This window comes from Acinetobacter sp. YH12144 (assembly GCF_013418345.1).
In the GTDB taxonomy this organism is placed as follows: domain Bacteria; phylum Pseudomonadota; class Gammaproteobacteria; order Pseudomonadales; family Moraxellaceae; genus Acinetobacter; species Acinetobacter amyesii.
On record NZ_VPCD01000026.1, the window covers coordinates 1 to 43,959 of the forward strand.

At 41.5% G+C, this 43,959-nt stretch carries 33 protein-coding genes and 3 pseudogenes; 17 read left to right on the plus strand and 19 right to left on the minus strand.

The genetic code is table 11. The annotated features are described in order from the left end of the window. Window positions 1-216 precede the first annotated feature (216 nt). Complete coding sequence (gene mtgA / locus FTU79_RS14705; protein ID WP_078193019.1) at window positions 217-894, minus strand: monofunctional biosynthetic peptidoglycan transglycosylase; 678 nt, start codon at window positions 892-894, stop codon at window positions 217-219. A gap of 78 nt (window positions 895-972) precedes the next feature. Here mtgA and FTU79_RS14710 point away from each other — a divergent pair, with 78 nt between their 5' ends. Next, window positions 973-1,797, plus strand: a complete 825-nt coding sequence (locus FTU79_RS14710; protein WP_180051057.1) for a rhomboid family intramembrane serine protease — start codon at window positions 973-975, stop codon at window positions 1,795-1,797. 129 nt (window positions 1,798-1,926) lie between these two features. On the opposite strand, the gene FTU79_RS14715 is transcribed toward FTU79_RS14710, so the two are convergent. Continuing rightward, window positions 1,927-4,428: an ABC transporter permease gene (locus tag FTU79_RS14715; protein WP_180051060.1), complete on the minus strand. Its 2,502-nt coding sequence runs from the start codon at window positions 4,426-4,428 to the stop codon at window positions 1,927-1,929. Continuing rightward, window positions 4,425-5,156: an ABC transporter ATP-binding protein gene (locus FTU79_RS14720; RefSeq protein ID WP_111884437.1), complete on the minus strand. Its 732-nt coding sequence runs from the start codon at window positions 5,154-5,156 to the stop codon at window positions 4,425-4,427. Before FTU79_RS14720 ends, FTU79_RS14715 begins: the two co-directional genes overlap by 4 nt. Before the next feature lie 11 nt (window positions 5,157-5,167). Here FTU79_RS14720 and FTU79_RS14725 point away from each other — a divergent pair, with 11 nt between their 5' ends. Further along, window positions 5,168-5,797 carry an arylesterase gene (locus FTU79_RS14725; RefSeq protein ID WP_078193022.1) on the plus strand — a complete coding sequence of 210 codons (630 nt, stop codon included), beginning with the start codon at window positions 5,168-5,170 and terminating at the stop codon, window positions 5,795-5,797. Window positions 5,798-5,879: 82 nt separating this feature from the next. On the opposite strand, the gene FTU79_RS14730 is transcribed toward FTU79_RS14725, so the two are convergent. Next, window positions 5,880-6,494: a carbonic anhydrase gene (locus tag FTU79_RS14730; protein WP_078189941.1), complete on the minus strand. Its 615-nt coding sequence runs from the start codon at window positions 6,492-6,494 to the stop codon at window positions 5,880-5,882. A gap of 334 nt (window positions 6,495-6,828) precedes the next feature. Between FTU79_RS14730 and FTU79_RS14735 the strand changes: the two genes are divergently transcribed. Both FTU79_RS14735 and FTU79_RS14740 read left to right on the plus strand, forming a co-directional pair. After that, window positions 6,829-7,869 (plus strand): alpha/beta fold hydrolase, encoded by a 1,041-nt coding sequence (locus tag FTU79_RS14735; RefSeq protein ID WP_373685665.1) that lies wholly within the window; start codon window positions 6,829-6,831, stop codon window positions 7,867-7,869. Between the two features lie 46 nt (window positions 7,870-7,915). Beyond that, complete coding sequence (locus FTU79_RS14740; protein WP_180024089.1) at window positions 7,916-8,923, plus strand: hypothetical protein; 1,008 nt, start codon at window positions 7,916-7,918, stop codon at window positions 8,921-8,923. 36 nt (window positions 8,924-8,959) lie between these two features. Here FTU79_RS14740 and FTU79_RS14745 read toward each other — a convergent pair whose 3' ends face one another. After that, complete coding sequence (locus tag FTU79_RS14745) at window positions 8,960-11,152, minus strand: TonB-dependent siderophore receptor (protein WP_180051066.1); 2,193 nt, start codon at window positions 11,150-11,152, stop codon at window positions 8,960-8,962. A 229-nt stretch (window positions 11,153-11,381) separates the two neighbouring features. Then, on the minus strand, window positions 11,382-12,020 hold the full coding sequence (gene nfuA / locus FTU79_RS14750; protein WP_078189947.1) for a Fe-S biogenesis protein NfuA: 639 nt from the start codon (window positions 12,018-12,020) through the stop codon (window positions 11,382-11,384). A gap of 158 nt (window positions 12,021-12,178) precedes the next feature. On the opposite strand from nfuA, the gene FTU79_RS14755 reads away from it, so the two are divergent. From FTU79_RS14755 to FTU79_RS14765, 3 genes are all read left to right on the plus strand, one after another. After that, complete coding sequence (locus FTU79_RS14755) at window positions 12,179-12,796, plus strand: rhomboid family intramembrane serine protease (protein WP_180051069.1); 618 nt, start codon at window positions 12,179-12,181, stop codon at window positions 12,794-12,796. A gap of 244 nt (window positions 12,797-13,040) precedes the next feature. Then, entirely contained in the window at window positions 13,041-13,220 is a 180-nt protein-coding gene (locus FTU79_RS14760; protein WP_180051072.1) for a hypothetical protein, read from the plus strand. Between the two features lie 205 nt (window positions 13,221-13,425). Next, on the plus strand, window positions 13,426-14,976 hold the full coding sequence (locus FTU79_RS14765; protein ID WP_111884443.1) for a hypothetical protein: 1,551 nt from the start codon (window positions 13,426-13,428) through the stop codon (window positions 14,974-14,976). A gap of 163 nt (window positions 14,977-15,139) precedes the next feature. Here the strand turns inward: FTU79_RS14765 and FTU79_RS14770 are convergent, their stop codons facing one another. Further along, complete coding sequence (locus tag FTU79_RS14770) at window positions 15,140-16,759, minus strand: inorganic phosphate transporter (RefSeq protein WP_180051075.1); 1,620 nt, start codon at window positions 16,757-16,759, stop codon at window positions 15,140-15,142. Window positions 16,760-17,237: 478 nt separating this feature from the next. Between FTU79_RS14770 and metH the strand changes: the two genes are divergently transcribed. After that, window positions 17,238-20,927, plus strand: a complete 3,690-nt coding sequence (gene metH / locus FTU79_RS14775; protein WP_180051078.1) for a methionine synthase — start codon at window positions 17,238-17,240, stop codon at window positions 20,925-20,927. 117 nt (window positions 20,928-21,044) lie between these two features. Here the strand turns inward: metH and FTU79_RS14780 are convergent, their stop codons facing one another. The 3 genes and pseudogenes from FTU79_RS14780 to FTU79_RS16755 all read right to left on the minus strand — a co-directional run bounded on the left by FTU79_RS14780 (window position 21,045) and on the right by FTU79_RS16755 (window position 22,873). Then, window positions 21,045-21,671, minus strand: a complete 627-nt coding sequence (locus FTU79_RS14780) for a transglycosylase domain-containing protein (protein WP_180026484.1) — start codon at window positions 21,669-21,671, stop codon at window positions 21,045-21,047. Continuing rightward, window positions 21,668-22,273 carry a hypothetical protein gene (locus tag FTU79_RS14785; protein ID WP_180026485.1) on the minus strand — a complete coding sequence of 202 codons (606 nt, stop codon included), beginning with the start codon at window positions 22,271-22,273 and terminating at the stop codon, window positions 21,668-21,670. The genes FTU79_RS14780 and FTU79_RS14785 overlap by 4 nt, the downstream gene beginning before the upstream one ends. A 232-nt stretch (window positions 22,274-22,505) precedes the next feature. Beyond that, window positions 22,506-22,873: pseudogene (locus tag FTU79_RS16755) on the minus strand (endonuclease domain-containing protein). A gap of 291 nt (window positions 22,874-23,164) precedes the next feature. On the opposite strand from FTU79_RS16755, the gene dhaK reads away from it, so the two are divergent. The 3 genes from dhaK to FTU79_RS14805 all read left to right on the plus strand — a co-directional run bounded on the left by dhaK (window position 23,165) and on the right by FTU79_RS14805 (window position 27,583). After that, window positions 23,165-24,895 (plus strand): dihydroxyacetone kinase subunit DhaK, encoded by a 1,731-nt coding sequence (gene dhaK / locus FTU79_RS14795; RefSeq protein ID WP_180051081.1) that lies wholly within the window; start codon window positions 23,165-23,167, stop codon window positions 24,893-24,895. 222 nt (window positions 24,896-25,117) lie between these two features. After that, window positions 25,118-25,795, plus strand: a complete 678-nt coding sequence (locus tag FTU79_RS14800) for a DUF421 domain-containing protein (RefSeq protein WP_180026487.1) — start codon at window positions 25,118-25,120, stop codon at window positions 25,793-25,795. A gap of 600 nt (window positions 25,796-26,395) precedes the next feature. Next, complete coding sequence (locus FTU79_RS14805; protein WP_180051084.1) at window positions 26,396-27,583, plus strand: ammonium transporter; 1,188 nt, start codon at window positions 26,396-26,398, stop codon at window positions 27,581-27,583. 75 nt (window positions 27,584-27,658) lie between these two features. Here the strand turns inward: FTU79_RS14805 and FTU79_RS14810 are convergent, their stop codons facing one another. Beyond that, window positions 27,659-28,357, minus strand: a complete 699-nt coding sequence (locus FTU79_RS14810) for an HAD family hydrolase (RefSeq protein ID WP_180051087.1) — start codon at window positions 28,355-28,357, stop codon at window positions 27,659-27,661. Window positions 28,358-28,529: 172 nt separating this feature from the next. On the opposite strand from FTU79_RS14810, the gene FTU79_RS14815 reads away from it, so the two are divergent. Next, window positions 28,530-29,237, plus strand: a complete 708-nt coding sequence (locus tag FTU79_RS14815; RefSeq protein ID WP_180051090.1) for a phosphatase PAP2 family protein — start codon at window positions 28,530-28,532, stop codon at window positions 29,235-29,237. 43 nt (window positions 29,238-29,280) lie between these two features. Here the strand turns inward: FTU79_RS14815 and FTU79_RS14820 are convergent, their stop codons facing one another. The 5 genes from FTU79_RS14820 to FTU79_RS14840 all read right to left on the minus strand — a co-directional run bounded on the left by FTU79_RS14820 (window position 29,281) and on the right by FTU79_RS14840 (window position 35,623). Then, entirely contained in the window at window positions 29,281-30,600 is a 1,320-nt protein-coding gene (locus tag FTU79_RS14820) for an ATP-binding protein (protein ID WP_180051093.1), read from the minus strand. 19 nt (window positions 30,601-30,619) lie between these two features. Further along, entirely contained in the window at window positions 30,620-31,288 is a 669-nt protein-coding gene (locus tag FTU79_RS14825; RefSeq protein WP_078189962.1) for a response regulator transcription factor, read from the minus strand. 3 nt (window positions 31,289-31,291) lie between these two features. Then, complete coding sequence (locus tag FTU79_RS14830; protein ID WP_180051096.1) at window positions 31,292-32,962, minus strand: phosphoethanolamine transferase; 1,671 nt, start codon at window positions 32,960-32,962, stop codon at window positions 31,292-31,294. A gap of 140 nt (window positions 32,963-33,102) precedes the next feature. Then, complete coding sequence (locus FTU79_RS14835) at window positions 33,103-34,209, minus strand: porin (RefSeq protein WP_180051099.1); 1,107 nt, start codon at window positions 34,207-34,209, stop codon at window positions 33,103-33,105. Window positions 34,210-34,336: 127 nt separating this feature from the next. Further along, entirely contained in the window at window positions 34,337-35,623 is a 1,287-nt protein-coding gene (locus FTU79_RS14840) for an MFS transporter (RefSeq protein ID WP_180051102.1), read from the minus strand. Window positions 35,624-35,791: 168 nt separating this feature from the next. Between FTU79_RS14840 and FTU79_RS14845 the strand changes: the two are divergent. The 5 genes and pseudogenes from FTU79_RS14845 (at window position 35,792) to putP (ending at window position 40,563) form a co-directional block, all read left to right on the plus strand. Beyond that, window positions 35,792-36,426, plus strand: a pseudogene (locus FTU79_RS14845) (1-acyl-sn-glycerol-3-phosphate acyltransferase). 61 nt (window positions 36,427-36,487) lie between these two features. Next, the gene (locus FTU79_RS14850; RefSeq protein ID WP_180024072.1) at window positions 36,488-37,411 is read left to right on the plus strand and encodes a patatin-like phospholipase family protein; all 924 of its coding nucleotides are present in this window, start codon (window positions 36,488-36,490) and stop codon (window positions 37,409-37,411) included. 99 nt (window positions 37,412-37,510) lie between these two features. Beyond that, window positions 37,511-37,990: an NfeD family protein gene (locus FTU79_RS14855; RefSeq protein ID WP_180022299.1), complete on the plus strand. Its 480-nt coding sequence runs from the start codon at window positions 37,511-37,513 to the stop codon at window positions 37,988-37,990. Between the two features lie 16 nt (window positions 37,991-38,006). After that, window positions 38,007-38,861 carry an SPFH domain-containing protein gene (locus tag FTU79_RS14860; RefSeq protein ID WP_078189969.1) on the plus strand — a complete coding sequence of 285 codons (855 nt, stop codon included), beginning with the start codon at window positions 38,007-38,009 and terminating at the stop codon, window positions 38,859-38,861. Between the two features lie 211 nt (window positions 38,862-39,072). Further along, window positions 39,073-40,563, plus strand: a complete 1,491-nt coding sequence (putP, locus tag FTU79_RS14865; RefSeq protein ID WP_180051105.1) for a sodium/proline symporter PutP — start codon at window positions 39,073-39,075, stop codon at window positions 40,561-40,563. 81 nt (window positions 40,564-40,644) lie between these two features. On the opposite strand, the pseudogene FTU79_RS14870 reads toward putP, so the two are convergent. From FTU79_RS14870 to FTU79_RS14880, 3 genes and pseudogenes are all read right to left on the minus strand, one after another. Then, a pseudogene (locus tag FTU79_RS14870) lies at window positions 40,645-41,608 on the minus strand (IS30 family transposase). Between the two features lie 230 nt (window positions 41,609-41,838). Next, window positions 41,839-42,747: a polyprenyl synthetase family protein gene (locus tag FTU79_RS14875; protein WP_180051108.1), complete on the minus strand. Its 909-nt coding sequence runs from the start codon at window positions 42,745-42,747 to the stop codon at window positions 41,839-41,841. A 130-nt stretch (window positions 42,748-42,877) separates the two neighbouring features. Next, complete coding sequence (locus FTU79_RS14880; protein ID WP_180051111.1) at window positions 42,878-43,840, minus strand: GGDEF domain-containing protein; 963 nt, start codon at window positions 43,838-43,840, stop codon at window positions 42,878-42,880. Between the last annotated feature and the right edge of the window lie 119 nt (window positions 43,841-43,959).

The window sequence follows — 43,959 nt, forward strand, 5'->3', positions numbered from 1 at the left end:
TGTTCAAATGGCGATTCAGCGTTTAATTGGTTTTGGGAAAAAAGAAGAGTTTAAGGAAATTTTGGCAATTTTAAGAAAGCAGAATCCTGATAGGATAAGGGTTCTGTGAAATTTGTCGTGTACAGAGGACAATTTCATAAAAAAAGCCCATTAATATGAGCTTTTTGTTGTAATTCAAATCGCTGCCATGCCATTTGACGAGTGTTTAGATCGTTCTTAATCTGGGATATGGCTATAACGCATATATTTTTGGATCATGCGCTTACGATAATTTAGCTTACGATCTTGTCGATTTTCATCATAATATTTTGGATTGGGTAAAATAGCCGCAATAAATGCCGCTTGCTCTCGGCTCAAACTCCGTGAACTTTTACCAAAATAGTGCTGTGTTGCAGCTTCGACGCCATAGATGTTATCCCCAAACTCAACCGAGTTGAGATATACCTCTAAAATGCGTTGCTTCGTCCACATGCGTTCCATCATCCATGTTGCAACAGCTTCCTGCCCTTTTCGGATAAATGAACGCTTATTATATAAAAATAAGTTTTTTGCCAATTGCTGAGAAATGGTAGATCCACCTGCAACCACTTTGCCTTTATCTTTATTGCGCTCTAAGGCATTTTGCATACCCTCCCAATCAAAACCTTTGTGTTGTAAAAACTTGCCATCTTCCGCGGCAACAACTGCATGTTTGACATAATCACTGATTTGGTCGTAATCACGCCATTCGTGTTTAATCGGTTTGGAGGGCTCAGACCAATAATCTAATCGCATCATCATTGTCGATTCCACAGGATGTGTACGCCACCACACCAGACTACCAAAGATCCAAAGCTGCACCAAAAGCACAAGACTGACAAGAATTAACAATGTACGAACAATAAAGGCTTTCATGTCAGTGTGTTACTCCAGAAATTCTGTTTTTTCATGTTAAGCTTATTTTTAAATATTTTGACACAGTACAAGAATAGCATGTCTGAACTCAGCCCTCCTGCTGTATCAACCCGTAAGCTGCAAATCCAACTGTGGTGGATCACAGCACTCTTAATTACCATCAATGTTGGACTCTTTGGCTGGCAAGTGTTGCATGGAATGAACGTAAGCCAACCCGACACACTGGATGCTTTGCGTTGGGGTGCTGATTATGCACCTTTAACCTTTTTAGAGGAACCCATCCGCTTATTCAGCAGTATGTTTTTTCATTTTGGCCTGATTCACCTGATGTTGAATATGTGGGCTTTGTATATTTTTGGCAGTGTTGCCGAGCAAATGTTAGGTCGTTTCTACTTCCTCGGCCTGTATGTTTTAGCCGGACTGATGGGAAGTTTGTTGAGTGGGTATTTAACCATTCAAGATAGCTATGCATTATTGGCCGAAGGTGCAGCCAATCAGCAGCTTTTCCCGAGTATTGGTGCAGGCGCATCGGGTGCAGTGATGGGACTGGGTGCCGCGTTGACGATTATTTCGCTGCTCCCCATGTTACCTAAACAACAATTTTATCTGGATAAAAAAACTTTATTAATGGTGATGGGAATTAACCTCGCGATGGGCTTTATGATTAGTGGAATTAATAATGCCGCGCATATTGGCGGCATGTTGATGGGTGCTGCATTGGCTTTTATTTGGTATCTAGGACAAAAATTACATCAATCCCTAATCATTCAAATCATCGGTCTAATCGCCGCAGTTGTCGGATGCTATCTGTTTTATCTACATTGCCAACAATTAATCCAACCGATATTACCGCTTTGGGAACACTTTATCCTGCTGATGAAGCAATCTCTCGCAGCACGTTAAACAGTGGAATGAACCCTGTGGCTATCAACACAGACATGTTGAAAACACGTCAAATCATGTCTAAACCTGAACTGCGCACTGGGTTCCTGCTCCACTCTTAACTTGCTCGGCTGTTAACCATCTCCCCCCTTAACTATTCAGTTCACGCAAACTTTCTAAGGGTGGGATGTCGCAAAGATAACTTAAGCGATAACGTCCGATCAATGTACAGACTAAGGTCATGACCAGTGGGAGGATCAACCAAATTTCTGCATGTAGCTGGATGACCAATTCCATTTTATAACTGACAATCGCACTGATTACTTCGGCAAAAATACACGCCACGACACCTGAAATTAGCCCCATCAAACCGACTTCCAAACTGAGCATCGACTTTAACTTTTGCTTGGAACTGCCGAAGGAACGCAGTAATGCCACTTCTTTTTTACGTTCATCCATAAATAAATTCAAACATGCAACCAAGACCAAAATGCCTGAAATACTGACCAACAGCGCCAAGATGGTAATAATCTGAACCAATACGCTGACGATGCGTTTGATCTCATCCAAAATCAGACTGACATCAATAAACACGGTATTCGAAAACTGCTGAATTAGATCAATTAACTGATTTTTATCTTGTGGTGGAACATAGAAACTCCCCAAGTAACTGCCAGCATTTTCATCCATGGTTTGGGGAGAAAAAATAAAGAAGAAGTTTGGACTAAAGCTTTCCCACTCCACACTGCGAAGGTTGATCACCTTGGCTTGTAAAATCCCTTCAGGAAGGCTAAAACTCAGTCGATCTCCAATTTGAATACCCAGTTCTTGTGCGGTTTTCACCTCTACCGATACTTCGTTAACCTGTTGAAATTGCTGACTGCCCGCGATGATTTGATTATCTTTCGGAAAAGTTGCAGCCTGCGTAAGATTTAATTCACGGCGTAATGAATTATTGCTTTTAATTAAGGCATCCGAAAAAGGGAGATCATTTTTGGCAACTAAACGCCCACGAATATTCGGGTACATCGGCGTCCCTTGCCAACCATGCAGCTTGAGTTGTTGATTAAAATCCTGTAACTCAAATGGCGGTAATCCATAGACAAATTGGTTAGGTGTTCCTTGTGGCAATTGTTGTTGCCAACGTTCCAGCAAATCTGTACGTAATACCGCTAGAACCGTGATCAGACTTAGCCCCAATGCTAATGCGGTAATTTGAAATGCCGTTTGATACGGTGTGCGTATATACGCTGAGATTTTCGTCCCCCAACTTTTCAAGGCCTTTAAACTGAGCCAGACCATCATATATAGGCCGATACATAGGAAGATGATGGCGCAAATCAGCCACAGGGTGAGTTGTAAATTTTCAGTTAATACCACACAAAACACCACCAAACTGAGTGTGCCGAAACTGAGCATCCAAAGCATGGAACGTACAGAACGCTCTTGTTGTCGTATCACCCGTGCTGGCGGCGTCCCTAATAATTGCCAAAGACTTGGAAGAACAAATCCTAATAACACAATCGCACTGGTGAATATTGCAATTGGAAGCGGACCAAGTAGCATAGACAGGGCTGAAAACTCTAATTGTAAATTAGGAATCAGCTGTAGCATGAGTTGCAATAAGCCATAGCCCAATCCCAGACCAATCATACTTCCAAACAGGATTGAAAGCCCGAGTACAACCAACAGTAAAGCCAGATAAGCACTTAATATTTGCTGTTTGGTCGATCCAATACAGCGCATCAGTGCAATGGCATCCTGATTTTGTTGGACATAGCGCTGACTGGTTAATGCGATGGCGATGCCACAAAGTAGGATGGTTAAAATATTGGCCAGTTGTAAAAACGTTTCTAGGTTGGCAATCGGCTTCATCAAGCGAGTATTGCCTTCACTGGCATTTCTCAATTTCAAACTGCTTTGAGCCGCATCCTGAACCTGCGCTTGATCTGAATTGGCAGCACCACTTTCTGTTTGATCGCCAAATTTCTGCTTATACAGTTTTTCAAAGCGCTGGGTATTTTGTGCATCTCCTGCCATTAACAGGCGATATTCAATCCGACTCCCGACTTGGATAGCATTGGTTCTCGCCACCTCAGATTGCGCAATCATAACCGTCGGTGAAAAACCACTGAAGCCAAGCTCTTGATTGGTATCATGAATGATTTTGGCACTGACTTGAAAAGCAGCATCGGCAATATTAATCTGATCTCCAACCTTTACACCCAATAAATCCATGGCACGAGGACTTAACCAGACCTCACCTGCTTGTATGGACCGGTTTAGTTTCGGTTCTGTTTCAAGTTCACCTCGTAATGGAAATGCAGCATCAACGGCTTTGACATTGACCATGACAAATTGCTGATCAGTGTGCGCCATGCTGCTAAATAGCGTGACATTCGATTGTTTTAATTGCTGTGCTTTGGCTTGTTGTCGCCACTCTTGTGGAATTGGTTCATTGGCTGTCAGCACCAAATCTGCTGCCAACATTTCAGCAGCTTGTAGCGCTACAGCATTTTGAATTTGTACATTACTAAACTTTAAAGCCGTGGTGGCACTGATCGCCAAGGTTAGTGCGATCAATAATAAATACACACCCGTGGTTTTAAAACTCAGCTGTAAGAGTGGTCGAAACAGTGCCAAAAGATTCATGCAGCATCTCCTGTTCGATGCTCAATCAATTGTCCATTGACCAATTCAAAATGGCGCTGACATTGACGGGCCAAATCGGCATCATGCGTCACCAATACCAAAGTGGTTCCCATTTCACGATTTAACTGAAATAACAGTTGTTCAATTTCCTGTGCCGTTGCACTGTCTAAATTACCTGTTGGTTCATCTGCAAAGATCAGATCGGGTTCACTCACCAAAGCACGGGCAATCGCAACCCGTTGCTGCTCACCACCGGATAAAACTTTGGGAGCTTGATGCGCTTGTCGTTCTAGTCCGACCTTTGCTAACAGTTTTAATGCTTTTTCTTCTGCGGCTTTGACCTGAAAATTTGCTTGTAGCCGTAGCGGCAGCATGACATTTTCCAGAGCCGTTAAATGTGGCAACAACTGGAAAGACTGAAAGACAAATCCAATATGAGCCAAACGGACTTGAGCACGCTGTTCTTCATTTAATAAATGAATATCTTGACCACAGACCCGTAATTGTCCCGAACTGGCCTGATCTAGTGTTGCCAAAATACCCAACAAGGTGGATTTACCTGAACCAGAACGACCAGTAATCGCAACTTGTTCCCCTGCAAAGATTTCAAGATCGAGTTGTTCAAAGATCGATAACTGTTTTTGTGGAAGTTGTATCTTTTGTGTCAATTGCTGTGCAGAAATAATCGCCTGTGGCATGATGTCAACATCTGTCGTGAGTTGGGTCATATCTTCCCTATATGCAAAATCGCATTCAAAATAATCGTCTATTGAGTTACTTGCTGGCTATTGCACTGATGTTCTGCCCGATGCTGCTCTCTGCCAAAACCATCATGATTTTGGGCGATAGCTTAAGTGCAGGTTATGGTGTTTCAGTGCAGCAAGGTTGGGTCCACTTATTACAAAAACGTCTAGACCAACAGTATCCGAAACAACATAAAGTGGTCAATGCAAGTGTCAGCGGTGAAACCACCAGTGGTGCTTTGGCACGACTGCCTAAACTGTTGCAAACTCATCGTCCAGACCTTGTGGTGATTGAGTTAGGTGGTAATGATGGTTTACGCGGACAGCCCCCTGCACAAATTCAAAAAAATTTAGCGCAGCTGATTCAAAAAAGCCAACAGGCCAAATCGAAAGTCATTTTATTTGGAATGAAAATTCCACCGAATTATGGCAAGGCATATAGCCAAGCTTTTGAAAATAACTATCAAGTGTTGAGCCAACAGTACAAAGTCAAATTATTGCCTTTCTTTATGCAAGGGGTTGCGGGACATAAAAACTTAATGCAACAAGATCAGATCCACCCGAATGCCAAAGCGCAAACAATTTTGCTGAACAATGCTTATCCATTGATCAAAGCAAGTTTATAAATTTAGTTGGTGAAAATCGGTTCATAAAAAAGGCGCTTCATTTGAGCGCCTTTTTTAATATCTTGTCTTTACTGTAATTTGCTTAGAAATCGTAGAAGCTTACTTCACCCGTTTCGAGTGAATACTCAGCGCCCACCACTTTTAATTTGCCTTGCGCAATTAAGTTTTCGAGGACTGCTGAACCATGACGAAGTTGATTCACTGATGCAAAAACGTTTGAACGTACTGCATGCATTGAAAGTTTTTCAAGGTCATCTTTCAATTCAGTTTGCATGAGTATTTCTACAGATGGACGAACGCGGTTCACAATCGACATCAAGTTTGCTGATGGTGGTGTCGCAGGATTAGTTAAAGCTTCAATCGTAGAATGAATCGCGCCACAGTGTGTATGACCCAATACAATGACCACAGGACAACCGAAGCTTTCTGCTGCAAATTCCACGCTACCGACTTGAGACGGTGCCACAATATTACCTGCAACACGAATCACGAATAAATCGCCTAAGCCTTGGTCAAATACCATTTCAGCAGGAACACGTGAGTCTGAACACCCTAAAATAATCGCAAAAGGTTCTTGGCTTTCGGCCATTTCAGCACGTTGTTGATGCGTCAAAAGCTTCGGGTGATTCGTTTCACCGTTTACAAAACGTTGATTCCCTTTCTTTAAACGATCTAAAGCTTCTGCTGCTGCTAGCATGTTCTAATTACCCTTATCCGAAGTTGCAATATTTTAATCCCAGTCGAATCGATTGTCACTTGCAAAAACAATTGCTATGAATTTTTTATAAGACGATGCTACTTGATAGAAAATGCTAGTCTACATTCATCAAAAAAAAATATTTTTTCTGTAATGGTTCACATTATTAAAACGCAAGTTTAACCACGTCAAAAAAGCAATGGATGACAAAGGTCATTTTTAATTTACAATATATTTCATAAATATACGCTTTTGCTATTTCAGCCTATTCTGATAATAGTCATATAAATGATCTAAAAAATATATCGATTCGATTTAACTGGGGTAAACGTCAATGAAAGGACATCATTCACGCGTTTTTGGCTTTTTCAAGCTAGCAACAATTTGCTGTATGACGTTTACTGCCAACCACACTTTGGCTGCAAATCCGTCTCCCATCAGCAAAAACTTTGCCGTACCCTCTATCGTGCAAAATTATTTGAGCCAAGAACGTAAAGCGGCTGGTTTAGTCACACACAGTGTTCAAGTCGGGAATGTGAATTGGAGTTATAGCGAAGGCGGTCAACGCTCTAAACCTACCATCTTGCTGATTCATGGTTTAGGCGGCACACGTGATAATTGGAATCGTGTTGCGCATTATTTAACACCGAACTATCACGTGATCATCCCTGACCTTCCGGCCAATGGCGATACACATGTGCCGGTCGATTTTGATGTCTCAGTGCCGAATGTCACGGAACAACTACGCCAGTTTGTCCTTAAAATAGATATTGAAGATAAACTGAATGTTGCAGGTCACTCATTGGGTGGTTCCATTGCCACGGTATATGCCTCTCAATATCCTTTTGATACCCAAAGTTTATTTTTACTCAACAGCGCGGGCATTTATAAACAGGCCAATACCAGTTACACCCGCGACCCGTATAAACTTAAAAATTTAATCGTTTCAAAACCGGGGGATTTAGATGATGTCATGCATAAACTCATGCAAAATCCGCCCAATGTTCCGACACAGCTTAAAGAAGCGCAGGAGAATATCTTAATTGCGCGTGCGCCCTTCACCAGTAAAATGATCGATCAAGTCGTCACGCTCAATCGAATCTACACCCCTGAAACTTTTGCTCGTTTAACACGAACAGTAGAAGCCCCAACCCTGATCCTTTGGGGCAAACAAGATAAAATCTTTAATGTGGAAGTGGCTGGCGAACTCAAGTCTTTACTGAAACGTGCAGAAACCCCAGTGATTTTAAATAACGTCGGTCATATGCCAATCTTAGAAGCTGAACAACAAGTTGCAGAGCATTACTTGCCTTTCCTTGCGAAAAGTCAAAAGTTTAAAAACCCTTTGGTAGATAAACTGATTCAGTTAAACTGAGCATTCGCCATTTTTAGATACCCATGACTGGGACTTCAGGGAAAGTATGCAGAAAAATCCGATGATTGAGCAGTTGATTGACGCTCAACTGAACTTTTTAGATCAGAGCTTTTCACACAATGATACCGTAGCCACTGAATTCACCCACTTTTATCAATGGTTTCGTAAACAATCTTTGCAGCAGATTTGGAGTTTTGATCAAATCAATGCTTTGTTGCAAAAACAAATTTTAAATACCCCTGCAAGTCAATTTCTGATTGAGCAAATTGCTGAACATATCAAATTTGCACTGATTCATCCTGCAAATGACAGCACCACGATTGCCGAAATCATTCCTGTGTTGACCATCGATAAAATTGCACAGTATGTGGCCAGTAAACAAGGACATCGTCAGCGTTTAATTCATACCATGGTCAACAATCCTGCATTTTCAGCCATGATCAGTCAATTGATTCAACATGCGATACAAGATTATTTAGATAATTCGGTGATTGCAAAATCGGTACCCGGTGTTTCACGATTTATGAAAATGGGGAAATCGGTACTGGAAAATGTCACAGATACCAATTTAGATAATGCGGTCAGCAAATACTTGCAAAAGAATATTTTAAAACTCAGTCAAATGAGTGAAACCGTGTTAAATCAGCACTTTGATGATCATAAGCTGTACCATTTTCAAGCCAATTTGTGGCATAAAATTAAAGCGCTGCCAGTTTCGGTATTAAAGAACTATGTTGAAGTTCAGGACTTGCCGCAAACGGTTGCCATGGGTCATGAAATTTGGGACTTTATGCGACAGTCCGAGTATATGAAACAGCAAGTGCATGATGGCGTATACGCTTGGTACGTGCGTAATGCAGAACGCCCTTTTGATTTATTGCTACGTGATTTAAATATTGATGAAGCGTTAATTCAGCATGAACTTCAAAACTTACTCAATCCAATCGTTCAACAAATGATTGAGTCGGGTTATTTGCGTGAGCGTTCACGTCTCTATTTAGAACAATTCTACTACTCAAGTGAAGCACTGAAAATTTTAAATATCCCAACATAAAAAAAGCCGCGTTAAGCGGCTTTTTTTTGGACATACTTAGAACTGGTATTTCAAACTTTCATAATAAGCTCGACCCGGCTCGTTATATGTTTGGTTGACCGTTTTATCACGCAGTTTTTGCTCATCAAATAGGTTATTCACACCGATACGAGCACTTAAAGCCGCATTAAATTTATAACCAAAGTTAATGCCTGCAATGCCATAACTTTTCACGCTATCCATCGCCAAGCCATCTTTGCTTTCAAGACTGGTTTCTGCATATTGACGTGGTTTTTGACGTCCATATTGGGTATAGACAAAGTTACTGTCTAATCGATCCGTGATGTTGTAGTTCAAAATAGAGTTTAGTGTGTAATTCGGAATCACTGAAAGCGGGTTGCCTGTACGTTTATCTTCAGAGTTGATCATATAGGTGACGTTATTGGTCCACGTGATATCACCCCAATCCAAAGAAATACTTCCTTCAACACCTTCTACCAAGGCTTCAGGCGTATTCATCCAACGCAGTACATTATATGTTGTTCCATTTACTTCTAGTTCTTCTAGACGTGTATCCCCTGCAACGATCTTATTTTTATAATCATTACGGAACCATGCAAAGCTTGCATTTACGATGTCTTTTTCAAACTGTACACCTAATTCTTTATTCACTGAAGTTTCAGGTTTGAGATCGCCATTACCTTGTAATAGACATTGGCTCAGCCCAATCGGACAGCCATTACCGCGAGTGCTTAACAGATAACCTTCCGCATTTTGGTACATATTAGGTGCTTTATACGCCTTAGCTACACCACCTTTTAGTGTCCAATAGTCACCAAGTTTTTGCGTAATATTGAGACTTGGACTCCAGCTATCTCCCGATTTACTATGATTATCATAACGCAGTGCCAAAACAACATCGGTGCTTTCGCCCAAATTCATATTATTTTCAATATAGGCCGACGCAATCCGTGAATCCATTTGTGAACGGTCACCTGAAGTCAGCGCATCACCAAAACCGCCTGCGCCAGCTTGTGTATTAACCGTATCGGTAAAGTCATCTTCGACCCACTCAGCGCCTAAAGTTAATACTTGTGGGACATACCATTGGAACGGCAGATTGGCTTCTGCATTAAAGCGAATGGTTTCTAGATGTGACGTTTGTTTATTCTCGAGATTATTAATCTGACCCTCTGTACTACCGCCTGTACCTTCAGGTAAGCGCTTATTTTTGGTTTTGTCATATTGCGCTATGAGTTTACTGTCACCCCAACCCCAAGTACCTTCATGAGTTAATGCAAAACTATCACGATAAATGGTATTGGTTTCTTCACCGATTAAAGCCGATAAAATTGGTGCTTTGTTTGGATCGGCTGGATCAAATACACTGTTTTGACTGTCGCCTGCAAAACGGTTGCCTTGGCGGCCAACACTTGCATCAAACATCAAGACTTGTTGATCATTCAACTGCCAAGCCAAGCGCCCAGCAATATCTTTATTCTCTACGCCTTCTCGACCCGCCATACGCGCGCCATTGTCCATTAAGGCATTAATATCCGCAGCATCTGAATCGGTTTTGTTATAACTACCGTAGAAACGATATGAAAGGACATCTTTGAGAATTGGGCCGCTTAAGTTAAAGCTTTCACGGTGACTTGCGCCCTCTTTAGCATCTTCAGGCTGATTGGTAAAAACCTCCACAGAGCCATGCACGTCGTTGGTCACTTTCTTGGTTTTAATATTGACCACACCACCCATCGCACCTGAACCATAACGCGCTGCAGCTGGACCACGCAGCACTTCAATTGATTCAATAGCATCTGCAGGTACCCAGTTCGAATCACCACGTGTATCACGCTCACCGCGCCAGCCATAACGTACTGAGTTTCTCGAATTTACTGGCTTGCCATCAATTAAGATCAACGTGTTTTCAGGCCCCATACCACGGATATCAATCTGACGGTTATTACCACGTTGGCCTGTGGCACTGTTACCAGTCAAATTCACACCCGGCATACGGCGCACATACTCTGAAATATCATTCACAACCGGCATTTTTTCTAAATCTTCTGCCGTAATTTTTGAAGCACCTAATGATTGTTTAACTTGTTCTGCTGCAGTAACAACAATAGTTTCCATTTTAACTGCAGATTCATCGACTGCTTCTGCTGCTTCATTCGCATGGCTGAGGCTTACCATTGCGCTAAGAACTGAAAGTGTAAGCGTTGATTTTAATAGTTGTTTGGTCATTGAGTGCTTCCAAATAAACGTATTTATGGAGAAATCTAGAATAATGTGTTGCACATTGTAACCACCACAAACAATATTGCAATTAATTTTAATAATCATTCTCATTTATATTTGTGATATCGCTTATCATTTTGATGTAAAAACCCTAGAAATATCTAAAAATCTTCGTTTTTTTGATTTAGACAATAAAAAAGCCGCAAGGTTGCGGCTTTTTATAAAAATACTGAACTTATTTGAAATAAGCACCTTCAGTATTACTGTGATCCGTTTGGTCAACAACACGCATTAACTCAGGTACATGCTGCTTCAATGTTGTTTCAACACCTTGTTTCAAGGTTAAATCGATTGAAGAACAACCTTGACAACCACCACCGAATTTAAGCACTGCAGTTAAACCATGTTCTGCATCTTCAACCACTTCTACCAGTGCACAGTTACCACCATGACCTGCAAGGCCAGGGTTAATTTCTGACTGTAGAACATAAGTGATACGCTCTTCTACAGAGGCATCTGGACCCACACGTGGCACTTTTGAGTTTGGTGCACGGAATGTTAACTGACCACCAAAACGGTCTTTGTTATAGTCAATCACCGCATCCAAAAGATATGGAATAGACGGTGTGTCAATAAATGCAGGGAAATCTGGATAGTCTTGTTTATAGTCTGTAGGCACAACTTCTTCTGGTGCACTGTAAGCCATACAACATTCAGCACGTGGCGTACCCGGATTTTCCACAAAAACACGTACACCAATGCCCGGTGTATTTTGTTTATCCAAAAGATCTTTCAAATACTCTTGGGCATTTGGAGTGATCAATAGGTTTGGAATTTCTTCAGCAACTGCTGTGCTGTTGTTCTCAGTCGACATTACAATATTTCCTCAAGCTGAAGTCGCTATTTTAACTTAAGATGCGGGGCATTAGAAAAAAATCAACTAAAATTGTCGGATTTATTCTGAAAGTTCACGCTTTAGGCAGATTTAATGGCATTATTGAGCATAAATTTTAACAAGTAGAATAGTCATATATGTTGGGTCTACCCTTTAACCACACCGTGACCCTTATCCTGATTACGGTGGTGATTTCACTGATTGCATTTTCAAATCAGAAAGTGATGAATCGATTGTTATTTTGGCCACCGGCCCTCAGTCGTGGCGAGTATGACCGATTTATTAGCCATGGCTTTATTCATGCAGATGGCGCGCACCTATTGTTCAACATGATTACCTTATTTTTCTTTGGTAGCGTGATTGAAAGTTTTTATCGCCAATATTTCTTCGACATGGGCTTTGTATTGTTTTATTTAGGCGGTTTGATCGCTGCGATTATTCCGAGTTATTTAAAACATAAGCATGATACCCATTGGGCAAGTTTAGGGGCTTCTGGGGCAGTATCTGCAGTACTCTTTGCTTATATCTTGTTTGAACCGTGGAAACTGATTTTTGTATTCTTTATTCCTGTTCCTGCGATTATTTTTGCCGTGCTGTATGTGGCTTACAGTATCTGGTCAGGTAAACGTGGCAACAGCAATATTAACCACAGCGCGCACTTATGGGGCGCAGCGTATGGTGTAATCATGACGATTATTCTTGAACCGAAACTCATTCCACATTTCTTAAGTCAGTTATTAAACGTTCCTTTCTAACGTTAAGTCTAAAAAATCAGCTGGATTTAACCTGAAAATGACAGCCTAAACCGTTTCAGTTTAGGCTTTTTATTGTGCTGCGTTAAACCGAAATGTCCTTTAATTTTTTCTTTAGCCAATTTTCCACATCTACAACACCGCACTTTGAATATCGAGCTATACAATTTCACAGCAGATTGAAACGCTATCTATCCTTGCCCTAATTTAAACTGAAATGACACAGAATAAAAAAGGGAAAATTCCAATGAAAATAGTCCTGATGTTCTCAAGTTTGCTGTTGACCTGCGTGTTGAGTGCTTGTGCTGTTCACACCCGTGAAGGCAGTATCGTGGTCAACCCAGATCGTAATCACTATCCTTATAATTATCCAGATCGCCATGGCAACTTTTGCCCGCCCGGACAGGCTAAAAAAGGCCGTTATTGATTTAATGCCCTCTTCTTTTCAGCCTTCAAAACGAATGCTTTTTCAATTCCGGCAATAAAAATTGACGCTGTATATTCTACGAAAGTTCACAAAAGCACATGACAAATCATATAAATCTGGCACTTTATGCCACCCTATTTTTTAATTTGGCATAGATAATGTATACATCTGTATACTAATGACAAAATTAGCTGAGATATTTTGCATGTCGAGTTCAACTGAAGGTCTTCAATTTCCCATTTCGGCTTCAAACCAAAAGCCGAGTACATCTAAAACTGGTCGTGAAATTATCGCGGAAGCCTTAGCTGCAGTTGACCATCACTCTTCTGTACGTGCAAAACAAGAAAAAAACTGGCGTAAAAAATATCCTGAATATTTTAAAGCCTTGGTTGAACAAGGAATTCAATCATCTGAAGCTGCGATCAACATTGCTGAGCAAGGTTTAAATAAAGCGCATCACGTCTTTGAGTTTTATCGTAATCAAGAAAAGTATACGCTCAAAGATGCAGTAGCTTTGACTGCACATCCGCTGCATACCGTGAAATTAAAAGGTGAAAGTGACGCAGCGCCTGAGTGGTATGTGCCCTATCATGGTCAAAAACTTCAAGGTGAGGCTTTACTGGCTCAGATTCAAAAATGGCAAGATGCTGGCATCATTGAAGCCAGTCATGCCGACGCATTACGTGAAGCCATTGCACACCCAGAATGGTTCGATTTGTCAGATCGGACTATGGTGCTTTTTGGTGCTGCCTCCGAAGCTGGCCCTCTGACGTGGTTAGCAAAATGGAAAGCCAATATTGTGGCAATCGACCTGAATAATGAACGTGTTTGGGATCGAATCTTAAGCACGGTTCAGGCCGGTAATGCCACTTTATATGCACCAAGTCTCGACGCTGTGCATGAAGACACACCCATTCAAGAACTAAAACACAAATTGGGCGCCAATTTACTGACACACATTCCTGAAATTGCACAATGGCTTGCACAAAGTGAACATCAACTAGATCTGGCTGCAATTGCCTATTTAGATGGTGAAAAGCATGTTCGTGTTGCAATGGCCATGGACAGCATCATGGCCTATGTCAGCCAGCAAAAAGCCGACACCAGCTTGATGTTTATGTGTACTCCGACCGATGTCTATGCGGTGCCAGAAGAGATTGTTACGGCAGCGCAAGCCAAATTCCAAAACCGTGCTTCTGCACAAAAGCTTTTGACGCAAAGCATTGCCAAAGTCACAGGTCAGCATTTCTTTAAGCAAAATAATGAGCAAACCACCACAGCAGACAATGGAAAATCCTATGGTATCGCTGACTGTTTGGTGGTGGAACAAGGTCCTAACTACGCACTTGCAAAACGTATTCAACAATGGCGCGCAACTGTCGCACGTCAAAATGGTCAGCGGGTTAGTATCAATATTGCGCCATCCACCACGACTCGCTCAGTGACGAAGAATCCATTATTAAAAGCCGCATTTAATGGTGCGAGTTTATTTGATGTTGAATCCTTTCAACCTGAAACCACCAATGCACTCATGGCGGCTTTATGGATTCACGACTTGAGAAACCCTCAATCGGTTGCTAACCCTGAAACAGCGCTAGACCATCCATTAGAACTCATGATGCATGGTGCCAACCATGGTGGCTTGTGGCGTGTGGCTTATTTGGCGCGTACTGCCTTACCTTTTGCAGCGCTGTATGGTTTTGCTGAAGAGAAATTGCCCGTGAAAAAAGTATTGGGACTGTTTAAAAAAGCATAATTGCCATCAGTTTAAATCATTACTGAATTTTTCAAAGCTTCAACTCGCTAGTTTGATTGTTCCAATTCAGCTCAGTCATCACATTCAAATCGGTGATGTCTGAGATAGAGCCATAAAAAAACGCTGCCGAAGCAGCGTTTTTTTATATTGGAATTTGAGTTGCTTAGAAGACTTTCAAGAATAACCAGTACAAGCAGCCTGATAAACAGATCGTTGCAGGTAAAGTGAAGATCCAAGCCGATAGAATGGTTTTCACTGTAGCAAAGTTCAGACCCGATTTATTCGCGACCATGGTACCTGCAACCGCAGAGTTAAGTACGTGTGTAGTCGATACTGGCATACCAAAACCATCCGCAGCAGCAATCGTTGACATAGCAACAAGCTCGGCAGACATACCCTGACCATAAGTCATGTGGTTTTTACCAATACGTTCACCGACAGTCACAACAATACGTTTCCAACCCACCATGGTTCCAAGACCCAGTGCCAATGCAACAGCGACTTTCACCCATGTTGGAATGTACTGTAAGAACGAATCTAAGTGACTACGATATTCTTTCACAGTCTTTTGTTCAGCTTCTGCCATTGCTGGTAGTTGTTCAGCTTTATCTAGACGTTTAAAAGCAGTGGTACTGAGGTACATGTCATTACGAATCGAAGATACTTCTTGTTCAGGAATATCTTTTAAGTCGCCATACTGTGCAACTCGCTCACCTAGATGATCGGTCAAACTTGCCAAAGCTGGCACAACTTCTGGGCTGACTTCTTTGGTTTGAATGTATTTAGTGAGTACATCACGTGCTTGTGCATCAGGAATATCATTATGCTCTGCGTAGATCGCAGTCGCAGTTTGAGCTGATAACTGATGGAAAGATTGAATATGTTGATTATCTAAGTTCTTATTCAATGAATAAGCCAATGGCACACATCCGATCAAGATCAGCATGATCAGACCCATACCTTTTTGACCATCATTTGAACCGTGCGCAAAACTTACACCTGTACAGGTAAAGATCAAAATTGCACGAATCAGTGGTGGTGGTGGCTTGTTGCCTTCTGGTGGTTGAAACAGTTCAAGCTGTTTGCGGAAAATACGCTTCACCAACAAGAAAACAAGAGCCGCAAATGCAAAACCAATCAGTGGCGAGAACAATAACGCCTTACCGACTTTAAGCACCTGCTCCATATCTACACCGCTCGCACCACCGCCTGCATTTAACAGGTAGTTCATGATGCCAACGCCAAGAATAGAACCAATCAAAGTATGCGAACTAGACGCTGGGATGCCTAAGAACCAAGTCCCTAAATTCCACAAAATCGCTGCGATCAACATAGCGAAAACCATGGCAAAACCAGCACCTGAACCGACATTCATAATCAATTCAACAGGTAATAAGGCAATAATGCCGTAAGCGACTGCACCACTGGCAACCATTACACCCAGAAAGTTACAGAAACCTGCCCACATTACCGCAACTGGTGCTGACAAGGCGTTGGTATAAATCACTGTTGCCACTGCGTTTGCAGTGTCATGGAAACCATTTACAAATTCAAAGCCAAGTGCGATGAATAAGGCTGTGCCCAATAAAATCATTGAATAAAGACTTAAAGGCGGAACATGCGCTAAATCGGCAGTCACCTGAAAACCAATATAAATCAACGTTGAAATAATCACCGTTAAAAATACCGGCATAAAGAATTTCGGTGTAGGCACATGAACATTCGTAGACTTTTGAGTAGTCGACGTGTGCGCTGAATCTACGGGAGTTTGTTTAGAATTCATGCAGGCAGGAATAGAGGATTTTAAAATCCCCATATTGTTCAATTTAATTATGACAATTATATGACAAAGCGGTGTCATATAAAGCAATTTTTCATGCTTTATTTGTTTTTTTAAAGTGTTAAAAACCGACTTTTATACTCTACTTTCATAAAGTAAATCAGTTATTTAATCTGCGTATTTAAACTTTATTTTCTTTGAAACCCAATGTTTCAGCTTATATTTCATCTGTCATGTTTTTTGTCATATTGCATAGCCCTGCTGGATGTTTTTTAATCTTGCCTGAGCAATATGACAAATTCATGAAGCTTTCCATACATTTATATGAAATTGGAATATGAAATTATCAAGTTGCAATATTGCTCATTAATTCAACAAGCTAATAATTGCGCGCTGTGAAGATGATTGAATATCAATAAAACTGCAATGAATTCTGTTAATATATTTGCCGATTTTATATTCCATCGGATTGGGGTTATTTATGTCCACGCTTGCCACCCTAAAAGAGCTGCTCGCTCAACGGATTCTGATTATCGACGGTGCAATGGGCACCATGATTCAGCGTCATAAACTCGAAGAAGCTGACTACCGTGGTGAGCGTTTTGCAGATTGGGCATCTGACCTCAAAGGCAATAATGACCTATTGGTGTTGACACAGCCTCAAATTATTCAAGGCATTCATGAAGCCTACCTCGATGCCGGCGCAGACATCATTGAAACCAACAGCTTTAACGGCACAAAAGTTTCAATGTCTGACTACCATATGGAAGATTTGGTATCAGAGATCAACCGTGAAGCAGCGCGTATTGCCAAAGCAGCTTGTGAAAAATACTCAACGCCTGAAAAACCGCGTTTTGTTGCAGGTGTGCTTGGCCCGACTTCACGTACTTGCTCGATCTCGCCAAATGTAAATGACCCAGCATTTCGTAATATTACTTTTGATGAGTTAAAAGAAAACTATATTGAAGCTGCGCATGCCCTGATTGAAGGCGGTGCGGATATTCTACTCATTGAAACTGTATTCGATACCTTAAACTGTAAAGCTGCCATTTTTGCAGTGAAAGAAGTCTTCAACCAAATTGGCTACGAATTGCCATTGATGATTTCAGGCACGATTACCGATGCCTCTGGCCGAACTTTAACTGGCCAAACTGCTGAAGCGTTCTGGAACTCTGTGCGTCATGGTGATTTATTGTCGATTGGCTTTAACTGTGCCCTAGGTGCAGATGCCATGCGTCCGCATGTAAAAACCATTGCTGACGTTGCCGATACTTTTGTTTCGGCGCATCCGAACGCGGGCTTACCAAATGCCTTCGGCGGTTATGATGAAACCCCTGAACAAACCGCTGCCTTTATTAAAGAATTTGCAGAAAGTGGCCTGATTAACATCACGGGCGGTTGCTGCGGTACAACGCCGGATCACATCCGTGCTATTGCCAATGCCGTAAAAGACATTGCGCCGCGCCAAGTGCCAGAAACCAAACCCGCTTGCCGTCTCAGCGGTTTAGAGCCGTTCAACATTACAGAAGATTCGCTGTTTGTAAACGTCGGTGAACGTACCAACGTGACAGGTTCTAAAAAATTCCTACGTTTAATCCGTGAAGAAAACTTTGCCGAAGCTTTAGAAGTTGCACAGCAGCAAGTTGAAGCCGGTGCTCAGATTATCGACATCAACATGGATGAAGGCATGCTGGATTCAGAAGGCGCAATGGTGCACTTCCTGAATCTTGTAGCCTCTGAGCCTGAAATTTCACGTGTGCCTATCATGATTGACTCATCAAAATGGGAAATCATTGAGGCAGGCTTAAAATGTGTACAAGGTAAAGCGGTTGTAAACTCGATCTCCCTCAAAGAAGGCTATGACGAGTTTGTGCATAAAGCGCGTTTGTGCCGTCAGTATGGCGCTGCCGTGATTGTGATGGCCTTTGATGAACAAGGTCAGGCAGATACTGCTGCATGTAAAAAAGAAATCTGTAAACGCTCTTATGATGTATTGGTGAATGAAGTGGGCTTCCCTGCTGAAGACATCATTTTTGACCCGAACGTGTTTGCAGTGGCAACAGGTATCGAAGAACACAACAACTATGCTGTGGACTTTATTGAAGCAACAGGCTGGATCAAGCAAAACTTACCACATGCGATGATTTCAGGCGGTGTGTCTAACGTATCGTTCTCCTTCCGTGGTAATGAACCTGTACGTGAAGCGATTCACTCTGTGTTCTTGTACCATGCCATCAAGCAAGGCATGACCATGGGTATTGTCAACGCTGGTCAAATGGCGATTTATGATGATATTGATGCTGAACTGAAAGCTGCGGTTGAAGATGTGATCTTGAACCAAAACCAAGGTGAAAGCCATCAAGAAGCTACAGAAAAGCTGCTTGAAGTTGCTGAAAAATACCGTGGTCAAGGTGCTGCGCAAAAACAAGTGGAAAACTTGGAATGGCGTGAGCTTCCCGTAGAAAAGCGCCTTGAGCATGCTTTAGTGAAAGGTATCACCACCTTTATTGATGAAGATACTGAAGAAGCACGTCTGAAAGCTAAACGTCCACTCGATGTGATTGAAGGTCCGCTGATGGACGGCATGAATGTGGTAGGTGATTTGTTCGGTTCAGGCAAAATGTTCCTGCCGCAAGTGGTGAAATCTGCACGTGTCATGAAACAGGCTGTAGCTTGGCTGAATCCGTTCATTGAAGCGGAAAAAACAGCTGGCCAATCTAAGGGTAAAGTCCTGATGGCGACTGTTAAGGGCGATGTGCATGACATCGGTAAAAATATCGTAGGTGTGGTGTTAGGCTGTAACGGCTATGACATCATCGACCTTGGCGTGATGGTGCCTTGCGAGAAGATTTTACAAACTGCGATTGATGAGAAAGTCGACATTATTGGTCTATCTGGCCTGATTACGCCGTCACTGGATGAAATGGTTTTTGTTGCGAAAGAAATGCAGCGCAAAGGCTTTAATGTTCCATTGATGATTGGCGGTGCAACCACTTCTAAAGCACATACGGCAGTGAAAATTGATCCGCAATATTCAAATGATGCAGTCATTTATGTTGCCGATGCATCTCGTGCGGTGGGTGTAGCAACAACTTTACTTTCTAAGGAAATGAAGCCAAAGTTTGTAGCAGAAACCCGTGCTGAATATGAAAAAGTCCGTGAGCGTATTGCTAACAAACAGCCGAAAGCAGCGAAACTGACGTATGCTGAATCGGTTGAAAATGGCTTAAAAATTGACTTTGCAGCCAATGCACCTGTGAAGCCAAACTTTATTGGTACGCAAACGCTGACCAATTATCCATTGGAAACATTAGTTGAATACTTTGACTGGACACCGTTCTTCATTTCTTGGAGTTTGGCAGGTAAATTCCCTGCTATCTTAACTGATGAAGTTGTAGGTGAAGCAGCAACTGACTTGTATGAACAAGCACAGACCATGCTAAAAGACATCATCGACAACAAACGTTTTGATGCTCGTGCTGTGTTTGGTATTTACCCTGCAAACCGTTCAGCAGCGGATTCGGTTGAAGTGTATAGCGAAGATGGTCAATCGGTTACGCATACCTTCCATCACATTCGTCAACAGTCTGATAAAGTGACAGGTAAACCAAACTTGTCATTAGCGGACTTTATTGCGCCTAAAGGTGTCGCAGAAGACTACTTGGGCGGTTTCACTGTATCGATCTTTGGTGCAGAAGAAATGGCCAATGAGTACAAAGCTAAAGGCGATGACTACTCTGCAATTCTTGCGCAATCTTTAGGTGACCGTTTTGCGGAAGCGTTTGCGGAGCATTTGCATGAGCGCATTCGTAAAGAGTTCTGGGGCAACCAAGCTTCTGAAACCTTAAGCAATGAAGAATTGATTAAAGAGAAGTATATAGGCATCCGTCCTGCGCCGGGCTACCCTGCTTGCCCTGAGCATTCTGAAAAAGCGCCATTGTTTGATTGGTTAGGTTCTACCGATAAAATTGGTACGCAATTGACTTCTAGCTTTGCAATGTGGCCGCCTTCATCTGTCAGCGGTTTTTACTATGCAAACCCTGAAAGCCAATACTTTAACGTGGGTAAAATCGCAGGCGATCAGCTTGAGGATTATGCAAAGCGTAAAGGCTGGACTTTGGATGAAGCGAAGCGTTGGTTAGCACCGAATTTGGATGATTCGGTTCAATAATTTGCATTAATAAAAGCTCTCACAGTGAGGGCTTTTATTTTTTAATCCCCCTAAATCCCCCTTTTTCAAAGGGGGACTTTCGCGTATCAATTTAATTACGTGACAGCTCCTCCCTTTTTAAAGGGAGGCTGGGAGGGATTTTTTAGCCAATTTACAAGAAATATTAGTAACTCTTATTTTCATTTTAAATAACCATAAACCTTTATGTTTTAATGGTTCGGGATATTTTAGTCTAGCAACTATTTCTATCTTTTCGATAGTGCTCAACTGTGAATATTTTTTATGTTCTCTTCTTAAATATTTATCTATTCCATTCAATCCTGAACCCAAAAATGCAATTTTAAGATAGGCAGTTGCTATGTGTTTATGACTATATTTTCTACAAATTAAAATAGACAATAATTGTTCACGAAATTTTCTAATCCATGTTCGCTCATACCTTTCAGTAATTACTCTGACATATTGTTGAGCCACTGTACTTGCTCCTTGAAATTCATTTTTAAACTTTGTGCAGTAAATAGCACGAAGCATTGCATAATGATCTATTCCAAAATGCATTGAAAATCTATGGTCTTCAGCAAGGAATAAAATATTGAGTGTTTCATCATCTACGAACTGATAAATACTATCTAAATGAACTTCACATTTCTTGAAATCAGAATTTATTTCATCAAAGTTTAGAATTTGAAATAACTTAGCTACAAAATAAAATGGAATGGTTGCTAAGAAATAAAGTGCCCTCATACTTTACCTTTGATTTCAGCAATAGATTGGGGAAATGGTTCTTTAGATAACCAAACTTTTCCTTTTTGATCAGCAACCATTGAATAAAAATCACCTTCAAACTTAGTTGCTTTACGATCACTAAAAAAGATGAAATTTTTCCTTAATTCAAATCTGCAATAAATTGTTGATTGTCTCCGCTCTCCATATTCAGTTGCATGTAAAGTTAATATATCTGGACCAAAAATATTTTTTTGAATTGACCCTTCTATTTGTGCTCTAGCACGATGTTTACCAGTATATTTAAGGACATGTCGGCTATGCGTAAAACGTTTTCCATAAGTAGAATCTTCATAAATTTTTTCAGAGGCTCCTCGAATATTATTCCCCTCTAATCTCAAAAATAAATTATGTTGTAATTCCATATTTTCATAGGGTCTATATGCTGTTTTCTCAGTTTTAGATCTCAAATACCATTTTCCTGAAAAGTCTGGTATTCCTAAAACCCGTTCTCTAACCCAGAAGAAAAGACCAGCAATAATGATTGCTGCAAAAACTGCTTCTAATACATCCCCACATGCAAAATCCTTAATTAATACATCCAAAAGTTCAATTTCACTCATTTTTAAGATTTTTATAAAGAAATTGATTCATTTTATATAAAACATAAAGTCTTTTAAAGGAAAAACTCTATAAAAAACAATCAACTTATCTAGAAAACCATGAGATTAATTACCTTTATATTTCTATTTTTTCTTATAATCCCTCCTAATCTCCCTTTGAAAAAGGGAGGAACTACGCGAATCCACAATGGCAATCAAATTCGTGTGAAGTCCCTCTTTCTTAAAGAGGGATTTAGGGAGATTCTTTCAGACAATACCGATAAATCACTTCCACCACATCATCAATCTGCGCCATTACCTGCCCATTATCAAACCTCAGCACTTTTAGCCCAAGCTGAGCCAAAGCTTCATCTCGAATTCGATCTGCCTCTAATTCTTCAGGCGAAAAGTGCTGACTACCATCGCACTAAAGCCTACATTCAAGCCCTCACCCCAGCCCTCTCCCAAAGGGAGAGGGAGCACCATCTAATTTAATAATCAGGTTAATTCAATAGTGAAAGTTCCCTCTCCTCTCAGGAGAGGGTTAGGGAGAGGTAAATCAGTCATGTTATTGCGTAAATCACGCGAGGCTTGTTTTAAATTTTTATTGTAGGGTTTCATTTTATTCTTCTATTTTAATATTTTTAATCCCTCCTAACCTCCCTTTAAAAAAGGGAGGGACTATCACGTAATTCATTTAATCACATGAAAAAGTCCCCCTTTGTAAAAGGTGAGAAGCGTAGCTTCGCAAGAGAGGGATTCTATCGAAGAATATATACAACTGAGACGTCAATTTTCCACCACACTCATCGATCAACTGCCCTTTTTTACACTTTTATGTCAGACACCACGCCAATTTCCTTATAATAATCACTTTAGATCTCCCCAAATTCATAACCCATTGGTGCATTAATGAAAAAACTCATGAACGGTGCAGAAAACATCGTAATTGAAATGTGCAAAGGCTTTGTTCTTGCCCATCCAGAACTCGCATTTAACGAGTCGCACAAAATCATTACACGCAAAGAAAAGCACAATAACGTGGCACTTATCAGTGGTGGTGGTAGCGGTCACGAACCTGCCCATGCAGGTTTTGTCGGTACAGGCATGTTAGACGCTGCCGTATGTGGGGACGTGTTTGCATCTCCATCGCAAATTCAGGTCTATAAAGCCTTACAACACGTCGCAACCGACAAAGGCGTGTTGATGATCATCAAAAACTATTCTGGCGATATGATGAATTTCCAGAATGGCGCAGCCCTTGCAACTGAAGACGGCATTAAAGTTGACTATGTAAAAGTGGCAGATGACATTGCGGTTAAAGACAGCCTATATACAGTCGGTCGTCGTGGTGTTGCAGGCACAGTATTTGTACATAAGATTGCAGGCGCAGCAGCATCAAAAGGCTTAGAACTTGCAGACGTAAAAGCGATTGCTCAAAAAGCTGCAGACAACGTCATTAGCCTTGGTTTTGCTTATAGCTCATGTACTGTTCCAGCCAAAGGCACGCCAACGTTTACTTTGACTGATGACGAAATGGAATATGGCGTCGGCATTCACGGTGAACCCGGCATCCGTCGTGAAAAAATATTGCCTTCTAAAAAAATGGCACAGCGCATCGTGGATGATTTATTCCTCGACCGTCCAGACATGAAAGAAGTTGCAGTCTTGGTCAATGGCTTTGGTAGCACACCGCTGCAAGAGTTGTATGTCTTTAACCATGATGTATGCGAACACCTTGCACGTAAAGGCATCAAAATTTACCGCACATTTGTCGGCAACTACATGACCAGTATCGACATGAATGGTGCATCTGTGTCCTTGCTTGCTGTCGATGATGAATTGAAAACCTACCTCGATGCAGCAGCCAATACCCCTGCATTTAAAATGGATGGTTCAGCAGCACAGCCTTTAACTTTTGTGTCCAAAGATTCTTCAGCCGAAGCTGTAGTAAACACCCAAGTTGAAACACAGCCTGAACATGCGGTGATTAGCAATGAGCAATTCACCATCGAAAACATGCGCTATGTGGTGGATGTGATGTCTGCCTGTATCATTAGAAATGAAGTGCCATTCTGTGAGCTGGACGCGCATGCTGGTGACGGCGACTTCGGTATGAGCGTGGCGAAAGGCTTTAAGCAATTAAAACGTGAATGGCAAAGTCTGATTCAAGCGCAGCAGATGGATGAATTCATGCTGAACTGCTCAATGATCATTATGGAACATTGTGGTGGCGCGTCTGGCCCAATCTGGGGTTCAGCATTCCGTGCGGCAGCGAAATCAATTCAAGGCAAATCAGTTTTAACTGTCGCTGATTTTGCCGAGATGCTGCAAGCAGCGATCAAAGGCATTCAAACTACAGGTGAGCGTTCATTTGGACGCGGCGCAGTGGTGGGTGATAAAACCCTGATTGATGCACTTGTACCATGCGCAGATTCTTGGTCTGCCCATACCGATAAATCCTTTAAAGAAAACTTTGTACTTGGTGCAAAAGCGGCGGTTCAAGGCGCTGAAAAGACCAAAGAAATCGTAGCGCGTATGGGACGTGCGGGAACTGTAGGCGACCGTAGTCTTGGCTATCCAGATGCTGGCGCACATGGTTTAGGTGTAATCTTTACGGATATTGCAGAACATATTAAATAACTGAGCATCTTTAAAAATTGCCAGACCACATCAAAAGCATCGATTCGTCGGTGCTTTTTTATGACTATTTTAAAGCACTTTTTTTATCAAATATCTCATGCATACAATACCCTTAGCATGAAATCCATTTTCAAATAATGCTTAAAAATTAACACAATTGAGCTGCTTTATCGCCCAGCGCTTTGCTAAGTTAAAACACATAACGATTAAAAAGGATGAGACATGGATATCACTCAAATTTTCATCCATGACACGACATGGAGCTTTGCTGCTGAAGTTATCTTACGCAGCATCATTATGTTCGTTTTAATTATCGTTTTTTTACGCCTTACAGGGAAACGTGGCGTTCGTCAGTTGTCTATTTTTGAGGTCGCGATCTTACTCGCTTTAGGCTCAATTGCTGGCGATCCGATGTTTGATGAGGAACTCCCCATCTTACAAGCTCTCATCGTGATGACGGTGGTGATTGGTTTATACCGCGTAATCACTTGGCTAATGATGAAATACCAACCCTTTGAAGATTTAATTGAAGGCAAAGCCCTCTACATTGTGGAAGATGGTGAATTGGTTTTAGAAAAGATTAAACAAGGTAAAATGTCACATGATGAATTCTTCTCTGAAATGCGTCAGCAAAATGTTGAGCATCTAGGACAAGTTCGAGTTGGTTTATTAGAAAGTGATGGCAAGTTTAGTATTCTGTTTTACCCACCTGAACAAGTGCGTTATGGACTGCCACTATTTCCGAAACCCTATAAAGCGGTTCGAGATATCAAAATGCATCAGCTGTATGCCTGTACGCACTGTGGCAAAACCATGTACATTCACGGTGCTCAGGATACCTGCCCGCGCTGCGGATGTTGTGGCTGGGCTGAAGCGATTAATACACAGCGTTTAGCTTAAGCATTCAAGGCTTAAACTTAAAATTCTGTGCCTCTTCAATTAAACACGTCATCAAATACAGTCAGACCCAACGACCATCACCTCAAACCCACCCTTCAATGTTTTATTCGCCATCTAAAAGTGCAGCAGCAGAGATTTCATGGGTTAATATCTGTGCATCATTTCAATTCAGGCAAGACATCAAGCTTTCATCTTTTAAAGACCCCAAGATGCTCAGACAGACTCCCAAAAATGTATCATTCGTCAATTTTCAGTTTCATTCTCGCGCTAACATCTATCAATCAGATAAAAATACAAAATAATGAATTGCCCTGAATTAACTCAGAAATGGCGCTATTTGTTTTTCATTTTTTAAACAGATTCAAAAAACATAGTTTTTCACTTAATAATCATTCATTTAATTTTCTCATTGCAAAACACTATTGCACCACTTTAGTGCGTTAATATCACACCCATGCAAGTCTTTGCTTTATATCGAGTCTTATGTATTTTTAAGTTTTTTTAATCAAAATTTCCCTAGCGCCAATCTCTTTTCCATTTTTTTTCGCTCGATATACTGAAGTTCTTTTCGTGAACTAGCGCACTAAACTGGAACACCTTATGCAAAATATAGATCTCCTCTTTCTCCTTCTTGGTGCAGTATTGGTTCTTGCCATGCATGCTGGCTTTGCATTTTTAGAATTAGGTACAGTACGACATAAAAATCAGGTCAATGCGCTGAGTAAAATTTTGACTGACTTTTCTATTTCCGCAATTGCATACTTTTTTGTGGGTTATTACATCTCTTATGGTCAGCACTTTTTCCATATTGGGGACACTTTAGCAGCCGATCATGGCTACAACTTAATGCGTTGTTTCTTCCTGCTGACTTTTGCCGCAGCCATTCCAGCGATTATTTCAGGTGGTATTGCTGAACGTGCAAAAATGCGGACTCAAGCGATTGCCACATTATTATTGGTCGCTTTGGTCTATCCATTCTTTGAAGGCATGGCATGGAATGGTAATTTTGGGCTACAAGCATGGTTAGAACGCACATTTGGCGCAGCATTTCATGATTTTGCAGGTTCGGTCGTGGTACATGCGATGGGCGGTTGGATCGCTTTAGCTGCAATACTTTTACTTGGCGCACGTCATGGACGCTATAAAAAAGACGGTCGTATCAGCGCGCACCCGCCTTCAAGTATTCCATTCCTTGCCTTAGGTTCTTGGATTTTAATCGTCGGTTGGTTTGGCTTTAACGTGATGAGTGCACAACGTTTGGATGCCATTTCAGGACTGGTTGCGATTAACTCTCTCATGGCAATGGTGGGTGGCACGCTTGCAGCAAACTTTATGGGTAAAAATGACCCCGGTTTCTTACATAATGGTCCCTTAGCAGGTTTGGTTGCAATCTGTGCAGGCTCAGATGTAGTTCATCCTGTCGGTGCGTTAATTATCGGCGCTATCGCAGGTCTGATCTTTGTCAAACTATTTACATACACTCAAAACAAACTCAAAGTCGATGATGTACTTGGCGTATGGCCACTACACGGTGTCTGTGGTGCTTTCGGTGGTATTGCAGTGGGTGTATTTGGACAAAAATGGTTGGGCGGTTTAGGCGGTATTTCAATGATCTCTCAATGTATCGGCACGCTACTCGCAATCTTGATTGCATTGGCAGGTGGACTCATCGTTTATGGTCTACTCAAAGTCACAATGGGCATTCGCTTAGATCAAGAAGAAGAATTCCGTGGTGCAGACTTAAGTATTCACCGTATTTCGGCAAACTCTGAAGAAAACATGTTCTAAACAGCACAATCTAAAGCGGCATTTATGCCGCTTTTTTTACCCTGAACTTCGCTTAAAGCTTGAGTTTAAATCACCTTATTTTAGAAAATCTAAGACCTGATCCAAATGCTGAATTTTATTGGGAATGCTGTGCTGTTGTTCTGCACTTAAAGCATGAAAGCCTTCAAGCAAAACGGCAGACATCCCTGCTTGGCTCGCACCATAAATATCATTGACAGGATGATCACCAATAAATAAACACTCGGTTTCAGCCACGCCCAATTCACGACAACTATGCTGAAATATTTCAACTTTGGGCTTACTGATCCCGGCACTTTCCGAGCTGATGATCTGATCAAAATACGATGCAAAACCTAGTCCATTTAAAATGTTCAGTCGTGTGGCATGTCCACCATTCGACACCACCGCCAATTTATACTGCTGTTGTTTTAGTTGCTGCAGCAAGCTCAATGCCCCAGGCATCGCCACGGCAAACTGACCGAAGTACTGAAACCAAAATTTTGTGAGCTCATCAAAATCGGGTTGATGTATCCAATTCAGCTCCGTTTGTAGAGCATAAGCGACAGATGCCCCAATACTCGGATGAGTAAGGAGTTCTTTTTTCGGATATCCCACATTATCTATACGGTTAATAATACGTTTAATCTGTACAAGGTCTACCTCCACCAGCGTCGACTGATAAGACTTGGCTAAATACTGCGTATACGCCTGAACGCTGTGATCTCGGTGAGTCAAAGTATTATCTAAATCAAAAAGGACTGCACGTATGCTCATAAATCTTTATTACTGAGTTTTCAAAAACTTTAACACAATGCCCGTTTTGCTTTATGCACCTTCTTCACTATCGATATCGATACAGTTCAAATAGCCGATTAAGTCTGATTTAAGCTTCGTGGTTTCAAATAGCAGCATTCAAACAAAATAATTTCAGCACATCACACGACTTATGCTCTCGAACCGTTCCTTTTTATTACGACAAGCCCTGCTGCTCACGCTCAGTATGATTGGCCTACTTTATTTTTTCCCCGTTGGTGGTTCGCTCGACCAAGCTTTTATTCAGCCTTGGGTCGACCTACATGGTAGTTTTCCTCATCGTAATGATTGGGCACTTGCTGTGCTGAACCATCGCTATATCAAGAATATCGTCATAGGCGTTTATGTTCTCTATATCGCAGCATGGATATGCAGTTTTAAATATCCTCATCTAAAAGCACGCAAGTTTGAATTTGGTTATTTTATCGTAGTGGCTCTACTCAGCACGGCAATCATTGGGTTGCTCAAATCACAATCTGCACATGCCTGCCCTTGGAATATGACAGTCGCTACAGCCCATGGCTTTTCTTGGGATTTTTCAGCACGCCAAGGACACTGTTTTCCCGGTGGTCATGCTGCAACTGGTTTTGCCCTAATCACTGGATATTTTGTTTATCGAATACATCGACCTGCCCGTGCCTACTTCTTTTTATCTGCAGGGCTGATTTTAGGCTTTGCTTTTGGCTGGGCGCAAATGATGCGGGGTGCGCATTTTCTGAGTCATAACCTTTGGACCGTATGGATCATTTGGGCATTTAATTGTGTCATGTATGTGCTGTTTTCTCGCCATTTCACTGCATCGACTACGCAGCAAAACAGCAAACCTTTTACATGGATCTAATTAAGTCCCTGAATTGAGCTTGATCTGAAAATGATTGAGTCACTCATGATTCACTAAATGGGATCTGTAAACTCACTTTCAGACCACCCAATGTTTCACTTTTAGAAAATTTCAAATCCGCACCGATATGTTTTGCGGCTTTATCCACGATCGCTAGCCCTAAACCACTTCCAATTTCTTCATGATTATAAATTCGATAAAAGCGTTTTCGAATTTGCTCATATAAAGCTGGGTCGATGCCAGGCCCACTATCTTCAACCTGTACAACCGCCTGCCCCGCATGTTCAAAGACGGAGACATTAATCATGCCCTGTGCAGGGATATATTTAATGGCATTATCAATCAAATTAAAAATGATTGAATGTACCGTTGGCTCAAGACTATATAAGGCAATGCTTTGTTGTTGCTCCATGCCAAGGTCAATATCTTTTTGCATCGCCAAATGTACCAGTTGCTCCACGCAATTGGTTGCGACTTGCTTAAGATCAAAATGTTGTTTGCGCTCAAGTTCAAAGACCGAGGCATCTTGTTTTGCCAAACTCAATAATTGACTGACCAAATGCTGAATACGAATTAAACCTTTACTCAAATTTTGTAGAGCGTCATCTTGTGGAAATTTTTGTAGCAAAATCTGCATTTGCAAATTCAGTGCGGTAATCGGGGTCCGTAACTCATGCGCTGCGTCAGCAATAAACTGGCGCTGTTCCTGCTGTGACAATGAAATTCGTTCAAACAACTGGTTCATTTCAATAATAGTCGGTGCAATTTCCTCTGGATACGGCATTTGAGAGATTGGAGAAAGTTCAAAGGCATCCCGTTTTGCCAGTTCTTTTTTAAATTTTTCCAGTGGGTTTAAACTGCGTTGAATCAACCATCCCAAAGCGATTAATGCAAAAGGTATAAAAACCAAATAGGGAATAAACATGCTACTGGCCAATTCTGCTGCAAGATGCTGTCGTACCGATTCTTGCTGACTGACCTGAATTTGCCGATCTGCAAGTGGCAAAATATAGGTATGCCACTCATCTTGTTGGGTATTGTGGGTATAAAAACCGGCTTTGGGCTGAGGCGCGACCAATAATTTTAATTGATGGGTTTGATGCGCATTGGACTGATAAGTCCACACATCAACAAATAAATCTTCTTCGTGATAACGCTTATGTTGATCAAATTCGCCGCGAATAGGCTGCGGATCATGCTCTGCAACACGTTCCGCCAAATTTTGCATTTGCGCATCTAAAATTTCATTAATTTCTTCAAGTGCAATTCGATAAGCTGAAAACACCAAAAGACAGCCCAAAAACATACTGAAAACAGACACATAAATAATTAGTCTCTTTTTCAGAGAATAAGGCTGCTGCATGGTTGATAATTCCTTTGCCTTAACCGAGTCGATAACCTAAACCACGAATGGTGCGAATAAAATCTTTGTCTAATTTTGTTCTGAGATGATGCACATACACTTCTATGGTATTACTACTGATATCACTATCAAAATCATAAAGCTTATCTTCTAAATTGGCTTTCGAAAAAATCTTATTCGGATGCGTCACCAGTGGAATCAATATGGCCCATTCACGGTTAGATAAATCAACATATTGCCCCTTATAGCGTGCAAGATGCTGCTCAATATCTAAAATCAATTCACCATGTTTTAAAATTTTCTGTGGTGCTTCGACTGAACTCAGCCCTGTGCGTCGAAGGAGCGCATGAATCCGTGCAAGTAATTCATCAAACTCATAAGGTTTAATCAGATAGTCATCTGCCCCATGGTTTAAACCATCTACACGATTTTGTAATTGATCACGTGCCGAGATGATTAACACTGGCAATTTAGGCTGCATTTGACGAATTTGTTTCAGGACTTGCATACCATCCATCATCGGCAAACCCAGATCTAGTAAGACGATATCAATCCCCCCTTGCATTATGAGCTTTAAGCCATCGATACCATTATTCACCCACTCGACTTCAAACTGTTGATAGTTCAACAAGGTTTTAGTCGATTCGGCAATCATGAAATCATCTTCAATAATAAGTATTTTGTGCATGGCTTAAGTCCTGCGCTGTACTGAAGTACATTGTTGCAACATATTGTTTTTTTCATCAATCACTTGAGTCTGCACATCGAGCAAACTCAATAGCGATGGAAATAGATTATCCTGACTTAATTTTTTGCTTTTTTGTGCCATTAAACAAGTATATTGCGCTGAATTATTTTTTTGCCACGCCGGTGAAAACCACATCAACATCGGTACATGCGTTTGCTGTGACGGTGCAATTGCGTATGGAGAACCATGTAAATATAAGCCATGCTCACCTGTCGACTCACCATGATCGGACAAATACCACAGTCCTGTTTGATAGTGGTCAGTCACTTTTAAAGTGTTAATCAATTTACTCAGTACATGGTCGGTATAGACAATACTGTTGTCATAACTATTTATTAATTCCGTCGAGCTACATCCCTGTATGGCATTGCTATTACAGGTTGGCTTAAATTTTTGAAACGCTGCGGTACTTCGTTTGAAATAAGCAGGGCCATGACTGCCCATTTGGTGTAACACAATTAAACGGGGAGTTGGATCTGCTTTGGGGATCGAAGCCAAATATGCCTTCAAACCATCCACCAAGATTTCATCATGACATTCGCCATCGGCATCACACCACTTTTTCTTCAGCGCTTCAGGAAATTCATATTTTTCAACACGTGTACATGTGCCCTTACAGCCTGAATTATTATCTAGCCACGTCACCTTATAGCCTGCACGCTGTGCAATATCGAGTAAACCTTCGCGATGACTTGCAAGCTGTTCGTCATATTCGGTTCTCGGCATACCCGAGAACATACAAGGAACAGACACAGCGGTTGCCGTGCCACATGAACTGACTTGGCTAAAATTGATAATATTTTGCTGACTGAGTTCAGGATTGGTATTTTTAGCATAGCCATTGAGTGAAAAACTTTCCGCGCGCGCAGTTTCACCAACCACTAAGACCATCAATTTTGGTAAGCTTTTGGCGCTTACGTTTTCAACCATATGTGCATCTTCACCATAGTTCAGCAATGGCAAATTCTGTTTCGGTGCTTTTTTGTGATAATAGGAAAATGTCGAAGCGATACTGTTTTGTGGTGAGAGCATGCCTTTTAAGTCACGATGCTCACGAAAAATCGCAGCATAATCGACAAAATAAACAAACAGCAAAGCACCCAAAAGGATGAGCGATAGCACTATATGTAGACCCTTTTTGGCTACGACCGTGCTTAGGGCTTCTTTATGCAGTGGCAAAAGCCAGATCAATAGCACTGGCAAAATAACCAGTCCAAAGACCCAGATAAAAAATTGTGGCGAGATTAAATCCTGCACTTCCTTTACATCTGTTTGCATCATGTTCTGCACTTGGTCAGATGTAATGGTCACGCCTAAACTATTGACGAAATAAGCACTCAAGCCACCAATGATCAGCAAAACACTCGCCAAAAGTTTTGAATTCCATCGCCATTGCAGGAGTTGCATCAGCACATTATAAAGTGCCACCACCACCAGTACGGTTGCCGCTAAAAATAGTCCGGCCTTCAGCCCCGTATAAGGCGTGAGCTGCTGGATTTGCTGATAAAACGTAAGGTTCAAAACCACCCCAAGCCATAAGGCAAGCACGAGGTTAAATTGACTTAAACTAAGTCTTGGAATTTTTTGCTGTATTTTAGCTATGACCTGAAGCATATTGGCATCAATTATTGATCTTTGATGCCCTAATCTAAAAATTCAAACTTAAAAATCACTTAAAATTGATCAAAACCAAGCAAGAAAAATCAAAAAAGGCGATGTAAAACATCGCCTTTTGAACAACTTAAATCAAGGTCTTAGAATTTAAATTCTAGACCTGTACCCAATACGGGTTGTTCGCTTTCATCTGGACCTTTTTCAAGTGCCAAGTAACCCGCATAGCCATATGCTTTCACTTGTTTGCTAAATGCATAATCCGCACCTGCAATGAATTGCTGAGCTTCGTAATCATCACCCACTTTATAGGTCGTGGTATTTTGACTATATTGTGCTTTTACTGTCCACGCTTTTGCAGAGGGTAAATTGTATTCTGCACCGACTAACCAACCTTGAGCATCATCAATATTTTCTGCTGCAACTTCATTACCTTTAGCAGCCTCAACCTCTGATGTTTGATACAGTGCTTTGAGGGCCAAACCACCTTCAAGATTTACACGACCAATCGCACGAACGGTATTGGCTGCCGCAAATGCTTTTGTACCCGCAACTTCAGGACTTTCAGCATTTAAAATCCCTACACCACCAAAGTTCGATGGAATAGCTTTGTCATACGCTAAACCTGCAACAACAACGGGGCTGTCATAGACAACAGACGCCGACCAAGCATCGCCAAGACCACGACCTGCAGTTTTTACTACACCTTTGTCGCTCTTGATTCCTGAAGATTCACCTGTTGCAAGCAATGCATTAACTTTAATTGCACCTTCAGCAATTTTAAATGCTGGTGATTCATAGACAACAACGTTATCTACACGGTTTTCACCCGTCATGATGCCTGTAACATCAGCACGGTTACCCACGTAGTTGTTGAATGTATCAACCGGACTAGACAATTGTTTTAATGGTGTATCGTGTGCACCGACTTTCAATGTACCAAGTTTCGCATCTTTCAAACCAACGAAGCGGTTACGCTTAGACCAGTCATCGCCTTCGCCGTCTGAGTTAAATGCCCATTCAATTGCATAAACTGCGCTTAAACGGTCAGTCAGTTTTTCATCACCCTTTAAACCCAAGAAAGAACTGTTTGAACTGATTTCAACGACATCTTTATCTGAAACACCCGTTTTATTATCTTCAGGTAAATAATCAACTGACGCATCAATTTCACCGTAGAAGGTTGGTGCTGCAAAGGTTGACCCAGCCAAAAGGCTCAATGCGATAGCCGCTGCTAACTTAGTTTTCATCAAAAATTTTCCTTAAATTATTTTGTAACAGATATTACACACGCGAAACATATTACAAAATTATTAAAATAATATTTGCATTGCTCTTTTAGTGCTTTAGCTGATAAAAAACAACCAAAATCATGATTTAGAAGTGATTTTGGTCATTTTTTGATGCTTTTCCCCAAAATAGAATCGGGACTAAGCTCAATGCAGCCAAACCTGTGATCCAAAATAAATAAGTGCTATAACCCAACTGATCGGCCACTATGCCACTGATGCTATACAGCCCCCCACTCACCGTAGCCATAATGGCAACCTGAAATGTAAAGTCCGTTGCTGCAAATGCTTTACGACTATATTGCATCACCAAAGTCAGCATGATCACGAGCAGCATGGCTGAAATCATGTCTTCGGCAGCATTAATGCCATAGATCAGACATTCATGGACTGGCCGTTTAGCCTCGAACTGCAAAGCCAGCCATGCATAGGCTAATAAGCTGAATATTTTCAATACTGAATAGAAAACCAAGGCTTGCGCCCGAGAAATATACTTCAAGCTAAGACCAGCAAGCCCTGCCCCAATTAAAGCAGCCACTGCACCTAGCATGGTGACATATAGACCGATTTGACTAAAACTCAATCCTAAATCGACCATCAGCGGCTTAAGTAAGGGTCCTGCTAGACCATCTGCAAGCTTAAAACTCAATAAGATCATCAGCCACAGTGTGAGGGTTTTAGTTTGGGTAAAATACTTCAAATACTGGCGAATGGCGTAGAACAAGCCTGAAGTATGCTTATGGTTGTTATCATGCTCTTGAGAGGATTTTATGTTGAGTGGCGGCTTTAAAGGTTCTCGATACATAAAAATAGGAATGGTATTGATGAACACCAATGCCGCTAAAAACAGAAATGTAGCTTGCCAATCCAACCAATCCAAGGCCCAAAGCACAGCACCACCACCGACAATAAAGCCGAGTCTGGAACCAATCACCTGAAAGGTATTGCCCCAGTGCTGTTGGTCAGTTTTTAAAATATTGACAGCCAAGCCATCGGTTGCGACATCTTGAGTCGCACCGACCAAATTCATACTGAGTAAAGCCACAAAAAACAGCAGCAGGTACATCGGTTCATTCAAGCTTTGGATCGGCAAAAAGGACAGAAAGACCAAGACCACCACGGACAACAACTGCATTGGGATAATCCAACTCCGATAGTGCCCTTTGGACCTTGAACCATGTCGATCAATCCACGGAGCCCAAAAAACTTTGATCGACCATGGCAGCATGAGTAATCCAAAGCCACCAATATGTGCCAAAGACACACCTTGCGCTCTTAAAATCACTGGTAAAGCATGCGTCATAAAACCGACAGGTAACCCTTGCGCCCAATATAAGGAAAACAGTAAAAGATAGAGCTGACGAAGCTGGATCATAAGTTCCTTAATATTGAATGCGCTGAAGTTACATTTAGAGTAGTCAAAATACGGCTATTTTGCCAATGATCTAAAAAAATCATCGACCTAAGATAAAGGTCAATACTGATGCCGTATTTTTAAAGTGCATCACGTCGAAAATGGATTTCACTTATATAAGAATATGCAATGAATCAAAAGACTCAATTATTTCCAGTTTTGCCCGATCAAGTTCCATCACGCGGCTCCCCCCTGAGCCGCGCTATTTTTAAAAAACTTTTTTTGGCACAAGGATGGAAATTTGACGGCGAATTTCCCAACCTTGCCAAAGCTGTAGCGATCATTTCTCCGCATACTTCTAATATAGATGCATGGCATGGTTTTCTCGCCTTGCTTGGAATCGGGATAAAATAACCATTTTTGGTAAAAACACCCTTTTTGATACTCCCTTAAAACCACTTTTGGATTGGGTCGGCGTGATCCCTGTGCAACGTGAAAATCCACATGGACTGACGCATGAAATTGCTGAGATTGTCCAAGCGACAGATCAAATTTGGATTGTAATGGCACCTGAGGGAACACGAAAAAAAGCCGATAAAATCCGCAGTGGTTTTTACTATATTGCCTATGAAGCACAGATACCTATTGTGATGTTTAGCTTTGATTATGCAAAGAAAACCATTCATTGCTTGGGTGTTTTTGAACCCAGTGGAGATTTTGAAACTGATCTCGAAAAAATTTTGAAGATTTATGATGGCAAATTTTCCCCGAAAAATCCCGAATGGTTGGCCTTGCCGTTACAAAAGCACTGGAAAAAGCCCTAGTCAAATGGCTATTTTTTTGATGTGATGTGCACTTTGTATATTTAACCATCAGATTTCACCCATGAAACTTTTGCAATACCTGATTCCTAGCCTCTTCGTATTGGCACTCACTGGCTGTGACTCTGCAACTAAAACGCCAGCGACCACGACACCTACACCAGCCAAAGCACGTGAACCGGTGATCGCGATTGCGCTCGGTGGCGGCGGTGCCAAAGGTTTTGCTCATATTGGTGTGCTTAAAGTGCTCGAATCGCACGGTATTAAACCTAAAATTGTGACTGGGACCAGTGCGGGTAGTTTTGTCGGTAGCTTGTACGCCAGCGGTAAAACACCTTATCAAATGCAGCAATTGGCCCTGAACTTTAAAGAGTCCGATATTCGTGACTTAACCTTAAATAGCCAAGGCATTATTCAAGGGCAAAAACTGCAAGACTTTGTTAATAAAAACGTCGGAAATAAATCAATTGAACAATTTCCAAAGCGCTTTGCTGCCGTAGCCACCCGTTTGGATAATGGCAGTAAAACTGAATTTAACCGTGGTAATGCAGGCCAAGCGGTACGTGCATCGTGCAGCATTCCAAATGTATTTGTACCTGCAACCATTGCAGGGGTGAAATATGTCGATGGTGGTTTAGTCAGCCCGATTCCAGTCAAAACGGCACGTGATATGGGTGCAGATATCGTGATTGCGGTTGATATTTCTGCGCGTCCTGACGGTAGCAAAGCCGTAAGCATGTTTGGTTTACTCGATCAAACCATTAACATCATGGGACAACAAAGTATTAATGAAGAACTGAAAAATGCCAATTTCGTGATTCAACCTAAAGTGGGACATATTGGCACACTCGATTTGAAGTCGAGCAATGCGACGATTTTAGAAGGTGAAAAAGCGGCACAGCTTAAAGTGAATAGCATTATTAAGGCGATCGACAACTTTAAACAGTCCCCTGCGGCCTTTAAACCAGCACCAAAAGCGAAAATATAATTCAACGATTCTTTTTATATTCATTGAGTTATACATCTGCTACATTGATATAGATACTGGTTCATCTATATCAATTCACCCTTATATAAGAGTAGATGTATGGAATTTATTTTAGAACCTTGGCACTGGTTTGTATTGGGCGTCGCTTTGATGCTTTTTGAACTGATTTTGCCGTCTTTTGCAGCGCTCTGGTTTGGTGTTTCTGCAATTTTGGTTGGGATCTTATATTGGATCTTTCCATCCATGGACTTTAATGTGCAAATTGTGGTTTGGATTATTTTTGCCGTGCTCTGCACATTTTTGTGGTTCAAATTTATTAAGCCTTTATCCATTGATAAAACCAAAGCAGGTCTGTCCCGTGAAGCGACGATTGGCCAAGTGGGTATGGTGATTCAAACCCAGCTCAATCATGGCAGCGTTAAAGTTCGCTTCCCGATGCCTGTTTTAGGTTCAGACGAATGGCATTGCCGTACCCAAGATGCACTTCAAGTCGGTGATCGCGTTCGCGTGACCGATATTTTAGGCAATGATTTAGTCGTCCAACTGCACAGCAGCAACCACCCCGCTGACAATCCATAAATAAGTGAGAAATGACATGTCTGGTGTTTCTATTGTTTTTTTAGCGCTCTTAGTTTTTGTAGCCGTCACCATTTTTAAAGGTGTTCGTATTGTTCCCCAAGGTTATAAATGGATTGTTCAGCGTTTAGGTAAATACCATACCACGCTCAATCCGGGACTGAACTTTGTGATTCCGTATGTCGATGAAGTGGCTTATAAAGTCACAACCAAAGATATCGTCTTAGATATCCCCTCTCAGGAAGTGATCACACGTGACAACGCGGTACTGCTGATGAATGCTGTGGCTTATATCAATTTAACCACACCTGAAAAAGCAGTTTACGGTATTGAAAACTACACATGGGCGATTCAAAACTTAGTTCAAACCTCTTTACGTTCAATTGTCGGTGAAATGGACCTCGATGATGCACTGTCATCGCGTGATCATATTAAGGCTAAACTTAAAGCCGCAATTTCTGACGATATTTCTGACTGGGGTATTACGCTTAAAACTGTAGAAATTCAAGATATTAAACCTTCTCATACCATGCAAGCTGCGATGGAAGAGCAAGCGGCCGCTGAACGTCAACGTCGTGCGACAGTGACCAAGGCAGACGGGGAAAAACAAGCGGCTATTTTAGAAGCAGATGGTCGTTTAGAAGCCTCTCGTCGTGATGCAGAAGCTCAAGTGGTATTGGCAGAATCGTCACAGCGTGCAATTGAAATGGTGAGTTCAGCCGTCGGCGATAAAGAAATTCCAGTTGCATACTTACTCGGTGAACAATACGTCAAAGCCATGCAAGATATGGCTAAATCTAATAATGCCAAAACTGTGGTATTACCTGCGGATGTACTGAATACGATTCGTGGTGTAATGGGTCGTAATAACTAAATCTCCGTATTAATTAAAATGGGTCGTGACATACGGCCCATTTTTATGCCCAAAACAAAAAAGAAGGCAAAGTTTGTGAATTTATGTTTAAATTTCACGTTATTTTTTTGACGTTTTAGGACTTATCGTTCGATTTCACCTACTTGGCTTAGGCAAATCCCATTGAGTCCCCTAATTAAACGCAATTGTCCAACGCCAAAGCGGATACCGTATGAGCTCCCTGAATCCCACCCTAATTACCTTTCTCTTTTATATTGTCGCCATGGTCGTGATCGGTTTACTTGCATACCGTGCGACCAGTAACTTTTCTGACTACATTTTAGGTGGCCGCCGATTAGGGAGCTTTGTCACTGCCCTTTCTGCAGGTGCATCGGATATGAGTGGTTGGTTGCTCATGGGTCTTCCGGGTGCGATTTACCTTTCAGGTTTATCTGAAATGTGGATTGCAATTGGTCTGATCATCGGTGCTTGGCTCAACTGGCTACTTGTTGCAGGTCGTCTCCGTGTACATACCGAAGTTCAAAATAATGCTTTAACCCTACCTGACTATTTCTCAAATCGTTTTAACGATCAAAAGAAAATCTTACGTATCGTGTCTGCTGTGATTATTTTGATTTTCTTCGCAATTTACTGTGCTTCAGGCATGGTTGCAGGCGCTCGATTATTTGAAAGTATGTTTGGTATGTCGTATAGCACTGCGCTTTGGATCAGTGCCATCGCAACAGTGAGCTATGTGTTTATTGGTGGCTTCCTTGCTGTCAGTTGGACCGATACCATTCAAGCGGGCTTTATGATTTTTGCCTTGCTGCTGACACCTATCGTTGTCATGTTGTCGTTCTCTGATTTAACCCAATTCACTCTGGCACTAGAAGCAGCACGCCCTCAAGCCATGGATGTATTTGCTGACTTAAGTTTTGTCGCAATTATGTCTTTGTTGGCATGGGGCTTAGGCTATTTCGGTCAACCGCATATCTTAGTGCGTTTCATGGCAGCAGATTCGGTTAAATCGATTCCCAATGCACGCCGTATTGGTATGACATGGATGACACTCTGCCTCGGTGGCGCAGTTGCAGCAGGTTTCTTCGGTATTGCTTATTTCCAACAGCATCCCGAACTAGCAGGTATCGTTACAGCTAACCCTGAAACGGTCTTTATGGAATTGACTAAAATTCTATTTAACCCATCGGTTGCAGGTATCGTACTGGCTGCGATTTTAGCTGCCATCATGAGTACCCTCAGCTGTCAGCTTTTAGTCTGTTCAAGTACCTTAACTGAAGACTTTTATAAATCATTCTTACGCAAAAATGCTTCACAAAAAGAATTGGTTTGGGTCGGCCGTATTATGGTGTTAATGATTGCGTTGCTTGCGATCTATATGGCGGGTAATCCTGACTCTAAAGTCCTTGGTCTCGTCGCATATGCATGGGCAGGCTTTGGTGCTGCATTTGGCCCACTGATTATCATGTCATTGTTCTGGAAACGCATGACACTCAATGGTGCTTTAGCCGGTATGGTGGTTGGTGCAGTCATGGTCATTCTATGGAAAAATCTCTGGGGCGATACAGGCGTTTATGAAATTATTCCGGGCTTCATCTGCTCACTCATTGCAATCATCATTGTGAGCTTAATGGGCAAAGCACCATCTGCCGAAGTCACTGAAAAATTTGAAGAAGCAGATCGTATCTATAAAGAAAGTATTTAAGACCAATAGCACTTAAATTTAATTTCTAAGTTTTAATATCTACAAAAAAGGACGCTAGGCGTCCTTTTTTGTTTGGCGGATTCAAGCAGCAAGTGCAACAGTATAAAAACCAGCCATAACTTCACTCGGTGTATACCAACCTAGTTTTTTTCTAGGACGATGGTTGAGTGAAAATTCTATCTGCTCTATTTGTTCGTTTGACACGTCATCAAACGATGATGATTTTGGCAGATATTGACGGATTAAACCATTCGTATTTTCATTTCTAGCTCGCTGAATAGACTTGTAAGGGTCAGCGAAATACGCCTCTATGCCGGCATTAGTAATTCTTTTTGTGTTCGGAAAATTCTTTGCCATTATCAAATGTCACGCTATAAGCATGGCTCATTCGTAAACGATCTAATGCACAACTAATCGTTTGAGGGGATGCTCTCGTTGGCCCTAAATGAACAATATGTACGTACAGGCTCTTTCGATCCACGAGAGTTAATAAAGCACCTTTATGATGTTTACCAATCACCGTGTCACCTTCGAAATCTCCTAAACGTTGTCGTTGATCAATGACATCATCTCGGCAATGAATACTTGTTTTATCAATGATTTGCCCCCTGCGATCCGTGTTTTTGTAACCTCGTTTTCGATATTTCTTCTGATGCCTTAAGTGTAGATGGAGTTTACCACCTTTTGATTTATCTTGATAAATGTACTGGTAAATCCATTCATGTGAAGGTGCATCCAGCCAACTGCGTTGTGTTAAAGCACCTGAAATTTGTTCTGGTGACCAGTCCAAGCCAATCAAATAATCAATATACGCGAAGGCAAATGCTGTCATTGATGATGAAGGACGGTACCGTCTTTGACTTGCAAATTTAGCTGCCTGTTGAGCCCTATATCCACGTTGCCCAGTATTTCTTTTTAATTCACGGTAGATGGTTGATCGTGAACGCCCTAGCTCCCGAGCAAGGGTAGTGATTGAACTTTTACTTTTCAAAGTAGCATAAATTTCGTATCTTTCATCTTGAGAAAGTTGGGTGTATTTCTTCATTGTGTGCTTTCCAATTGCGAGTTGAAAAAGTCTAATGATTCTATGAATACATCTAACTTTTTCAACTAACTACAAATGTGTCGCACTTGGGATTTGAATCTGCGTTTTTTATCATGTCATCCATTTAGCTATTCCGTAGATGGTTTATTGACTTCTGTTCCAAATATACAAAATATAAAAAAGCCCACAATATATTACATGTGTGGGCTGAGGTCTTTTACTGCGTCATATTAACTTTGACGTTTTAATAAAAACTGCGTGATCTTGTGTAATTCTGCCGCATCTTCTGCAAAATAATCCAAAGCTTGAAGCGCTTGAGCATGTAATTCTTCTGCATAAGCTTGCGCTTGCTCGAGACCCATTAACGCAGGATATGTCGATTTATCCACTTGTTGATCTTTACCTGCTGTTTTACCCAATGCTTCAGTGTCAGCAATAATATCTAAAATATCATCTTGCACCTGAAAGGCTAAACCAATCGCTAGACCAAATTCGCGGAGTTTAGGAATAGCTTGGTCTGTACCATTAAATATCGTCACTGCCGCCATCATGATTGCGGCCGAAATTAAAGCACCAGTTTTATTTCGATGAATGTTTTCTAATTCATCCTGACTGACATGCTTGCCTTCTGCTTGTAAGTCTAGGACTTGTCCATTGACCATTTTTGAAGTTGCAGTCGCTAAAATTTGCATTTGCTTCAAGATGATCGGCGCTTCAACGGCTAGGCCTTGATCAAAGAGACGGCTGCCTAAAACCTCAAAAGCCATCGATTGTAAAATATCGCCAGCAAGTAAGGCCGTATCTTCGCCAAAAGCCACATGACAGGTTGGTTGACCGCGACGGAGTAAATCATTGTCCATACATGGCAAATCATCGTGTGCCAATGAATAGCAATGAATAAATTCGATCGCTACCGCAGCACGGCGTACTGCTGCAAAATTGGTATTGGGTTTTAACGCTGCTGTTGCATAACAAAGTGCCGGTCGAACGCGTTTTCCACCCAACATCACAGCATGATACACCGCCCCTTTTAAGGGTTCTGGAATTGAAAATGCATCTAGCGCTGTCAGTAAATCCTGCTGAATACGCTGCTGCGCTTCTGTCAGGGCATGTGTGGAAACGTCTGTTAAAGAAGACACATTCACCTCAAATACTTTAAATATTTAACTGCTTCGTTCATTAGCAAATCGACTGCCAATGTTTTCTGTCAATTTTGACCTGTTGCATCATACTGCTTTCTCAAATCTTTCTCTATGTTACGGCCTAAATCTATGTGTTTTTCCCACAGTCTGATGGTTTTTTAAATGTCGTTTCCTCAAATAGCGCCACATTTTGTCCATCATTAAAACAGGTACAATTTTTCGAGCCTTTCTTGGCTTGATACAAAGCCTGATCGGCACGTGCCAATGTTTCAAAAAATGACTCTGTACCATTCCACAAGGCCACTCCGCATGAGATACTCAGTTGTAAAGCCTTATCCGCATAATTCATCGAAGAAGCATAGATTTGCTCACAACATTGTTGTGCAATCGAACATGCAGTCGATATAGCCGTGCGTGGCAAAATCATTGCAAACTCTTCCCCACCCATGCGATATATTTGTGCATCTGCGAGTTGACTAATTTGCCCCCTTAAAAGCTGCGCACTTTTTCTTAAAACCTCATCGCCAAACGCATGGCCGTAGATATCATTGATTTGCTTAAAATTGTCTAAGTCGAGCATCATCAAACAAATTTCATCTGCTTGTTCGACCGCGAAGCTTTTTTGCCACTGAGAAAGGTCTAAATCAAAACCTCGTCGATTTCTTATCCCTGTCAGATAATCAAAATAAACTTGTTGTTCGAGTTGTTGGTTATGTTTCAACAGCGATAATTCGACTTGCTTTAAATTTGTAATGTCCGCACAGCACAACAGCACATGTTCCAAATCGCCACTTTGTTGAAACTTTGGTTTGAGCGTGAACCAATAATGCCGTTCATTTTCACTATACATAAAGGGTTCAATGCTATCGTTCTCTAAACAGAGTAAATCAAACTCAGAACTTGTGGCTTTGGTTTTTTGCTGCATCACGGACACATGATTCAATACAATCTCTTGTAAGTCTGACTGAAATCGATGTTTAAATATTTGATTGGCGCATATCAGCTCAGCTGTCGCAGAAAATAACGCAGCAGGCATTGGCAACGCTTCTAATACAGCCAATTGTTCAGTAGGTAGATCCGATTTTATCAAATGGAGCGTAAAACTCTGTCCTTCAGGTCAGAGATATAAGCGACACGACATGAAGTGTCGTTTGATTTAACTAAGGACTATTTTCCTTGAGTTTTGATTGTTAATATAAGTACATGAAA

What these genes read in the sequence shown, in the direction of transcription:
- FTU79_RS14825 (WP_078189962.1), bottom strand. Translation starts at nt 31,288, where the DNA reads ATGCACAAAATACTTATTATTGAAGATGATTTCATGATTGCCGAATCG.
- FTU79_RS14835 (WP_180051099.1), bottom strand. Translation starts at nt 34,209, where the DNA reads ATGAAAACTAAGTTAGCAGCGGCTATCGCATTGAGCCTTTTGGCTGGG.
- FTU79_RS14785 (WP_180026485.1), bottom strand. Translation starts at nt 22,273, where the DNA reads ATGAGTGAAATTGAACTTTTGGATGTATTAATTAAGGATTTTGCATGT.
- FTU79_RS14740 (WP_180024089.1), top strand. Translation starts at nt 7,916, where the DNA reads ATGCAGAAAAATCCGATGATTGAGCAGTTGATTGACGCTCAACTGAAC.
- nfuA (WP_078189947.1), bottom strand. Translation starts at nt 12,020, where the DNA reads ATGTCGACTGAGAACAACAGCACAGCAGTTGCTGAAGAAATTCCAAAC.
- FTU79_RS14830 (WP_180051096.1), bottom strand. Translation starts at nt 32,962, where the DNA reads ATGCTTCAGGTCATAGCTAAAATACAGCAAAAAATTCCAAGACTTAGT.
- FTU79_RS14770 (WP_180051075.1), bottom strand. Translation starts at nt 16,759, where the DNA reads ATGAATTCTAAACAAACTCCCGTAGATTCAGCGCACACGTCGACTACT.
- FTU79_RS14745 (WP_180051066.1), bottom strand. Translation starts at nt 11,152, where the DNA reads ATGACCAAACAACTATTAAAATCAACGCTTACACTTTCAGTTCTTAGC.
- FTU79_RS14730 (WP_078189941.1), bottom strand. Translation starts at nt 6,494, where the DNA reads ATGCTAGCAGCAGCAGAAGCTTTAGATCGTTTAAAGAAAGGGAATCAA.
- FTU79_RS14755 (WP_180051069.1), top strand. Translation starts at nt 12,179, where the DNA reads ATGTTGGGTCTACCCTTTAACCACACCGTGACCCTTATCCTGATTACG.
- FTU79_RS14810 (WP_180051087.1), bottom strand. Translation starts at nt 28,357, where the DNA reads ATGAGCATACGTGCAGTCCTTTTTGATTTAGATAATACTTTGACTCAC.
- FTU79_RS14710 (WP_180051057.1), top strand. Translation starts at nt 973, where the DNA reads ATGTCTGAACTCAGCCCTCCTGCTGTATCAACCCGTAAGCTGCAAATC.
- FTU79_RS14840 (WP_180051102.1), bottom strand. Translation starts at nt 35,623, where the DNA reads ATGATCCAGCTTCGTCAGCTCTATCTTTTACTGTTTTCCTTATATTGG.
- FTU79_RS14760 (WP_180051072.1), top strand. Translation starts at nt 13,041, where the DNA reads ATGAAAATAGTCCTGATGTTCTCAAGTTTGCTGTTGACCTGCGTGTTG.
- FTU79_RS14815 (WP_180051090.1), top strand. Translation starts at nt 28,530, where the DNA reads ATGCTCTCGAACCGTTCCTTTTTATTACGACAAGCCCTGCTGCTCACG.
- putP (WP_180051105.1), top strand. Translation starts at nt 39,073, where the DNA reads ATGAGCTCCCTGAATCCCACCCTAATTACCTTTCTCTTTTATATTGTC.
- mtgA (WP_078193019.1), bottom strand. Translation starts at nt 894, where the DNA reads ATGAAAGCCTTTATTGTTCGTACATTGTTAATTCTTGTCAGTCTTGTG.
- FTU79_RS14805 (WP_180051084.1), top strand. Translation starts at nt 26,396, where the DNA reads ATGCAAAATATAGATCTCCTCTTTCTCCTTCTTGGTGCAGTATTGGTT.
- FTU79_RS14855 (WP_180022299.1), top strand. Translation starts at nt 37,511, where the DNA reads ATGGAATTTATTTTAGAACCTTGGCACTGGTTTGTATTGGGCGTCGCT.
- FTU79_RS14820 (WP_180051093.1), bottom strand. Translation starts at nt 30,600, where the DNA reads ATGCAGCAGCCTTATTCTCTGAAAAAGAGACTAATTATTTATGTGTCT.
- FTU79_RS14735 (WP_373685665.1), top strand. Translation starts at nt 6,829, where the DNA reads ATGAAAGGACATCATTCACGCGTTTTTGGCTTTTTCAAGCTAGCAACA.
- FTU79_RS14720 (WP_111884437.1), bottom strand. Translation starts at nt 5,156, where the DNA reads ATGACCCAACTCACGACAGATGTTGACATCATGCCACAGGCGATTATT.
- metH (WP_180051078.1), top strand. Translation starts at nt 17,238, where the DNA reads ATGTCCACGCTTGCCACCCTAAAAGAGCTGCTCGCTCAACGGATTCTG.
- FTU79_RS14715 (WP_180051060.1), bottom strand. Translation starts at nt 4,428, where the DNA reads ATGAATCTTTTGGCACTGTTTCGACCACTCTTACAGCTGAGTTTTAAA.
- dhaK (WP_180051081.1), top strand. Translation starts at nt 23,165, where the DNA reads ATGAAAAAACTCATGAACGGTGCAGAAAACATCGTAATTGAAATGTGC.
- FTU79_RS14780 (WP_180026484.1), bottom strand. Translation starts at nt 21,671, where the DNA reads ATGAGGGCACTTTATTTCTTAGCAACCATTCCATTTTATTTTGTAGCT.
- FTU79_RS14860 (WP_078189969.1), top strand. Translation starts at nt 38,007, where the DNA reads ATGTCTGGTGTTTCTATTGTTTTTTTAGCGCTCTTAGTTTTTGTAGCC.
- FTU79_RS14850 (WP_180024072.1), top strand. Translation starts at nt 36,488, where the DNA reads ATGAAACTTTTGCAATACCTGATTCCTAGCCTCTTCGTATTGGCACTC.
- FTU79_RS14800 (WP_180026487.1), top strand. Translation starts at nt 25,118, where the DNA reads ATGGATATCACTCAAATTTTCATCCATGACACGACATGGAGCTTTGCT.
- FTU79_RS14765 (WP_111884443.1), top strand. Translation starts at nt 13,426, where the DNA reads ATGTCGAGTTCAACTGAAGGTCTTCAATTTCCCATTTCGGCTTCAAAC.
- FTU79_RS14725 (WP_078193022.1), top strand. Translation starts at nt 5,168, where the DNA reads ATGCAAAATCGCATTCAAAATAATCGTCTATTGAGTTACTTGCTGGCT.